We start from the raw sequence: 55,054 nt of genomic DNA, 5'->3' as shown, positions 1-55,054 counted from the left end.
TGGCCGACTAATTGTCGGCGCAGTTTTCGCGCGCCTGCACGACGACAGAAAGCCCGCTGAGACCCAGGTTGCGAAAGAAATTTGGCGATCTTGGGTCGGGGAGGAGGCATTTCGCGATTCCTCTCCGACAAACTGCTAGGGATTTTGGATTTTAGATTGGAAGTTGGAAGTTGGATATTAGACGTTGGATCATGGTGCGTTAATCTCCAACCACCAATTTCCAAGACAATCTGAAATCTCCAGGTGAAGTAGTGAGACTTGCAAATTCAAAATTGATTTTCGTGCTGGGTCTGCTCGGAGTGTGGTTGAGCGCGTGTAGTTCGAATGTGCCGACTGTGACGCCAACCCGCGCCGCAACGCAAACGCCATGGATCATTTATGTGCCGATCACGGTGACGCCCGAACCGATTATCGCGACTCCGTTGCCGACGGTTGCGGCTATTGTAGCGCCAACGGCACGCCCGACCGCGACACGCGCGCCGGTCGTCGCGAAACCTGCCGCGACTAAACCGCCTGCCGCACCGCCGGCGCCGGTTGCGATTGCGCCGACGGCGACGCCCGCGCCGAAATGTTCGTACGGTCCGGTCACGCTGAAGGAACCCGAGGACAATGCGCTGCGCCGTACCAAATCGAGCAGTGTCGGCGGCGACACATTCCGGTTTATCTGGGACCCACCGCCGGAACTTGCCGGCGAAGTGTCCTCCAATGTGGGATACAAACTTGTCGTTAATTCACGACGCGGTGGTTTTACCAACGGCGCGACCTTGTATCTCTCGCACAACAAGTTCGTGCGAGAAGGTAAACTTTATATCATGGACAAGCCCGCGGTATCCGCGCTCGCGAGCGGTGATAGTGTGGAAGTGACCTGGAATGTAACGGTCATTCAGGCGGGCGGCGCAATCAGCGAGGGCGATCCCAACCAAGTTCCGCCTAACGTTGCGCTTTGTGGCGCGCCGAGTCCGACGCGAACCATTCACCTTAATACGTTTGAATAGACTTTATCGGAAACAACTTTTGCCTCTCGCCAAGACGCCAAGCACGCAAAGAATCATCTTGAAATAACTTGGCGTTCTTGGCGGCTTGGCGAGAGATGTCTTATTCCCGACACTGTCTAATGATTTCGATTCGTAGCAAGACCCAAGAAAGGATGGCGATGTTTACACGTTTCGTTTTACTTGGTGTAATTGCACTACTGTTCCTTGGATTGATCGGCTGTGGCACTGCGCCAACGCCGACTCCGGCGCCGACCCAGCCGCCCATTATTCAAACCGTTATCATCACGGCGACGCCTGCCCCGGTGACAGCGACGCCGGTCCCTCCGCCTGCTACGGCAGTCCTTCCTACGGCTGTGGTCACCCCGACGGTCGCGGTGGTGGCTTCGCCGACGCGCGTTGCAGTGGTGAACACACCACGCCCCGCCGCCACGCGCACTCCAACCAAACCCGCTGTCGTCCCAACGGCAACCCCGTTCCCGCTCAAATTCGGCGCGCCCGTTCTCAACGCGCCAATCTGGACGGATAGCCAGAAAGACCAAGTGGTGGCAAGGGGAGGCGCGATGGTCTTGGACTGGAAGTCGCTGGGGGGACTAGGAGGCGACGAGTGTTATCGGATTGACATCCGCACCGAACCGATCAATCCCGGTCCCGGCGTTGTAGCCAAATCCGATTACTGGATTGTCAAGTGTGGAGACCAGACGGCGGTCAACGCATCCGTCAAGTTCACCATCGAGTCACCCCTGCGCGGTGGTTCGGCGCCGAACTATGGATCCATCGAGCCGGAAGGCGAAATGTGGGCGTACTGGACGCTCACGGTCGTCAAGAATCTGGGTTCGTGCGACGCCAACTACCAATTCCATTGCAAGACCGCACCCATCAGCGCGCCGGGTCAAGGGTACTTCAAGTTCGTTCGTGCTTCATAAACGAGGTCAATCTTGCCGACACCACGCGCTATTCAACGGCGCATCAAAAGCGTGCGCAACATCTCGCAGGTCACGCGCGCGATGGAAATGGTCGCCGCGTCGAAAATGCGTCGCGCCCAAAACGCGACGCTGGCGAGCCGCGCCTATGCCGAAAAATCCTGGGAGGTGCTGACGTTTCTCGCGAGCCAACCTGGTCGCAGTAAACTGATGCACCCCCTGCTCGAATCGCGCGAGCAAATCAAAAACATCGCGCTCATTATCATCGCGGGCGATCGCGGCTTGTGCGGAGCGTATAACGTCAACGTTCTGCGCAGCGCGCTCGACTTTACCGTCAAGCAGGACAAGCCAACCAAGTATCTCACGATTGGCAAGCGCGCCACCAGTCTCATCGCGCGGATGCGTAAGGAATTGCTCGCCGAGTTTTCCGGGTTGAGCGAAAAGCCCAAGATTCTGGACATCGGTCCAATCGCCAAGATCGCGATAGCCGAATTTCTCAAAGGCAACGTGGACGAGGTGTACATCACCTACACCGATTTCGTCAACGTACTCGTGCAAAAGCCGACGACGCGCCAGCTCTTGCCGATTCAAACCGCGCCCATCGAACAGCACGATGGCGCGAGCGCGGTCTATCTCTACGAGCCAGACCCGGAATCGGTGCTCGATTCGGTGCTGCCGCGTTTTACGGAACTGCAAATCTATCAAGCATTGCTCGAATCGGTCGCGAGCGAATGGGCGGCGCGCATGGTCGGCATGCGGAACGCGACTGCGAACGCGCGCGACTTGATTGATTCGCTCACGCTCGCGATGAACAAGGCGCGGCAAGCGAACATCACGCGCGAAATGCTCGACATTGTTGGCGGCGCGGAAGCCCTCCGCGCGACACTCAAAGCAAAGGCAAAATAAAATGCCTCGCCCCCATCCCCCGACCCCTTCCCCCTCTCCTGATTCGTAGTTCAGAATCAAGAGAGGGGGAAGGGGTGCCCGAAGGGCGGGGATAGGGGTGAGGATTCGGAGGATCGCATGGCAAAGGGTTCGATCGGTCACATCGTACAAGTTACCGGTCCGGTGGTAGACATTGAATTTCGCGCGGAAGAATTGCCCGAAATTTATCACGCCCTCGAAATTAAAAATAATGATACGCGTCTCGTCCTCGAAGTTCAACAACACCTCGGCGAAAACTGGGTGCGTTCTGTCGCGATGGATACGTCCGACGGTTTGCGCCGCGGGATGCCGGTCATTGACACCGGCGCGCCGATTTCGGTGCCCGTAGGCAAGTCCGCGTTGGGGCGCATCTTTAACGTCACGGGTGACCCGATTGACCAAAAAGGTCCGGTGGTTGCGGAGAAATATTATCCGATTCACCGTTCCGCTCCTCCATTCGAAGAACAAGTGACCGTGCCCCAGTTTTTTGAAACGGGTATGAAGGTCGTTGACCTCGTCGCGCCGTTCACCAAAGGCGGCAAGGTCGGCGTGTTCGGCGGCGCGGGTGTGGGCAAGACGGTGATCATTCAAGAGTTGATCCGCTCGGTCGCGACGGAGCACGGTGGCTATTCCGTTTTCTGCGGCGTCGGCGAACGCTCGCGCGAAGGCAATGACCTCTACCTGGAAATGAACGAGTCGGGCGTCATCGAAAAAACCGTGATGGTGTTCGGTCAGATGAACGAGCCGCCCGGCGTGCGTTTGCGCGTCGCGTTGTCCGGTCTGACGATGGCGGAATATTTCCGCGATGAAGGTCGCGACGTTCTGTTGTTCATTGACAACATTTTCCGGTTTGTCATGAGCGGTTCCGAAGTGTCCGCGTTGCTGGGTCGTATGCCGAGCGCGGTCGGTTATCAGCCGACGCTCGCGCAAGAGATGGGCGAATTGCAAGAGCGCATCACCTCGACCAAGCGCGGTTCCATCACTTCGATGCAAGCGATCTACGTGCCCGCCGACGACTATACCGATCCCGCGCCGGTCGCGACGTTCGCGCACTTGGACGCGACGATCTCGCTCGAACGTTCCATCGCGGAGCAAGGTTTGTTCCCGGCGGTGGATCCGCTCGCGTCCACCTCGCGTATTCTCGACCCGAACATCGTCGGCAAGGAACATTACGACGTCGCGCGCGGCGTGCAACGCGTATTGCAACGCTACAAAGAACTGCAAGACATTATCGCGATCCTGGGTATCGAAGAGTTGAGCGAAGACGACAAGTTGGCAGTCGCGCGCGCGCGCAAGATTCAGCGTTTCCTCTCGCAACCGATGCGCGTCGCCGAAGCGTTCACCGGTCGTCCGGGCAAGTACGTGTCGGTCAAGGAAACGGTGCGCGGTTTCAAGATGATCCTCGACGGCGAACTCGACGACATTCCCGAAGGATACTTTTTCATGCGCGGCACGATTGACGAAGTGCGCGAGGCGTTCCGCGAAGGGAAATTGTAATTCACATGTCAACGATCAGGCTGGACATTGTGACGGTTGAACGGCTGGTCTTTAGTGCCGACGTGGAGTACGTCAGCGCGCCGGGCATTGACGGCGTGCTCGGCATTCTGCCGCACCACGCGCCGCTCATCACGGCGCTGACCGAAGGTGAACTGCGCTACAAAAAAGGCAACGAAGAATTGAGTTTCGCCATCGGCGGCGGCTTTATGGAAGTGCGCCCGGAAAAAGTGACCGTGCTTGCCGACAGCGCAGAACGCGCCGACGAGATTGACGAAATGCGCGCGCAACAAGCGCGCGCGCGCGCCGAGCAGGCGCTCAAAGAAAAACCGGCGAGCGATGTGGATGCGGTGCGCCTCGAACGCGCGGTGCGTCGCGCCGACATTCGCTTGCGCGTGGCGAAACGTCGCCGCAGTGGGCGCGAACCTTCTGCCGGTCCAGAAATCGAGACATAGGCAACTCATGTTTGTCCGTCAAATTGGCATTGACCTGGGAACGGTCAATGTACTAGTGTATGTGAGCAATCGGCGAGGGATCGTGTTACAAGAGCCCTCGCTTGTCGCGTTATCCCTGTCCGATTCGCGTCTCGTCGCGTTGGGCGAAGAAGCAAAAGCCATGCTCGGTCGCACGCCGGAAAACATCGAAGTGATGCGTCCGATGCGCGACGGTGTCATCGCGGACTATATGGTGACCGAGGCGATGCTGCGCTACTTTATTACCAAAGTGTGCGGACGCATCCAATTGATGTTCGGCGTCAAGCCGGACATCGCGGTCAGCGTCCCGGTCGGCGTGACAAGTGTGGAAGAGCGCGCGGTGCACGACGCGGCGATTGCCGCTGGCGGACGCACGGCGCATCTCGTGCCCGAACCGTTCGCCGCCGCTCTGGGCGCGGGCTTGCCGGTCCATACTCCGACCGGGAACATGGTCGTGGACATTGGCGGCGGCGCGAGTGAAGCCGCGGTCGTTTCGATGAATGGCATGGTCGTGTCGAGCGCGGTGCGGATCGCCGGCTTGAAGATGGACGAAGCGATCTCGACGTACATTCGCAAAAAATACAACTTGATGATTGGCGAGCAAACCGCCGAAGACATCAAGATTCAAATCGGCAGCGCGTTGCCGATGGAAGAAGAACTGACGCTCGAAGTGCGCGGGCGCGATCAAGTGGCTGGGTTGCCGCGTACGATTCGCGTCAACTCGGGTGAAATCACCGAAGCGATCACCGAACCATTGCAAGCGATTTCCGGCGTCGTGCGTTCGGTGCTCGAAAAAACGCCGCCCGAACTCGCGTCAGATATTATTGATCGCGGCATGGTGATGGTCGGCGGCGGCGCGTTGCTGCGGAACATTGATCGCTTTCTGACGAAAGAAACCGGCGTGCCGTGTTACGTTGCGGACAATCCTATGGCGTGCGTGGCGATTGGCGCGGGTCGCGCGCTCGAACAATTGGATATGTTGCGTAAGAGTATGCCGCAGTTGTAAATCGAAAGATAAAAGTAAAAAGCCAGTCGGAGATTTTCCGCTGGCTTTTTGTTTTCACTTTTCATTTTTGTTTTTTCTTTTAACTTTACAAATAGTACGCCATACTTTGTAATCCAACGACGGGGTCAATGTTATAGACCTTGATTTGGGAAGGCACGTTCAACGTGATCGGCGCGTAGTTGAGAATCGCCGCGACGCCCAGCTCGACGACCTGAGCGGCGACGCTTTGCGCGACATCGGCGGGCACGGCGAGAATGACGACGCGCACGCGTTGCTCGCGTATGACGCGCGCGAGTTCGGACATATCTTGCACCGTCAAGTTGGCGATGCGCGTGCCAATTTTTTGCGGCGCATTGTCAAAGATCGCGACGAGGCGAAAGCCCTTCGGTTCAAAGCCGCGATAGTGCGCGAGCGCGTGACCCAGGTCGCCCGCGCCGATCAACGCCACATCCCACACGCGATCCACATGCAGAATGTGTTGCAATTGAGTATGGAGATACTCGATGTTGTAGCCGGTGCCTTGCTTGCCAAATTCGCCAAAGTACGACAAGTCTTTGCGAATTTGCGCGGACGAGAAACCGAGTCGTTCGCCCAACTCTTGCGACGAGGTGATTGCTTTACCCTCGCGCGCGAGCAATTCCAACGTGCGTAGATAAATCGGAAGCCGTTCAATTACAATTTCGGGGACCGCATCGGCGGGCATCGTGTTCCTCCTCGGATTGTCATTGGCTCGCTGTCAATACCTATCATAACACGAATTGGCATAACTCGCAAAAGTCAGATGCCGATACCAGGTTTTCCCCAAGCAACCTGGCATCTTGCGCGCCTGTGGTATTCTCACAACCCTACCGAAGGTGGGGATTGCTTCGTCGCAAACGCTTCGCGGCTCTTCGCAATGACGCCTGGTGGCTTGCGTTTTTGGGTGTGCGTCAAAATTTTGGAACACTCAACCTTGCGAAGATTTCGACGACAAACCAAATAGGATTGCCGATCAACCTTCGCAAGGTTTCTTCACCACCCAAAAACTTGACGCCCACCCCACGTTTTTTCGCAAATTGACTATTCTTCTCTTTTCGATTATTCTCCACCCCGATGCAAGACGAATCTCTTTTCTTTGACGAAGCAAAAATTTTTGTCCAAGCCGGTAACGGCGGCAACGGCTGTATGAGTTTCCGCCGCGAAAAGTACGTGCCGATGGGCGGACCCGACGGCGGTCACGGGGGCGATGGCGGCGATGTGATCGTCGCGGTCAACCCGCGTCTCAACACCCTGCTCAGTTTTCGCAAACGCGCGCATTTCAAAGCCGAACACGGCTCGGCGGGACAAGGTAATAATAAACACGGCAAGAGCGCGGACGACTTGGTGGTGATGGTTCCGCGTGGCACGGTTGTGCGCGATGCGGAGACGAATGAAGTGCTCGCCGACCTCGTCGCACCGGACGCGCGCGTGGTCATTGCGCGAGCAGGTCGCGGCGGGCGCGGTAATTCCGCGTTCGCCAGCTCGACGAACCAAGCGCCGCGCTGGTCCGAAAAAGGCGAGCCGGGCGAATCACGCTGGGTGACGCTCGAATTAAAATTGCTCGCGGACGTGGGCATCGTCGGCTTGCCGAATGCCGGCAAATCCACGTTCCTCGCATCGGTCACCGCGGCGCGACCGAAAATCGCGGACTATCCGTTTACGACGCTCGTGCCGAATCTCGGCGTCGTCGTGATTGACGACCGCGATCTTGTGCTCGCCGATATTCCTGGGTTGATCGAAGGCGCGCATGCCGGTGTGGGGCTGGGCGACAAGTTCTTGCGTCACGTCGAGCGGACGCGCGTGCTCATTCATCTGCTCGACGGCGCGACGGAGGACCCGCTGTCCGCGTTCGCAACGATCAATCGCGAACTCGCCGAGTACAGTCCCGCGCTTGCCGCGAAACCGCAAATCGTCGCGCTCAATAAAATGGATTTACCGGACGCGCAGGCGCAGTGGCGCAACGTTCAGCAAACGCTGTCGCGGCGCGGAGTTTCGGCGTTCGCGATTTCGGCGGTGACCGGGCAAGGCGTGCGCGAATTGTTGCGCGCGGTTGCGGATCAAGTCGCCACGTTGCCGCGCGAAATGCCAGCGCCGGTCGCCGAGGAATTACCGGTGATTCGTCCTCCCGCCGACGAGGATGCGTTCGAGGTGTCGCGCGAAGCGCATGCCTTTCGCGTGCGCGGCATCAAGGTCGAGCGCGTCATTGCGATGACGAATTTCGATCAAGCGGAAGCGCTCTTTCGTTTACAGCGTGTCTTCAAAGCGATGGGCGTGACCGACGCGCTTGAACACGCGGGCGTGCGCGAAGGCGATAAAGTTCGGATCGGAGAAGTGGAACTCGAATGGAGAAGCTAGGCGTCCTCGGCGGCACGTTCGATCCGCCGCACAAGGGACATTTGTTGATCGCGCACGAAGCGGTGACACAACTTGGCTTGACCCAGGTTTTGTTTGCGCCGACGCGGCAGCCACCGCACAAACCACAGAATCACGTTACGCCAATCGAACATCGCGTCGAAATGGTGCGGCTGGCGATTGCGCCGTACCCGCGCTTCGTTCTATCGCGTATGGACGTCGAGCGCGATGGTCCCACGTACACTGCCGACACCATGCGCTTGTTGCGCGAACAATCGCACGACGCGGTCGAGTTGTACTTTATCATGGGAATGGACTCGCTCGCGAATTTGTTGTCGTGGCACGCGCCCGCGCAGTTGATCGCGCAGTGCCGGCTCGCGGTGTTCAAGCGACCGGGTTTTCACGCGAACCTTGCCGAGATGGAACGCGCGTTGCCCGGCATCACTGAGCGCGTCGTGATGCTCAACTCGACGATGCTGGATATCGCCGCGAGTGATCTGCAAAAACGTGTCAGCATGGGTGAATCCATCGCGGCGGCCGTGCCCGATGTGGTCGAAGCGTACATCAAAGCGCATGGCTTGTATCGGAATAGTTGACTGGATGTAGCCAGTATTGTCATTGCGAGCCCCGAAGGGGCGAAGCAATCCACAAGTTGCACGGGGATTGCTTCGTCGCGCAAAACTCTCCTTGCGATGACCCCGGTTTAACCAAAGAGCGTAACGATGACTCTGCTGATCGGTTTCGTTCTTTCGATTGTTCTCATTTCTATCCCGTCTGCCATCGCGATGTTTGTTTTGTGGCGATTAGATCGCTATGAAAAAGAACCGCTGTGGCTGGTGGGAATTTTATTTGTTTGGGGCGCGTTGCCCGCGGTGATCTTGTCATTCATCAGTCAAGTGATTCTCGCCGAACCACTAAACATCCTGTTTGGAAAAACGTTGGCTCATTCGTTGACCGGCATTTTCGTCGCGCCCTTGACCGAGGAGACGATCAAGGGCGCGATCATTCTCGTGTTGTTCTTGGTCTATCGCCGCGAATTTGATGGAGTGATGGATGGCATTCTCTACGGCGCGATGGTCGGTTTTGGATTTTCGTTCGTCGAAGACGTGCTCTATCTGCTCGGCGCGCTCGACGAAAAAGGATGGATGGGCTGGGGCACGCTCTACGTTTTGCGCGTTGGATTATTCTTGTTGAACCACTCACTCTTTACCGCATGTATCGGCGCGGGGTTTGGCTTGGCGCGCGTGTCAAAGGAACTGTGGAAGAAATTCGCGTTCCCCATTGCCGGTTGGCTGCTCGCGATGACATTGCACGGGATTCACAATACCGGCGCGGCGTTGGGCGCAGAGACGTACGGCTTGCTCTGCATTGGCGCGACGCTTGTGGATTGGATCGGCATCCTGATGATGTTTGGGCTGATCGTGATTGCACTGCGGGAAGAAAAAAAGTGGTTCAAGTATCTCGAACCAGAACTGCAAGCGGGTGTCATCACGGCGGAAGAATCCGAGTGGGCGCGCAACTTGAACGCGCGGAGCACGCGCGGTTGGCGCTTGTTGTCGCGGCACGGCATCAGCGGATGGTTGCGCTGGTCGCGTTACGTGCAGATGATCGTTGACCTCGCGTACCAAAATCATCTCAAGCAGGTTGATGGGGAGAGTGCGGCAACGGATCGGCACATTGCCGCGTTGCGTCAGCGCATCACGCAGGCGCGCGAGAAATTGCCGGTGGTGTAGAAAAGACCCGAAGGGTTTACGCACAAGCGACCCTTCGGGTCTTTGCCGATGAACGTGGAGCGATTGAGTTTATTGTAGACGTTCGAGCGGTCACGGTCAAAACCACAAGGTGAATCAATCATAAAAAAACAACTCGGCAGACTTTTCGTGTCGCAGAGTTGTTTTTTAGTGCACGCGCGCTTGTTAGAGTTCGCCTTTTTTGGCAGGAGTGGCTAGTCCCAATTTCTGACGGACAAACTCCCGAACTGTACGCATTGCCTTGATTGCCGCGCGGGCTTCCTCTTGGGTCGCGGTTGCGCCTGGATAGCGAAAATCCACCGCATAGTCGTTGAGGAGCAAGAGCAAGTCGCGTGTGAATTCAAAATCGGGATGGGCAGGCGTGATGTGGTCCAGCAAGACTTCAAGATCGTGGATGGGGCGAAAGATAGTACGGTGTTTGGCGAGAAACGCCTTGAGATATTTTTCGGCGCATTGTTGCGCGTGAAAACAGATCGCGTCGTAACTGGGATTTTTCCGCACGCGCAACTCGCGTTCCGCAACATGATAATCGCTCTCGGCTTTTTCGATCCACTCGTTAACGATGTCGTTCATACAGTGGCTTGCCTCGTGTCATAATCTCAGCCAGGAACGCGTCGCCCAGCGCGAGGCGCTCTTGCAGTTGGCGGGGAGTGCGCACGACCACATCAAGTGGAAAGGGACGCGGCGAAAGCGCCCGCGAGATTTCGAGTCGTTGCTGTTTTTCACGCAACGCAGTCTCCATCACGACAAGCAGATCCACATCGCTCGCGGTAGTGGGCTTGCCGTACGCGTACGAGCCAAAGAGAATAATCTGTTCGGGATCAAACTGATGGACGATTCGTTGCGCCACGTTGCGAATCGCGCGCATTGCAACTCGCCGATGCGGTGGACGAACTACTTTCCGGTTGAGTGTTTGCGTCTTTAGCATAATTCGAGTATAGCACATACGAGAAAAAAATGAAAAACAGTAGGCGCGCATCGCGCAAGCGCGCGAGAAATTGCCGATGGTGTGAAAAAGACCCGAAGGGTTTGCGAACTCTTCGGGTCTTCAATTTACACCAGCATCCGAAAGATAAACGGCATCAGCAAAATCACGACGACGATGCGCGCGAGTTGAAACAGACTCACGATGAAACTTTGCGCGCCGACTTCATCGGCGATGACCGGCATCAGCGACAAGCCGCCTGGCGCGCATGCCAGCATCGCCGTCTGGGCGTCCACACAGAGCCAACGCGTCACAAAGTACGCGAGAATCATCGCGCTGAGTACGGTGGCAATCGTCGTCGCGATGACGATGCCCAGGGCTTGTATGAGCGAAGCGACGGTCTCCGGCGTAAACGCGATGCCGACGAGAATCCCGATCCCAAGTTGCGCGACATTCCGCAAAATCAGCGGCGGCGCTTGAAGCTGGACTCGCGCGAGTTGTACACTCGCGACCACGACCATCGCGCCGATGACGCCGCCAGCGGGCACTTGGAGCGCGTCGAAGGCGAATCCACCGACCGCGCTGATCGTGAGGCACACGACCCAGGGCAAGCCGGTCGGCGAACCATTTTCCGCCGCGGGCGTGGTAATCGGCTGGGCGTGACCATTGTTGCGCGCGCGGTATCGCGCGAGGATGGGAATCGAAAGATTGCTCGTCAGCAGACGGACGGTTTGCAGCGTCGCGACGAATGCGACATCGGCTTGCACCGACATCGCCATCGCGGTCATTTCCGCGACGCCGCCCGGCGCGGTGCCGAGAAACGACGTGTAGAGATCAATCGCGGCGAGGCGCGCGAGCAGATAGCCGATCAACAAACTCGATGCGGTAAACCAGATCGTCGCGCCGCCGATGGGCAAGATCATCGCGCGCGTGGACGCGACTGTTTTACGATCAATCTTGAGTCCCAGGGTCCCGCCGATGACGGACTGCACGAGTACGCGAACAAACGATGGAACTTCTGGATGTGGCATGCCCAGCCCGGCGACAATCGCGATGCCGATCATGGGTCCCAGGATCGAGGGGGCTGGGAAGCGCACGCGTTCGGCAAGCCACCAACTCGCGAGCGCGACGAGAAGGATGATGACGACGTTGATGAAATCAGAAATCACCTAGCTCCTCGATGAGTAGTTTTGGATTCAATCCTTCTGCGCCGAGACGCGTACGCGCGAGTTCGTCTATCGAATCGCGCAAGCCGATTGACCACAGCGATTGCAGGAACGAGCCTGCCTCGCGTGTTTCGTACCAACCCTCGCCAAACTTGTCGAGCAAGAAATTCGCTAACTGCCGTTCGCGTATCCAGGCGCGCAAAGAATCCGCGACATGAAACGCGTCGTCAATGTCGTCGAGATAACGTTCAGCGTGAATCTTGATACGCAATGCTTCACTCAGTAGTTGCGTGTACGCGTCGTCCGCGCCGGCGAGTCCGTCGTCGTGCAGAATCAGTTCGTACTGCAACTTGGCAACGTAACGTCGCACCGCCCACAGGTTGTCGAATAGCGCAAGGCGGCGATACTTTTCTGCTTCGCGCGTCGGCACACGCAAAATGTCCACGAGCCAACGCGGGTTTTGCGTGAGGTGCTCGAACAAAAACGCGAATGTCTCGCCGACCGCCTCATCGCCGGCGCGGCGAAATTCGAATGGCAGGTTCGCGTCGAAATGCGTGAAATGCTCGGCGCGTCCGGCGGCGTGAAAGAACGCGCGATAATCGCCGTGTCCGCCGATGGGTTTGACGACGAGATACACTTCATCCGGCACGCGCACCGCCGAACAAAACGCGCGCGGCGATTTGTGCGGACGTGCATCCGCGTCGAGGGTTAACCCAGGTGTGGACGCGAGATCGAGTCCCATGCCGGCGACGGTGCCTTTGAACACGCGGACGAGTTCGCTCGCCGGGAAGAGCTCGTCGAATTGGGGCGCGCGGAGGAAGAACGCGACATCGCTCGTGTCCGCTTCTTTGCGCGGCACGCGCGCGTCGGCGAGACGCGTTTCTAGATCGCGCTCGAACATGTCGGTCGTATTGTCGAGCAGGGGTTTGAGTTGCTTGGCAACCGCGCGCAAATCCCAGCCGCCCACGCGCTCGATCATCGCGCGATAACCGGCAAAACCGAAACGCCGCGCGAGGTCGTGCTGAGTCTGGATGCGTTCGATGCGCTGCGGATTCTGCTGGATCATCACCGCGAGCTGGCGCGCGTGCAAATCGTGGCGTTTCGACCAATCGCTTTCGCGCACGAGCGCGGCGCGAATGTGGCGGTATGGAATCGGCTTTCCTTTCCACTCGATGGTCGCTTGCGATTCCGCGTTCGCAATCGTTTCGTTCAACTCGGTCAACGCGTGGTCAATCAAACCGCGTACCGCAAAATCCGCGAGATGGCGCGTCGCGTTGCTTTCGTCGCGTTGCAGCGCGATGATCTGTTCGTGCACGGTCGCTTCGTCAAACAAGTCCGCGTGGCGTTCGTAAATCGGTGCGAGTTCGCGTTTGTCTTTCAGTCCCGCGCCGACAAGATAATGTTCGCGCGCTACGTCGTGGCAAAAAAGTTCGGCGCGTTCGACAAGGGTCGTTTCGGTCATACCGCCGCGAGGTGATCGAGCAGTTGCTTGATGAGGAGCGTGAGTTGCGGGTGCGATTCTTCCAAGTGCGTGATGGTGGTGTTCATTCGGCTGCCGAGCGACGGATAATGCGACGCGGCGTCCGATGCACTCAAGACGACTTGAATGTCTTGCCTGAGGTGTTCGAGAATCTGGCGCGACTCGGCGTCTACGCCGGTCGTGTGTTCCAACTCGGCGTGCAGTTGCTCGAGCAATTCGCGGAGGCGCGATGATTGCGAATCGGTCATGGTCAACTCCTTTCGGGCGCAATCAAATCACGGTCGTGCCAATCAGCAAGAGCGCGGCGGATAAAATCATCGCCGGTCCACTGTACGGCAGTGGCAGAAAGAACGAGGCAAGCGAATAGACGAACAGCAGGAACGCGATCAGCCAGAGAACCGAATTTGGTTTGTGCGTTTTGACTTTCATAATGTCTCCTCAGCAGTTGTGAGGCAAGTTGGAAACTTGCTCTACAATTTGATTGCTCAGTTTACCGACCGTGACATTGCTTGTATTTCTTGCCGCTTCCGCAAAAGCAAGGATCGTTGCGACCCAGGCGCGGCGAATCGGCGCGCACGGCGGGTTGCTTGGAACTTGGGCGGTTTGGAGCGGGCGAAGGCGTTAGCGGCAACGGGGTCTCGTACATGATAGCCGGAGCGAGTTTTTCTTGGCGCGCGATTTTCTCCAGGTGGTCGGCGATCTCTATCGCGCTTGCTTGTCTCATCATAGGGGCGTACTTGCGCCACGTTGGCAAAAGTTGCATCGCGCGTTGCAATGCGTTCTGCGCGTTCACAAAATCACCGCGAACGCCATGGATGCGTCCCAGGTTCATCTGCGCTTCAAATTGATTTGGATCAAGTTCCAACGCGGCAGTCAGTTCTGCAATCGCTTCGTCGAGATACCCGAGTAAACGCAATACGTTGGCGTATCGCACACGTAGATCGGCGTCCTTGGGATTGCGAGCCACTTGGTCACGAAGCAAGTCCATGGCTTCGCGCGGGTGCATCTCGCGTCCGTCCGTCATCGCGAAACGAACGTATCGAATGTTTCCTTCATTTCGCTGTAGTGTTTTGCCGCACTCTTTGCGCGTGACCAAGTCCAATGTCAAGGACAAGTGCGCCAACGCAGTTAATTCGTATTGATCCACTGCGCCGCACTTGGGACACGTAATGCGTTGCGGAATGACGAACTCGTCGTATTTGGTTTTTTCTTTGCGCTTGTGGCGCTCGACAGTGCCGAAATCAACGAACAACACCGGGATTTGATGGCGACGTTCTCTCCCGCATTGGGTGCACTTGAGCATCAGTGACAGCGGCTCTTTTTCGCGTTTTGCGGTCAACACATCCAAATCTTGCTCAGACGATACGAGTGGTTCTCCGCGCATCTCGCGTTCCACATGATCCAAATCAACTACTTGGGGGTCTACGCGGTCTTCCGCGAACGCGCGTCGAATTGCCGGCAATGCTTCGGTTGCTTGAAGATCGCACAAATCACCGATGATAAACCCGGCGCGCGTCTCGTGATCAGGTGTTTGCGTGTGTTCGGGCTTCAGGTACTGTGTCAAGATGGTGATCACGCGCGCGCGGTGTTCGGAATGTTCTTGCGCGATCTTGACGAGCGATTGCGATGCGCGTGCGTGTGTATGAATCGTCTTGCTATTGTCTGCTAAGATTTGTTCGAGCGGCGCAATCGCTGGTTCGCCAACCTTGGCAAAGAATTCTGGCAAGGTGTGATCCAACCAATCGTCATCGTCCCACGCGACGAGCGGCAAGAGCGGTTCGATGGCTTGCGTCGCGCGCAGGTCGCCCAGGATTTCAATCGCGTGCAAGGGCGCGTACACGCGCGGCTCATCCGACGGCGCGTGGTTCAGTTCGTCGCTCGTCGCCATCTCGATGAGGGGTGGAATTGCGACCGAGCCAAACGTTTTGACGCGGTCGCGCGCGGCGTTGGATAATTCTTCGCCTTCATCTAGCAGAGCTTCCAACGCGCTTTTGAGTGTGTCAGCCACTAGTCCCTTTCGTACGGTGTTCGCGGTACCCGTACCATCCTTTGACTGGATCGAGCGCATTCGCGTCCGGCGTGCGCCGATAAAACGCGAGAATTTTGCGGAGCGATCCTTCGTGCATTCCCAGGTCGCGCGCGAACGTCGCGTTTTGCGCGGGCAGATAAAAACCCGCCGCGCGCAACGTCGCGTCGAATTCGCCAATCGCCTGACCGATGCGCCAGTACGCGCGCGGACGATTTGGCGCGTCGCGTTTTGCATCCGCGTGCGCGTTACGCGCGTTGGCGAGCGCGGAGGTGTACGCTTCCGCAAAATCGCGCAACTGTGCGTTCACGCGATCGGGATCGTCCGCGAGTTTTGCAACCGCGGTCGTCGCAGTGATTTTTCCGTCACGCCAATGGATTTGAATCGGAAAGAGTTGTTTCATCGTCGCGCCCCCCAGCCAAATAGAAATTCGCCGATGAACCGTTGCGCTGAATGTTGATCATTGAGATGTCCCAACAAAACCCACGCGATGGTGAGCACGACGTGGTACTGTTCGTGTCCGCCCGCGACTGCTTTTTGGTACGCGGGATGTCCACGATTCACCCACACCGTATTTTCCAATAGCCAACCTAGCTCCGCGCGTTCGCTCGCGTCTTCAAACCCGATCATCAAGCCCGGTCCCACGCGCTTGCCTTCTTGTGTTCGCGCTGGTTCGCCGTTGCCGCTCTCACTCGGTTCGAGAACGGCTTCGACCTGGGTGCGCGGGGGCGCGGTAGGTGTGGCTTGGTCGCCCGCGTCCGAGTTGACTTGTTGTTGCGCGATTTCGGCGAGTGTTTCGGTGAGCACGCCGAGCGCATCCCCGTCCTTGTCCGGCGCAAGGTTGATCCCCGGTTGCGATGTGCGCCGTCGCCCGACGAGCGGCGCGATTTCCGGATAATCGCCGACAAGATTGCCGAGCACGCGTTCCACCTCGCGTTCGAGCGGGCGCACATCGCGCGCGGAACGTTCGCGCGTGGGCGCGCTCTCACCCATCGCGTGCAAGATCGGCTCGACTGCGTTCTGAATCGCTTTGCGATAGCGATAATATTTTTTCAGACTGTTACTGTCTTTGAGAAAATCGGCTTTGTTCGTCGTGAGGATTTCGACGAGCGCGGGCACTTCGACCAAGCCGCTCAAGCGCGTGGGATGTTTCGGCGTCAGTCCCGTCCAATCCCAGCCCATCTTGATCACTTTGCCGTACGCCGAGATGCCGATGCCGCGTTGCAATTCCGGCAAATCGTCTTCGCTCTGCGCGATAAAACCGACGCCGACCGGTTTGCCTTTCGCGCTCGTGCTTTGTGGCGCACGCACAATGATCGTTTTGCGTTCGCGCAGTTCCGTGTGTTCGAGCGCTTTGATCGCGCGTTTGTTGATAAAGAAATGAATGTCTGCGTGGTACAGTGATTTGAACATCTCGCGGAAGGCGTCGTCGAGGAGCGGTTGAAAGTGCGATTGCAAAATCAGTTCGACATAGTTCGGTTCGAGCAACGTGGACGCGCTGCCGAACACCAAGGTCACGGCGGTGCCGCGTGGCGCGTTTTCCAAAATACCGGCTGGCTCGATCAATTCCCAGGGCGCGCGTTGCGAATTTTCGAGACGCCAGCGCGTCGCGTTGTACGAGCGTCCCGATTTCGTTTCGGTGATGACTTCTTTCGCGATGAGGAGCGCGAGTTTTGCTCCAATGCCGGCAAAGCCGATGCCCTTGCCGCGCGTCTTGGTCGTCGCCGCGATGTCGTGGTACTTTTCCAACTGCGGCGGCGTCATCCCGTGACCGTTGTCAATCGTCGTCATGGATTTCTCGCGCGCGTTTACGACGAAACGAATCTCGGACGCGTTCGAATCGAGCGCGTTCGCGACGAGTTCCGTCACGATCGCTTCTTCGACCGGAAACGGGTACGTATCGCGAATATCTTCGAGGAGGTGTTGTAGGTTGACGCGGGTCTCGCCCATGGTTCCTCTGGAGGTTAGAGATTGGAAATTGGAAGTTAGAAATTGGAAGTTGAAAATTGGAAGTTGAAATAGGAGGTTCAAGTGACGATCAGATCGTTGTGGTAGCAGGTTTTCCAGTGTCCAATGTCCAACCTCCAACTTTTAATTTCCAATCTCAAAATTATTGTCCGCATTCTGCAACAGCGGCAACCCTGCATCGCGCGGCGAGAGAATCGGATTCGTCACGCGCCAATCAATCGCGAGTTGCGGATCGTTCCACGCGATGCCGCGTTCGCACTCGGCGGCGTACTCGTCGGTGATTTGGTACATCACATCGGCATCGTTACTCAACACGGAAAAGCCGTGCGCGAATCCTGGCGGAACGTAGAGCATCCGGCTGTTCGTGTCGCTGAGTACCATCCCGATCCACTTGCCGAACGTCGGCGAACCGCGCCGAATGTCTACCGCTACGTCGAATATTTCGCCGCGCATCGCGAGCACGAGTTTGCCCTGGGCGCGCGGATGTTTTTGATAGTGCAAGCCGCGCACGACGCCGCGTGTCGAACGCGAGTGATTGATCTGCACGAATGGATCGCGGAAACCAAACGCAATGAATTCGGATTGTTTGAACAGTTCGCGGAGAAAACCGCGCTCGTCGCCGCGATGGATTGATTCGACCAGAATTAGTTCGGGGATTTCCAAGCGTTGAAATCGAAATGGCATCTGTGATGTCTCCGTCATTGAATATTTCTTCCCACGAAGGACACCAAGGGCGCGAAGGTCTTTGTTCTTTCTTTGTGTTCTTCGTACTCTTCGTGGGCAAAATTCTCTATTCTTTTTTTTCGCCGCGCCATTTGGCGAGGCGCGCGGCAATGTCTTTCTCGCGTCCTTGGTCGCTCGGCTCGTAAAAGCGTTTGCCGCGCAAACGGTCGGGCAGGTACTGTTGTTCGATGTGATGACCGGGAAATTCGTGCGGGTATTTGTAGTCCTTGCCGTGTCCGAGCGCCTTGCCGTCGCGCGACGAATCCTTAAGATGATTCGGCACCTCGATCTTGCCTTCGGCTTCGACCTCGGCGAGCGCTTTCCAGTACGCCCCGCACGAATTACTTTTCGGCGCGGTCGCCAGGTACAAGGTCGCTTCGGCGAGATGATACTGCGCCTCCGGCAACCCGCACCATTCGAGCGCGCGTGCGCACGCGGACGCGACGATGATGCCAGCCGGATCGGCAAGCCCGATGTCCTCTGCCGCGAGAACTAGCAAGCGGCGCATAATAAATTTCGGATCTTCGCCCGCATAGATCATCCGCGCGAGCCAGTAGAGCGCGGCATCGGGATCCGAACCGCGCACCGATTTGATGAACGCGCTGATCGTGTCGTAGTGCTCGTCGCCCGCGCGATCGTACCGAATCGCGCGGCGCTGAATCGCTTCTTCCGCAACCGTCAGGTCGAGCCGAAGGATATCGTCTTCGCCGGGCGGCGTGGACTCGACCGCGAGTTCGAGCGCGTTGAGCGCGGAACGCGCATCGCCGCCGGAAATATCAACCAAGTGTGCAAGCGCGTCGTCGGCGATTTCGATTTGCTGGTTGCCGTACCCGCGTTCCTTGTCCGCGAGCGCGCGATGCAAAAGCGCGGTGACTTGTACGTCGTCGAGGGGGCGCAGTTGAAACACGCGCGAACGCGAAACGAGCGCAGAGATCACTTCAAAGTACGGATTCTCGGTCGTCGCGCCGATCAAAATGATCGTGCCATCTTCGACGTGGGGCAGGAGCGCGTCTTGTTGCGCTTTGTTGAAGCGATGAATTTCGTCCACGAGCACGATCGTGCGCATGCCGTGCATTCCGCGCCGTTCTTTTGCCTCTGCGATCAGGCGGCGAATATCGGCGACGCCGGCGGTGACCGCGCTGATCGTCTCGAAATGCGATTTGGTCGTGTTCGCAATGATCATCGCGAGCGTTGTCTTGCCGGTGCCGGGCGGACCCCAGAGGATGATCGAGGAAAAGAGTTTGTCCGATTCAATCGCGCGGCGCATGAGCTTGCCCGGTCCGACAATGTGCTCTTGTCCGACGTACTCGTCGAGCGTGCGCGGACGCATGCGCGCGGCGAGCGGCGCGCCGGTCTTGTTCAATTCGCGGCGGTGGTGTTCGAATAGATCCATCGCGCGCAATTGTATGCTTTTTCATGCGCTTTGGCAAACGCCGATGGAAAAACCTTGCGAAGGTTCTGAACCTTCGCAAGGTCAAAAGTGAATTTGTGTTATGCGCTCGGCTCGTAGTATAATCGTGCGCGGACGAGCACGCTCGAACCATGCAACGATCAGACCATACTGAGGTTTATAATGATTCACAACATCGAACTAATGCAGTCTCCCGATTACAAAACAAAATTGGCGCAGTGCATTCACTGCGGCTTGTGTTTGCAGTCATGCCCGACGTACGCCGTGTTCGGCACCGAGATGGACGCGCCGCGCGGTCGCATCGCGTTGATGCGCGCGGTCTCCGAAGGTCGCATCGAGTTGGACGAGTTCAACGATGCGTTTGCGAAACACATCAACCTGTGTCTCGCGTGTCGCTCGTGCGAAACCGCGTGTCCGTCGGGCGTCAAGTACGGCGCGCTCGTGGACGGCGCGCATCAAGTCATCATGGCGAACCACCAACCAGGGACGCTCGAACGATTTGTCCGTTGGCTGGGTTTGCGCGAGATGATGCCGCACCTGGATCGGCTCAAAGCGATGGCGCGTTTGATGTGGCTGTATCAAATCATCGGTTTGCAGAAACTCGTGCGCGCGCTCAATATCTTGCCGCGCCCGCTCAAAACGATGGAGGCGATTCTGCCGCCCATCGTGCCCGAATATCGCGATTATCGCGAACCCGCGCCAGCCATCGGCGAAAAACGCGGCGAGGTCGCATTCTTTATCGGTTGCATCCAGGAAGCGTTTCTCGCGCCGGTCAATGCGGCGACGATTCGCGTTCTGCAACGCAACGGCTACACGGTGCACTTTCCCGCCGGGCAAACGTGTTGCGGCGCGGCGCAGTTGCACGTCGGCGAGCACGCGTTGGTCGAGCAACTCGCGCGGAAAAACATTGATGCGTTTCTCGCGCGCGAGTACGACGCGGTGATTTCGAACGCGGGCGGGTGCGGCGCAACGCTCAAAGAAGAATACTTGCATCTATTCCGCAACGATCCGGTGTACGCGGATAAGGCGAAAAAATTTGCGGCGAAGGTCAAGGACGTTTCTGAATTTCTGTCCGCGCATTTCAACGTGCCGCCCAAAGGCGAAGTGAAAATTCGCGCGACGTACTCGGACTCGTGCCATTTGCGCCACGTGCAAAAAGTCGCCAAGCAACCGCGCGATTTGATCAAGAGCATTCCCGGCGTCGAACTCGTCGAACTCAAGTTGCCGGATCGGTGTTGCGGGAGCGCGGGTGTGTACAACATCGCGCAATCTGAAACGGCAGACCAGGTGCTCGACGCGAAAATGGCGGACATTGCTTCGACGGGCGCGGAAATGATCATCACGACGAATGTCGGCTGCCACATGCAATTGATCGCGGGCACGCGCAAAGCTGGGTTGAAATCCCAGGTCAAGCACGTCGTCGAATTGCTCGATATGTCGTACCAAGCGATGGACCAGTAGCGCAAGTTTCCAACTTGCGTTACTTGGCAAGTTGGTAACTTGCCCTACATCAAGGAGTCTGATGCAAACTCCAACTGCCGAAATAACAAAATCGCTTCACGCTATCTTGCCGCGCGAGAGCGTGGTGACGAATCCGGTCGAGTTGCTCACGTACGAAATTGACGGCTCACTCGGCATCGGTCATCCGTCCGCGCTCGTCTTGCCGCGCGATACGAACGATGTGGTCGCGATGGTGCACTGGGCAATCGAGCACGGCGTGCCGCTCGTGCCGCGCGGCGCGGGCACGGGGTTGAGCGGCGGCGCGCTCGCGGGCGATGGCGGTATCGTAATGTCGTTCGCGCGAATGAAAAAAGTCGTTGAGTTGGATGAAGTTGGACGAACCGCAATCGCGCAACCTGGGATCGTACATCAAACGTTCGACGAGTTTGTAAAAACAAAAGGGTTATACTATCCACCCGATCCAGCGAGCGGTCGTTCGTGTACGCTGGGCGGCAACTGGGCGGAGAACGCCGGCGGTCCGCACTGTTTCAAGTACGGTGTGACGACAAATTACGTCACTGGCGCGAAGGTGGTGCTTGCCGATGGACGCGTCGTCATCACCGGCGGACGCGCGCTCGATTATCCCGAGTACGATCTCACCGGAATTTTTGTCGGCTCGGAAGGAACGCTCGGCGTGATGACCGAAATGTACGTGCGATTGATTCGCAACATTCCCGGCGTCAAGACGATGATGGCGACGTTCGATTCCGTCGAGGAAGCCGGCGACGCGGTCTCGGCGGTGATCGCGCGCGGTTTGGTGCCGGCGACTTTGGAAATGATGGACAAGAATATGATCGGCATCGTCGAGAATTTTGTCCATGCCGGTTTACCGACCGAGGCGAACGCGTTGCTCATCATCGAAGCCGATGGGTTTCCCGCGAGTCTGGATTCGCAGATGAACGAGTTCAGCCAGGTCTTGCGCGCAAATCGCGCGCGCGAATTGCGGCTCGCGAAAACGGCGGCGGAACGCGATCAAATTTGGTACGCGCGGAAGAGCGCGTTCGGCGCGATCGCGCAAATCAGTCCGGCGTTTTTGATGGTGGACGGCACGGTGCCGCGTTCCAAACTCGGCAAGACGCTCGGCGCGATCAATGACATTTGCGCGGAGCAAGAGTTGCGCGTCGGTTACGTGTTCCACGCGGGCGATGGCAATTTGCATCCGCTCATCATGTTCGATCCGCGCAATCCAGAGATGGTGCAACGTATGCACATCGCCGGACAACAAGTGATGGAGTTGTGCGTGCGCCAGGGCGGCACGATCACCGGCGAACATGGCGTCGGCAGTGAGAAGATAAAGTATATGCCGCTGATGTTCAGCCCGGAAGAATTGCAGGCGCAACAAGAGATTAAGGATATTTTCGATCCGCGGCACTTGCTCAATCCAAACAAAATCATTCCGGGAATTAAAGACCTGTCAGGTCTCAGAGACCTGACAGGTCTGAGCGCGCCGATCACCGGCGAGTTCGCGCCATCGTCTATCGAAGAAATTTCGGATGCGTTCCGCGCGTGGAACGCGATGAATACCGCGCCGAGTGTGACGATTCGTGCAAGCACCAACCCCCTCCCCATCCCTCCCCCGCCAAAGACAGGGGAGGGGGCAATCGTGCTCGACACGCGTGGGCTGCGCGGCGTCAAGGCATACGCGCGGGATGATTTGTACGTGACGGTTGGCGCGGGCACAACGCTCGCGGAATTGCAAACCGAACTTGCGCGCGATCAAGTCTGGGCGCCAATTGCCTCACCGTGGAACGAAGCGACCATCGGCGGCATCGTCGCGACGAATTACAACGCGCCATTGCGAATGCGGTACGGCGCGCTCCGCGATTTGATCTTGACGGTCACGAATGTGTTGCCCGATGGGCGCATCATTCACGCGGGCAAGCCGGTCGTCAAGAATGTCGCGGGGTACGATCTGGTGAAATTGTTCATCGGCGCGCACGGCACGCTCGGTGTGATGACCGAGGTGACATTCAAGTTGATGCCGTTCCCCCGCGCGCGGAAAACGCTTGTTGTGCCGGTAGACGATTTGAATCGTGGGACGAAACTGGGAATGCGTTTACTGCGCGTGTGTCTGGTCGCGTCGTCGCTGTTGCTGTGCAAAGGATGTGATGTGCCTGGGACATCTTCGCCGTACGCGATGGTCTATACTGCCGAAGGTTTGCCGGAAGATGTGGACGCGGAACTTGATGAAGCGCGTCAAGTGATCGCGGCGGAGGGATTCACCGCGACCCAGGACGAGTCGTTGTCGGGTACGGATTTGTGGGGCAACTGGATCAACGCGTCGTCGCGCGAAGGTACGCTCGTGCGCGCGGGTGTGCCGGCGAAAGACCTCGCGAGCGTCGTCGCGAAACTTGATGCCACGCGCGCGATGGTGGATTTTGGCAACGGTTTGATCTACGCGCACAACGCGTCGCTCGCAGGATTGCGCCAAGCCGCTCGCGCGGTTGGTGGATACGCGGTTGTGTTGAGCGGCGCATCGAACGATGTGTGGGGACATCAACCAGATTTGCTTGATGTGATGCGCGCGCTCAAAAACAAATGGGACCCGCGTGGATTGTGCAATCCCGGTGCGTTCATTGTGTAAAAATTTCATCCGCAAACTACGCGAAAAAATAATTAGCGAACATTCGCGTGATTCGCGGATAAAAAGAACATACAAACACCCGCGTTTCCAATTTGGAAACACGGGTGTTTTTTTACGGCGGTCTGCGGTCATCGTCCGGCGGTCGGCTACGCCGGCAGCGGAATCCGAATGTTAAACGGCAATTCAATCGCGTAACTGGGCGCGGTCTGCATCGCGGTTTGTTCCTTCGCGATCCCGCGAAACTTGAACGTCGGGTAATTTGGAAACACGCCGGCAAGATTCGAGTTTGCCAAACGTTTCTGGACGATTTCACCGAGCACGTCGCGAAAATCCGTCGTCACCGCGAGGTCGCCGGGACCGTACAGTTTGTCTTTGCCCAAGCCGAGCCACTCGCCGTACACCTTGCCGCCGTTGATGTTGCCGCCCAGCACGAACATCGCGCTGCCATGTCCGTGATCGGTGCCGCGATTCGAATTCTCCTGCACGCGGCGACCGAACTCGGTCATCGTGACGAGCGTGATCTGTTTCATCTGATCGCGCATGTCGGTGTAGAACGCCGCGATGCTTTGCGATAATTCTTCCGCGAGTTGCGCCTGTTGCCCGGTCGCGTTGCCTTGTTGCACGTGCGTGTCCCAGCCACCCAAGTCGGCGCACGCCACTTCGACGCCGATGCCGGCTTTGATCAACTGCGCGATTGCCATCAACGATTTACCGAACGCAGTGTCCGGGTATTTCGCGCCACCGGCGGGCGTGTACTTGGACGATGTGATCTTGGCAAGGTCGCGCATCGCCTGCAACGTTTGTTGTCCGTTCGTTTCGATGAATCCATCGCCTTCGTACAACGACGCGAGCGCGGTTTGCATTTGTTGCACGCGGCGTTGATCGCCTTGCAGATGAAAGTCCGCGATGCTTTGCAGCGCGGTCGCCGGCACGGTGCCGCGCAGCGATTGTTGCAACAGCGCTCCCATGCCAATCGCGCGGAACGGCGATTGATTCGAGGTCGCCATCATTTGCAGATGCCGCCCGATCCAGCCGGTCGTCATTTGTTTTTCGCCGGGCGTGCCGCGTTCCATGTAGTCCATCGCGTCGAAATGCGAGTGCGTTGGATCGGGCGAGCCGACCGCGTGAATGATCGCAAGATCGCGCGCATCGTAAATCGCTTTGAACGGACGCAGCGCCGGATGCAAACCGAAAAATCCGTCCAGGTCTATCGCGGTTTGATTTTGTGATGCTTTCGGTTGCGCGATAGCGAGTGTCGCGCGCGCGGCGTAGTAATCCTTGTCGCCGTGCGGCGCGACGAGGTTGAGGCAATCCGCCGCGCCGCGCATGAACACGCAGACGAGCACATCGCCGCGCGTCGGCGCGCCCTGCGGCGCGAGCGCGAGCCGTGGCATCCACGCGGGAAATGCGGCGACACCTAGCGCGATCATCCCTGTACGTTGCAACCATTCGCGGCGAGAAGTTATATCGTTCATTTGAGAATCCTCCAGATTGGCAGATGGCGGATGGCGGATAGCCGATGGCAGATGATTGTTATCATTCGCCATTCGCTATTCGCTATTTGCTATCAGCGGTATTGAAAATGCGGCGAGGCGAGAATCAGCGCGACGAGATCAGGTAGACGCGATACGTCGAAATTCGCGTTCGCGTTCGCGGCGAGGATGTTGATGATTTTGGCGCGATCCTTGTCCGGAATCGTGCGATGCAAGATCGCATTGATCCAAAAATCCACCGCTTCGCCGGCAGTGCGAACGTTTGCGCTCTTCATCATGCCGGGCAAATCCACCTTGCCTTGCGGCACGCGATTGTACGCGACGGTCAATGCCAGGTTCCATCGCGCGAGCAGTGCGCTCGTGTTGATCCACGCGGTCCCGGTATCGGGATAGCCGTCGGGTGTGACGAGCATGAATAATCCTTGCCCCATCGCGCGCAGACCCAGGTTGACCGCGCGCGCGTCATCCAATTTCAAATCTACTGCGCGCGCCATCGAAGCGACAACTTCAAACGGTCGCTTGATTTTTTGCGCGAAGGAATTCTTGAACTCGTCCGAATGCAGAATCACACTCAACACCGCGCGTAGATCGCCTTTTGTTTGCGTGAACGTACTCGCCGCGCGGTTCCACAACTCGGGCGGCGGCGTGTCGGCGACGTAGCGCGTGATTAGACGACGCGTCACAAAGCGCGCGGTCGAGGGATGATTGGCGAGCGCGTCAATCATCCTGAGTCCATCGTTGATGCCGCCGTTCGCCGGGAGTGTGACGCCGAGAATCGTCTTTGCGCCTTGGTCGTGTTGGTTCGCGTTGAATTCGAATTTGCCGACCTCGTTTTGCATCATCATTCCGACGGCGACGCGGCGCGGATCACGCGTTGTCCATCCGGTCAAGGCGCGCGCCAACTCTTGCACATCTTTTTGCGTATAGCCGCCGTCTACACCGAGCGAGTGCAATTCCATGATTTCGCGCGCATAGTTTTCGTTCGGCACACCCTTGACGTTGAGATTGTTGTCGAGATATTCGAGCATCGCCGGACTCTGCGCGCTCGCAAGCAACAGATCCCGAAAATTACCGAGCGCGTATTTCCGAATCACGTCGCGGTCGTCTGCGGTTTTCGTCCAGCGAACGCCATTTTTGCCGATGAACATCGAAAAGTGATTCGACCAATGATCCACGAGCGTTTCGAATAATTGCCGGCGACTAGAGATCGCGCGCATGATCGTCGCCTCTTGCAATTCTTGCGCGATGTCGTTGGGTCCGGGCAGTGGGGGAAACTTGATGCCGAGTTCGCCCGCGCGTTGTGCGCGCTGTGCGCGTTCGCTCGGTGTGATTGGCTGGGGCTGCTGATATTTTTCCGCTAGCTCGGCGGTACTCATCTTGAGCGTGGGGTATGCTTGATCGAGCCATTGCTGCAGCGGCGAATCGTCGAGCGTATCGGGGCTGAGTTGTTCTTCGATGTACGCGTCTATGCCGATGCTTTGCACGCGTTCGAAATCGCCGGGGCGCGGACCAAACGCGATGCGATTGAGCGGGGTGATGATCGGGTTGCCAGTTCCAAGTTCGTGCGCGGGGATGAATGTCCAGGGATAATCGGCGGGTGCGCGTGTGAGCATCGCGTCGAGAGGGTTCTCGTCCATCTGGGTTGCCCACGCTGGCAATCCGACGAGCGCGGCGGCAAAGGACATATCTTTGATAAACTCGCGGCGAGTCATTTCCATAAGCATCTCCTTCATCAGAGTTGCTTGCATTATAATCGCAGATGGGTAAGGGTGGAGTTAGGGGGGTGTAAAATTGTTGTAAATTATTTTGGATAAATTATCGTGGGTGTAGAGGCGCCCCGCCGGGGCGCCTCTACGTTTCGGTTTGGCTTGAGAATATCGCGGTCATCATCCTTTACTGCACGCGTCCGTACCTCTGCGCGACGATCTTTTGACCCTCCGCGCTCAAGGCGAACGCGATGAAATCTTGCACTTCGGGGTCGGGAGTTTGCGGTGCGATGAAGGAGAGGACGCGGACGAGCGGATACTTTTTCGCCTCGACAGTTTGCGATGTGAGCGGCACGTCGTCAATGATGAGTGCGTTCACGTCCGGCGTCAGCGCGCCCAGGGAGCCGTAGCCAATCGCTTCGACGTGTTTGGCGATATAGTCCACCATCGCGGTTTCGTTCGGCATGACGAGCGCGGCGCGCGTCACGCGTTGTGTGCCCATCACCATCGCGTCGAACGCGTCGCGCGTACCCGCGCCATCTTCGCGGCTGACGACAACAATTGGTTTGCCGATGCTCGGTCCGAGGGGCCAGGTCGCGATTTGTCCGCTAAAGATTTCGGCGATCTGACTGCGTTGGATCGCGTTGATCGGATTCGCGCGATTCACGATGACCGCGATGCCGTCGAGTGCAATCGGCGTCGCACGCGTGCGCGGTAGTTCGGTGGGCTTGATCGCACGCGCGACGAGACCGATTGTAAACGAGTACTCGTTCGCCGCGCTCAATGCGGTCGTCGGGTTTGCGGATTGAATCGAGAAGGTGACGGCGGGGTGGCGTTGCGTGTACGCCTTGCCGAGTTCTTGCGCGAGCCACGCCATCGTGTCGTCGCCGATGAGCGTGAGGCGCGTGGGCGGACGCGGGGTCGCGGTCGCGTCGCACGCGGTCAGCGCGAGAATACAAGCCAGGATGAAAATCGCGCGACGCAAATTCATCCTCGGATCAGCGCGACGATGATGATAACGACGGCGAGCGCCCAACGATAGTAGACGAACAGGTTGGTGGTGTTGCGTTGCAAAAATTGCAACAGGAACTTGATGCACAAGTAGCCGCTAATCGCCGCCGCGAGAAAACCGATCGGAAAGAGCACGAATTCGGACGCAGTGATCGCGCCGCTCGTCAATGCTTTGAAAATATCCCACAGACTTTTTGCGCCAGCACCGGCGATGATTGGCGCGGAGAGCAGGAACGAAAAACGCGCGGCGGTTTCGCGTTGCAACCCGAGCGCGAGACCGGTGGTGATCGTCGCGCCCGAGCGCGAGACGCCCGGAAAAATCGCGAACGATTGCGCGATGCCGATCAAGATCGCGTCGCGCCAAGTGACTTGCGGCAATGTTCGCAGATGTCGCGCCAAGCGTTCCGCCGCGAACAGCGCCGCGCCGAGCAACGCGATAATCACGCCCATCGCGATCATCGCCGTCGCCTGAATCGGTGCGTTCTTTGGGTGAAATAGCTCTTCGATTTTGCTTTCGGCGAGCACACCGACGACTCCGCCGGGAATCGAACCGACGACGAGAAACCACGCGAGCCGCCGATCCACGTCATCGCCAATTTTGCGTTCGAGGATGCTCGCGATGCCGGCGCGAATCAAGCGTACCCAGTCGCTCGCGAAAAACGCGAGGAGCGCGAGGAGCGTGCCGAGATGCAGCGCGACGTCGAATGTCAAACTTTCGAGCGCGGGGTCGTTCCACTCGAACAACCATGGCACGATGACGAGATGTGCGGAGCTGGAGATTGGGATGAATTCGGTGAGACCTTGGATGATACCGAGCAGAATGGCTTGGAGGATTTGCATGATGCGCCTTTGGAAATTCAAAATTCGTAATTCGAAATTCAACTGCCAGGTTTGCCGTAATTCCGAATTTCGAATTTTGAATTACGATTTTGGATTTGACAAATAGCGTAGCAACAAATGCAGGACTGCATCCGCACTTTGCGTTTTGTTCGCGACGCGGTCGCCGTTCCAAATGTGCTTTTCGACGATCACGCCGTCCGCGCTCGCGAGCGCGAGGTAAGTAAGTCCGACCGGTTTGTCCGGTGTACTGCCGCCTGGTCCCGCGATGCCGGTGACCGCGACGCCGATCGTCGCGGAAAATTTCTCGCGCGCGCCGCGCGCCATTTCGGTCGCCGTTTCCGGGCTGACCGCGCCGTGATGATTGAGCGTATCCCAGGTCACGCCGAGTGCGGCGACCTTGGCTTGGTACGCGTACGCGATCACGGCGGCAATCAAATAGTTGGAACTGCCCGCAAGATTGGTGAGACGATGCGTGACGAGTCCGCCAGTGCACGATTCCGCAATTGCCAGTGTTTGTTTGCGCGCGAGGAGCAATTCGTGAACCGCGCGCGCGAGCGAATCTTGATCTGGAATAGACATGCGCGGCATTATATCAGAGATGACACGAGAGTCAAACACAACGCGCCATTCGTGGGGGCGAGGCATTCGCAAAAATACGAGACGGTCAGAATGTTCGTCGAGTTCGATTCGCCCTGTCGCACGATGTTGATGTGGCGAATGCCTCGCCCCCGCGGTACGCGCGATTTTTCCTTGACACATTCGCGCCTCTGGTATAAAATCCCTGCATTCTGTTGCGAGGTGAACCGTTGAAAAATAAACCCATCTACGGCGGTCAAGCGGTCATTGAAGGCGTGATGATGCGCGGTCGTCGTTTTGTTGCATGCGCCGTGCGCGATCCCCAGGGCACGATTGTCACAGTGAGCGAACCAATTGCGCCGGCGATTTACGCGAGCCGTTGGTCGAAACTGCCGTTCTTGCGCGCGATGACGATTCTGTGGGACACGTTGGTGTTGGGCACCAAGATGTTGCTGTTTTCGGCGAACATCGCGGTGCAAGAAGACAAGCCCCACGATCACGTCGAAAGTAAACCTGGGTCGCCGACCGCGACACCCGCGCCGAGCCAGGGATTGCCGGCGGGCGTCGCCTTTGGTACGCTCGCGGTGTCGCTCACGTTCGGCATCGGTCTGTTCTTCGTGTTGCCGCTCGTGCTTGTGAATTTCGCCGATCCGTATTTGGCGACCTGGCTCGTCCATCGCGATGCCACATCGCTCGCGAGCAATTTGCTCGAAGGCGCGATCCGCCTGTCGCTGTTTCTGGCGTACTTGTGGGCGATCAGTTTGATGCCGGATGTGCGCCGCGTGTTTCAATATCACGGCGCGGAACACAAGACAATTGCCGCCGAAGAAGCCGGCGCAGCGCTCACGCCGGAGACGATTCAGAAATTTAGCAAAGCGCATCCGCGTTGCGGCACGGGCTTTTTACTGACCGTCGTCGTTGTTTCGATTCTTGTGTTCGTGTTGTTGGGTCAACCGCCGCTGGTTTTGCGAATCGTGTCGCGCATCGTGTTGATCCCGGTCGTCGCCGCGCTGAGTTATGAACTCATCAAGTTCAGTTCGGCGCACCAAAATAATCCGGTGCTCGAGTGGCTCGTCGTCAAACCCAGCTTGGCGCTCCAAGGTTTCACGACGCGCGAGCCGGATGATCAGATGATTCAAGTCGCCGTCGCGGCGCTCCACAAGGTTCAAGCGGAAGAGAACGCAAGTCAGCGAAATTGAAACGGACGAATGAATAAACGGACGAATGAATAAACGAATGTTCTGCGACCGGGCACCTGTGCTTCGATTATAAGTTTGCTGTACGTCTATGCGGAATTCCTAAAACCAGACCTAAACCTCTATACAATACCTTCGCCAAAACCACGAGGTGATCCGCGAATAACGCGAATAAAAAAGAAAATTCGCGAAGATTCGCGAGATTCGCGGATAAATCGATGGGCGAAAACGAAATGGCGAAGGTGTTGCTCTATAGCGAGAGTATTGGTATCGGGAAGGTTGGTATGAATCGAAAACTGATCATACTCGCGAGCGCGTTCGGTGCGCTCGTTCTATCGGCGTGCGGCTCGCAAGCGGCGACGCCGGTGGGTCCGGTGCCTAGTCCGACGCTTGCCGTGGTTAGCACGCAAATCGTCGTGCAACCCAATCCAACGCCGTATGTGGTGATCCTCCCGCCGGCAACGCCGGCATCAACCGGCATCGCCGATCCATTCGCGTACTGCACGACAATCGGTACCGTGGACGAACCGGATGCGCGCTACAGCGGACCGAAAACACCGGACACGGTCGTCAAGGGTTTGATGCGCGCGATGAAACTTGCGCCGGATGCATCGGTGGAGCAAAACGCACGATTGACGACGTGGCGCTGTATGAACAATCAGGTGTGGGCGTGCAGTTTCGGCGCGAATATCCCATGCCAGGAAAAAGCGAACACGAGTCGCACCCCTTCAACCGCGATCACGGATTTTTGCAAGACGAATCGCAACGCCAGCGTGATCCCCGCGGTCGTCACCGGGCGCGCGACGGTGTACGAATGGCGTTGTTCGAACGGCGCACCGCAAATCGTCAAAGAGTTGACCAAGCCGGACGCGCGTGGTTTTCTCTCCATGTTTTGGTACCAAATTGTACCGTGATCGTGACTCAGTTTTTCGTCATTGGCGCACACAGACGCACGGAATTATCCGCGAATGACGCGAATGTGAATGAAAAATTAGCGGAGATTCGCAGAATTCGCGGAATAAAGAATGGTGGCTGAGAAACGAAAGAGGTGTGTCTAGCAGACTTGTGGTATAATTAAATCACGCGAGAGACTTGCCGTGTGGCTTGTGAATAGGAACCAATGGCTCTAAACTCAACGGCATCCTTGGTGGTTGCCAAGACTCACCGTCCGCCTCGTCGCGCAGACTTGTTACGCCGTCCGCGGTTGATTGACTTTCTCTACGCTCACATCGAAAAACAACTTTGTTTGATCACCGCGCCGGCTGGTTACGGCAAGACGAGTCTGCTGATTGATTTTGCCCACGATGCAGACTTTCCCGTCGCGTGGTACGCGCTGGATGAATTCGATAACACTCCGCATACTTTTTTGCAGTACCTCCTCGCCTCGATCCGCGTCCACTTTCCGACTTTTGGCTCGCAAGCCCTGATGGCGCTCGACCGCGCCGCGGATTCGCTCGAATCACTGCAGAGTGTCGTCGCGCTCATCGCGAACGATCTATTCCGGTTGCCCGATCATCTGGTCATCATCTTCGACGACTATCACGCCATTCACAACCCGACGATTCACGATCTTGTCGCGCTGTTGATTCGGTACGGCGCAGAGAGTTGTCATCTCATCCTTGATTCGCGCACGCTGCCGAAAATTCCGGATCAAATCCTACTCCTCGCGCGCGGGCAAATGGACGGTCTCAGCATCAACGAACTCAAGTTCACCGCGCCAGAAATTCAAGCGCTGGTTCAACAGAATTTCAAGTTGGCTGTTCCCGAAGAGCGCGCCCAAGAATTGGCTCAGGTGACGGATGGATGGATCACCGCCCTACTTTTGATGGCGCACCAAATGGGTTGGCGTGAATTGGTGGAAGGCGCGGCGCTCGCGCCCGACGCGGCGGGGCGTGTGTATGAATATCTTGCCGAGCAGGTCTTTGCGAAACAGCCGCCCGAAATTCAGCGATTCATGATCGGCTCTTCGATTCTCGACCCACTCGACCCGGACCTGCTGAATCGTTTGCCCGGCGTGGAACACGCGCGTCAGCATTTGGATATTCTGCAGAGCCAACAACTTTTCGTGACGCGGTTGGGTGGCACGACGGAAGCGTACACGTATCATCCCTTGTTTCGCGAGTTTCTCAAAACGCGATTGCGGTACGAGGATCCAGCGTGGTTTGAAACGCTGGCGTTGACGTGCGCCAAGTTGTTTGAAGAGCAGGGGCAATGGGAGCGCGTGGTCGAGATTCATCTCTCGTTGGGACGCACCGAAGATGCCGTGCGCGCGTTGGAATCGGCGGAAGATTCATTGCGGACGCCTTCGCACATCGCCGTCATGTCGCCGTGGCTTGAGGCATTGCCCGCGCAGACCAGCGACCTGCGTCCGCACCTCCAAAGTCTGAAAGGTAAAATCCACCGCTCACGCGGCGAGTTGGAGCAAGCGTTGTTCTTTTTCGATAGCGCCGCGCGTCTCTTCGAGCAAATGGGCGATCCGATTTCTGCCGCCGACAAGATCGAATTGAAGGGTGCCGTTCTAGCTTTATTGGGTCGCTACCGTGAGTGTATCGAACACGCTGACAAGATAGACGCGCTGGTTGGTTCGCTATCTCATTCCCAAGCCATGCGTTTGAAAGCGGCAAGTTTGCATTTGCGTGGGACATCGGAATACTCACTAGGTGATCTGGCGAATGCTTTTGCCCATTTGAAAAACGCGTCTGAGATGTTCGGCGCTACCGAGGATCTAATCGGTCAAGCAAACGTATACCACGATCTCGGCATTACTACGCGCGCACAAGGTTTGCTTTCCGAAGCATTGTCCTATTATAGCGCAGCCCTGCGCTTGTGGGAACAATTACAGAATCCAGGTAGTGCAGCGAGCACGTTGAATAGTCTTGGGAATGTCTATTACTTGCAAGGGGAGACTCGCGAAGCAGATAAAATCTTACGCGATGCGCTTGTTCGCGCGCGTGAAGAGGGCACGCGTCGGATTGAAGCGCTTGTACTCGCCACACTAGGAGACTTGTATCGTGACCTTGGGGATTATCCTCAAGCCCTTGAATTTTATGCTGACAGTTTACGCGCCGCGCAAGAGGCGCATCGTGCGTATATCGTTTTTTACAGCAAATTGGGTACGAGTGACTGTTATCGCTTGATGGGTGATTTGCGGCGCGCGCGCGAATGGCTTGATTCGGCGGCGCAACATGTTCAAACGAACGAGTCCGCGCTCGAAGTGGGGCAGTTCAAATTATGCCGTGGCTTGTTAGCCCAAGAACAGGCGCAACTGGATGAGGCGATTGTACTATTCGGCGAAGCGTCCGCGTTGTTCCATGCAAGCGGCAACAAGCATTTAGAGGCGCAAACCGAATTCAATTTGGCGCACGCGCTCAACATTCAAGGAAAAGTGGAACTGGCTCAAAAGCATCTTATGCCTGTGGCAAGGTTGGTGGATGAGTTGGGCTACGATAATTTCCTGGTGGTGGATGGGCGTAGAACTGAGTTGACGCTGCGAATGGCGAGCACCATGCGCCAGGTGGGTGCGCGGTTCAAACAAATTCTCGAACGCATTCGCCCAGTTCCTTCTCAGACGTTTGTGTATGTCACTGCGACGCAGGCAACGCCGGCGTTGTCGGTCTATACGCTGGGACAGGAACGCTTTACGTTCAACGGCGTCGAGGTATCTCAATTGCGTCCGCAGGCGCGCGAGTTGTTTTTGTTTTTGCTGACGCGTTATCCGCAAGGCGCGCGGCGCGATGAATTGTGGGAACTGTTTTGGCCCGATTCTTCCGCTGAACGCGCGGACGGCGCGCTGCGTATCACCGCCACCCGTATTCGCAAGGCATTGTGCCCCGTCGTTTTGGCGAATGGATGGTACGCGCTCGCGCCAGAACAGTTATGGTACGATACGTACGAGTTTGAAAAAGGTTTAACGGACGCCAATCGCGCTCAGGGCGAGCGCGCCAAAATCGCGCGTTTGGAACAGGCGCTCGAGTTGTATCGCGGCGATTACCTGGAACGTGTGGAGGGTGATTGGGTCATAGTCGAGCGCGAGCGATTGAAGAAAATTTATCTCGCCGCGCTCATCTCGCTTGGCGAAACGTACAATCAAGTGGGCGATCTAGACGCTGCGTTGCAAACATACAACCGAGCGTCGCGCAGCGAACCCTTCTTCGAAGCGGCGTGGCGAGGTGGAATGCAAACCCATGTTCGAATGGGTAATCGCGCTGCCGCATTAGCGCACTATGAAAAACTAAAGACGATGCTTCAGGAAGAAATGGGGGTCGAACCATCGCCCGAGGTCCAGCGCTTTTACCGGCGAATCGTTCAAATGACGGTGTAGTCGAGATTGATCCGTTGACCTTCCAGGCGTTTGCGCGAAACCTGAAGGTCTGATCTCCACGAGACGGAAGTTTGTACTTGTTTGTAAACCTGCCAATTCCTAAACACTTGGCAGGTTTTTTCTTTTTGCGCGGTAACAACCTGGTAACAGGCGGTCGTTATACTGGGGGCAAATCAAACCTGAAACGAATCTTGGAGGAGGTTCCCGTGGAAAAATTGAATCTGTTGGTCGTCAAATTGCTTGGTTCGCCGCGACTCATTTGGGTCATCTTGCTCTTGACGCTGATCGCACTTGCGCTTGCCGCTGGTGCGCCGGATGACATTTCCTGCGGCTCATCTGTGTGCTAATCCGTTATGACGCTCTTTGCAATCGTCCTGTTCGCGCTAGGTGCTGGAATCCTGCTTTGGCAAGCGCGTGCTCATCCAACTCATCAATCGTCCACTCTGCCGCCGTTTAGGTTTCTGTTGCTGCCAGTCGTTGGATTGGTTCTTCAGGCAATTGCATTGCGGTGGGCTGGCGGGATAGAACGAACAATCTTGTTCGTTCTATCCCAATGTTTATTGGTCGTTTTCTTTGTTGCGAACCGATCCACGCCGGCTCTTTGGCTCTTGGCGGTCGGTTTCCTGTTGAACCTGTTGCCGATGATATTCAACGGTGGATACATGCCCATCACGCCGGAGGCGATGTCCAAGTTGAATCCGGCGGTCGCGGTTGAGCATTGGCAAAGTGGATTGGTGCGACCTGGCTCAAAAGACATCGTGTTGCCGGCATCCGACGCGCCGTTTTGGTTTCTCGGTGATGTGTTCGTGCTGAGTCGTCCGTTTCCGTTGCCGACGGCTTTTAGTATTGGCGATCTAGTTCTATTGGTGGGCTTTGGCGTTGCCCTCTATCAATTTTCCAAGCCCAAAGGAGTGGTCCATGGTGAATCATCTCGATCTGGAGCGACTGGTTAGCGCCGGCGCGCTGGATCGCAAGTACAGGGAATTGTTGATGCGCGATCCGTTGCGCGCCGCAGAAGGGTACAACTCGGAACGGTTTCATCTGACGCCGGAGGAAAAAGCCGTCCTCTGTCGGATTCATACCGATGACTATCGCGCGTTCGTCAATACGGTTGCGAATTGGATCTTTGAAGAGCGGATGGGATATGGTGCGAGTGAGCGCGACCGTGTGCAGTGTGCACAACGTGGTGTGTAATGTTCGATCCCAAGTTCTACACCGTTACGTCAATTTCACACCTCGTTGAGTCACGTAATGGTGATTCTATGGGGGCTCAAGCAAATCTAGCATACCAAGTCGAGCGCCTGAACGCGTTGCACAACATTGACTTGGCGATCATCTCCAATTCTGATCCATACGTTGTGCTCGGAACGGTGCTGGACCAGATCATTCCGCATCTCAAAGTGGATGCGGCAACAATCCTGCTCCTAAATCCCCAGAGTATGCTCCTTGAGTATGCGGCTGGTCGTGGTTTCCATACCGCCGCGCTTCAGCACACCCATTTACGCGTGGGCGAGGGACATGCTGGACACGCGGTTGCCAAACGACGCATCGTCGCCATTCCCGATCTGGGCGCAGAGGCGGGCGATTTTACGCGTTCTCTGCTGCTGGCGAACGAACGGTTCATCGCGTATCATGCGGTTCCGCTGATTGCCAAAGGCGAAGTGAAAGGCGTGTTAGAACTTTTCCGGCGCGCTTCGTTCACACCGCCGATGGAGTGGTTGGATTCGCTCTACGCGATCGCGACGCAAGCCGCGATCGCGATTGACAATGTGGCGCTGCACAGCGATTTGCAGCGTTCCAATCTCGAACTCGCGCGCGCGTACGATACGACGATTGAAGGTTGGTCGCGCGCGCTCGATTTGCGCGATCGCGAGACAGAGGGACACACCCAGCGCGTGACCGAGATGACGATTCGTTTGGCGCATACCATCGGGATGACCCAGGATCAGCTCAAGTATGTGCGGTGGGGCGCGCTGTTGCACGATATCGGCAAACTGGGAATCTCCGATTGGATTTTGTTCAAGCAAGGACCGCTTACCGAAGAGGAATGGTTGGTCATGCGACAGCATCCGGTCTATGCCAATGACATTCTCTCTCCCATTCCCTTCCTACGCCTTGCTTTGGACATTCCTTATTGTCATCACGAACGATGGGACGGCACAGGATATCCGCGTGGAATGCGCGAAACCCAAATTCCATTGGCGGCACGCGTATTTGCGGTCGTCGATGTGTGGGATGCCTTACGCTCTGACCGACCTTACCGGTCTGCCTGGTCTGAGGCGCAAGTTCAAGATTATTTGCTTGCACAACGCGGCAAGCAGTTCGATCCCAAGATCATTGATACGTTCTTTGCTTTATTGAGTGGAATCGGTTTATTGAGTTGAGCCACACCGATATTTTTGGGGATGGAAACGCGAGGCACCTTCAATCACAAACCTCGCCAGACCGCAATCTGGCGAGGATTGTGATTGAAGGTGCGATGTGCGCGCCCGGAGGGATTCGAACCCCCAACCCTCAGTTCCGAAGGTTCAACGTTCCCAATCCCAGACGCGCCACAGGGCTATGTTTCTGGTGCTTTCGTTGCAGTTCAGCCCGAGAGAACACAGCATAGATGCGTGTCGTTGAGATGTCACGATGTCTCAGCAGATCGGCGAGAGTACTCAAATCGCCGCCGTCAAGAACATATTCTCTCGCAAATCCATGACGAAATGAATGTGCGTTGCATGGTCCTGTAACTCCTGAACGATGTTTCAATCGTCGCAACATTTCTTTTAGTGTGATGTAAGTAAATTCCCCTCCAGTGTTAGATGTAAAAAGATAATCACTCTTCGATTGTCGTACGTCTAACCATGTCTGTATCACTTCCTGAGTTGGTGGCGAGAGGGAGACAAATCCCTCTTGGTTGCCTTTTCCACAAACCAAAACAATCCCATCTTTCAGATTCAAGTTAGACAATCGCATCCCGCACAGTTCGGATGCGCGACATCCCGTGTCCAGCAAGGTAATTAGAATTGCTCGGTCACGGGGTGATAGCGCCGCCGCAAAAAGTTTCCGAAAATCTGGGATGCTAATTCCGCGCGGGATCCGATCCGGCACGCGTGGAATGGTTAGATTCTTTCCCAGGTCAGTCACGAAACGTTCATCACTGACGCACCAGCGAAAGAATTTTTTCAACGTGCGAATGCGTCCACGGATGGTGTACATGGACAATTCGCGTTCGTACATATCCGCGATGAACTCGTGGACCAGTGTTGAATTGATCGGCTGTGTGTCCAAGTGACGATTGAGAAGCGAAAGAACGTAGGCGTAAAAATCAATCGTGCGTGGACTCAGACCAGCCCGTTTACACTCACCCAGGAATGCGGCGATGTGATCAGTAAGCATGATGTGATTTTCTCCTCTACCAAATTTGAGGGGACAAACATTCGTTAGCCGGATTATACCACCTTCACCATAAGGGGTGCACATGAGACAGAATCAGGAAATCATTGACCCGACCGATCTTAAGAAGTACCGGACGGAATTCCCCAACCTCTACGACGACGCCGATTTAACTGTCTACGAATTCCGGTTGCTCATTCACTACAAACGCGTCGGCACATGCTGGGAAGGCATTCGCAAGACCGCGCAGAAATGCCACATGAGCCAAGATAGCGTCATCAAAGCGCGTCGCCAATTGAAAAAAAAGAAGTGGATCTCCGTCGCTTGGAATCAACCTACCGACACCTATCGCATCACGCTGCGCGATGTGTGGATGAAAAATTTCACCACGTATAACGGCGGGGGTGCTCGTGTGGCGAGCAGGGGTGCTCGTGTGGCGAGCAGGGGTGCTCGTGTGACGAGCAGGGGTGCTCGAAATATCGAGCATAAGAAACAACACATTAAGAAAGAACCATTGAAGAAAGAACCATTGAAGAAACAACAACAACAACCCCGCGACGGCAATGCACGCAAAAGCAAACCTGTTGCTGTTGCTGTTTCAAAATCTAAATCACGCAACCCTGGGTTGATTCAGCATTATGCCGAGCGCATGAATGCACACCTGGGAATTGACCTTAGCGTCGCGTGCCAATTGGCGACGCTATCCCACATCACCGACGCGTACTTACGTACCTGGGAGAATTTCGCCGAGTACAACGCCGGTGAAGCGTACCGCACAAACCACGACGAAACTGCCGCGCCCAAAATTCAATTCCTTGGACCAGGCTTCTACGTCAAACACATTCGCGCCGGCGAAAATGCGCCGTGGTCACCACCAACGAAAGGAGATACGACCCAATGACCCAATTCAAGATTTGGACCGATGGCGCGTGCTCAGGCAACCCAGGAGTAGGAGCTTGGGCGGCGATCATCTGCGACGAGAACGACCAGATCATCACCGAGCTGGGGCAAACCGAGGACCGCACGACGAACAACTTGATGGAGTTACGCGCGGCACTCATGGCGCTCAAATTCGTGGACGACGTTGCCGATGTGGTTATCCGCACCGACTCCAACCTCGTAGTCGGTTGGATGCTGGGAACCTACGACCGCAAGAATCACGGATGCCGAGCCATCGCCGACGAGATCGACCGACTCATTCAGCACAAGAATTTATCTGTGGAATGGGTGCACGTGGGCGGACACAGTGGCGACGCGATGAACGAACGCGCCGACAAGAACGCCAAGCGACTCATTCAAGCCAGGAAACGCGAACTGCAATTCCCAGGAACACCACGATGAAACCGGTTACGCTAACTCAATCCTCGTTCGCAAACCTGGGTCAACCGCCCGACGACGCCGGCGAATCGCCGACACCGCCGCCGCTGCGTTCGCCCTACCCCGACGCGGTCCAAATGACCGTCATTCTCAAAAGCCGAAAAAGGGTCAAAAAAGGGGGTTCGCGGAATGCCAAAAAAGCCAAAATACCCTAGTTGCAAAGATAGTTGTGGGGGTTTGAGAGGCACGAAAAAGAGCCGCGAGGCATCCCAGTCCAAAAGAGGGCAAATCGTCGCTCTCACGCGTTTGCCCTCGCCGAAGGAAATTAAGGAGTTGCGGGGAAACTTGGGACTATCTGCGACACAGTTCGGAAAAAAGTTTGGACTCTCACGCTCGACGATTAAAACGTTTGAGGGCGGGAGCAGAAAACCCAATCAGCGATTCACCGAGCAGTTTTGGAAGTTCCGCGATATGACACCCAGGACGAGTGTTCGCTTGATTGCCGATTTTGACCTACCGCCGCTCGTCTACGTCGAGGCGATACCGCACCCCTGTCGCGGACACGGAAACTTTTACCTTTGGGAAAACAAGCGACGCGTTTATTGCAAACAGAATAAGGGCGAATGCCGCAAATTGTGGTTGCGTCAGTTGCGCGCCGATCAAGGGCAACCGCAACCCAGGAAGTCAGGAAAGAGAAATGTCAAAAGTAAGCACGCTCTATCACGTCACGCCAAACACGCTTGACGCGCCGTGCGCCATCTGCGACCGCATACCCAGGTTTTTGTACACCTTGCGCGATGCACTCACCATACCGCCGATCCCGCGATGCTACAGTTGCGCCAACAAGTTTACCCGGCGCATGACGTATCGCAAGACCTTGAAACCCCTTGCCGAGGTCCTTCAGCACATGCTGATTCCGACCAGGCGAGTACATTCATTTCATCGAAAGGAGTTGCATGCTTGACCTACTTATCACGCTTGCCGCCGGATGCGTCGTCATCCTGGGATTCGGCATTCACCATTTTCTTACCCACGCCGGCGAAGACCGGCGATGGACGAAAGGGGAGTAACGATGGAACCGGATTACGAACGAGATCGAGGGCGCGCCGTCGAGTGGGCGCGGAATTTATTAGCCGCGACCGACTGGGTTGTGCTCGATCTTGAAACGACTGGGTTAGCCGACGACGCCCAGCCGGTTGAAATCGCGGTACTCAATCATCGCGGCGAAACCTTGCTGGATACGCGCGTGTGTCCGAGCGTTCCCATCGAGAAAGACGCCACGCGTGTACATGGTATCACGAATGTGAGTCTCAACGATGCGCCGATGCTCCATGATGTGTGGGAACAACTTGCCAACGTGATGCAGGGCAAACGCGTGATTATCTACAATGCCGCCTATGACAAGAGTGTGCTCGAGCAGGCGCGGCAGATTTTCAATTTGCCCGAATTGCCGGCAAGCGGATACGATTGCGCGATGGTCTGGTATGCCCAGTACTATGGACAATGGAACGACTTTTTTCAGTCCTACACGTGGCAACATTTGTCCGGGGGAAAGCACACCGCATTGAGCGATTGCCTGGCAACCTACACCCTAATTCAAGAGATGGCGCAGTACAACAACGGCGAGCGATGGCTTGCCGAGATCGAGCAGGCAACATGACCATACCCTCGCTCAGCCCGAATCGTTTGACGATCATCCCAGGACGCGCCCAGAATGAGGAAAAATGCGGGGGATGCCAACGGACTATCGAAGTCAACCAACCGATGTTTGAAATTTGGAAAGGCAAGGTATTTGAACGACGCCTATGCCAGAACTGCAATGCACGCCGAAAAAAAGGAGAATTGAAATGACCACCAACTTACTCGACGTACGCAAATTCGCTTTTCTGTTCTTGCTCGTTGTGGGAGTGCTACTAACGACTCAATGGGTGCACGGATGGACGACCAATGGAAAGTTCGGGGCAGATGGGCAACCAATCGGAGATTTTGACCATCCCGCGAATGATTGCGGGAACAACTGGTATGCTAAGTTATTCCCGCATCCACTTACAGAGCAAGGTCAATGCCTCGGACAGGTTCGCAAACAAGATATGGACGAGGCACTCCAACGCCGGCTAGAGCAGACCAAGACCGACCCCGGCGACGAGGAAGGACTAATCCAAGCGATGAGCGATACGCTTGACAATATGTGGACGGTGATTCGAGAAATCTTGAGCAAGCCGCACTAACGCACGCCCAGGAAACGACGCGCTTGCCGGAGCAATCCGGCGAGCGCGTTCCCTCTGCCATCTGTCAGACCCAACCCCATACTGATACGAATTGGGATAGACGGACGTTCACCCCGCGCCACCGCCCCCGGTTCATCACGCAAGCCACGCGGCGCAGTATTCGCCGGCGGTTTGACAATCACCATAACAGATAGCACCCCGTACATACTTGGAATGGGGTGAAACTCGACGACACAGCCGCCCCGAATCAAAGCCGCTAGTTCGTCAACCGCATCGAGTATCAAGACTTTCTTCGATTCGTCCCCACTTGCCGAAGGTACCACTGTTTCCATTTCAAACACTCCCCTTGAATGTGTGTGTTAGTGCGATTATAGCACAAGTATTCTACTCCCAGCAAGCCCCCAATTTCTCGCCCCCGCGCCCCTCGCCGGTTTTTTGATTTTCACCTTTTGCGCTGGCGATACTTGCAAGAGGAAAGTATTTACACACCCAGGTTTTTGTTGTGTTTGTTCGGGGGGAAGTCTCCCCCCGGCGGGAACGAGCGAAAAAACAGCAAGGACGCGCTCCGCGCGATTTTCTCATTCTGTTTTTTCTGCGTGTTCCCGCACCCCTCTCTGGCTTGTCCACGTCGCTTTTTCGCCCAGGTTTGACGACTGGGTTTTGCGCTTCTCTCTTTCTAAGGACGTTCTCGCTTGCACTCGAACAATTCATTTTGTTGTGCTTGTTGTTGTGCTTGTTGTTGCTTTTACCAGAAGGGGAAGGTTGGCGGTCGTGGTCAGTGATCGGTTGCCCGCGTGCGGTTGTCTTTCTGGAACGCGCCGGCGTTGCGCCGGACCCCTCGCGTGCGCGTGCCGGGATGCCCCTGGGCTTGGTTCATATCCCGTAGCGTCCCGTGCCATCGCGCATTGCGTTTGTTAAAGTGAACGCAATTATCGCACGGGGCGTCAAGGGTGAAATGAACAAAAAATTTTTAACTTCTAAAATTTTTTGCCCTTGACGCCCCGTGCGAAAACCGAATTGCACTTTAACAAATACGCTTTGCGCGAATAGGCACTCTGGACGAGTCGGGAATTTGAACAGCGGCCCTACGGGGCGTCCGGCTTGCGTGCCGCGAGGTCAGAGGCGCACTAAACCGCCGCGCGTCAGATCGAACAAACCGCACATAGGGCGACCTTTCTGTGCGGGCATCTTGCTTGTGATTGCAAACGCTTACCAGTTAGGCAAGGGGAACGACAGTGTTGACTTGTCCACTGAATCGCGGCAGACCTGGGAAAGCAACAAGCCGAATAAAAAACACGCCCGCGAGTGTTCAAAGCACTCGCAGGCGAAATCACACACACAAGGAGACACCCCGTGTGCAACTCGACTTTACCACAAACCGCAAACGCCGTCAACCTCTGGGATTTGATCGTCTCGATCTATCCCGCGTTGCAGAAACTTACCCGCCGCATCACCTACTATTACGGTTGGGACGACGATCCCGACGATCTCTTGCACGAGCAAATTCTAGTCGCCTACAAACACTTTGTCGGCGATAATCCCCGGTCCCTTGCCGGGTTCATCACCAAGGGCTTGCGTTTCCGGCACTTCGCCAGTTGGCGACACCACAAACGACAGGTCCCGTTTTGCCATTTCACCGACGACCAAGTTGACAGTCTCGCATCCTACACGATTGACGACGATGAGCAAATCAAATGGATGGACGAGCAGTTAGATCAACTCTGCGAAGACATTTTAACCAAGACGAAACTGATCGTCAAGCCAAATTCGGCGACAGCCCAGGGCACGGCGCAACTCCTGGGAATATTTGCCAAGAGCGTGAGACAATCCCAGGGCATCGGCGTCACGGAATACGACGACGCCCCGAATCTCTACCGCGCCAAAGAGACTCACCGCGCCGAGAAAGCCGTCAGGGTCCCACGCCGACAAATCCTTGACCACGCGGCGGCAGAAATGGGGATAAACGCCTACAGCGTCAGTGACCGCTTAGAACATCTCCGCAAAGCCACCCAGCACGTTCTAGCCGAACGATAACAAACAAATCGCCCGGATGCTCGCAAGAGCATCCGGGCATCACAAGGAGATAAAACCATGACCACCGAAGAAACCCGCGCCATCGTCGCCGTCCTGCAAACACTCAACGAAACACCGCAGGGAGGTCCCGAAAGCGCGATCTATCTCGCTCTGGGCGCAGACTTGGATTTGTGGCACACGATCAAAGCCGCCTTGATCGAAACGAACCTAATTGACGAAAATCACAACTGGGTTACAATCACGCCCAATGGCAAGGAAGCGATTGCCCGCATCAATGCCGTGATTGCAAAACACGCAACCGTCACCGTTAAGGAGAGCCAACCATGAACAAGCAAGACGCAATTCAAGATTTGCAAAATCAGGTTTTCCGAATGCGCGACCAGTTTGACAGCAGTTCGGGCGCATTCCTGGGATTTACGCTTGCTTGGGAATCGTTACGTCTCGTGTGGTATGCCGCGCGTGGCGAAAACGACGATGCACGAGGAAAATTCGAGCTGGTGAAACTCGCATTTGAGGACCTGGAAAGGTGGATGATAAACTATTCCCGCGTTCCGCGACCTAGGGACTAGGGGAACGCTCGCCCGGATGCTCTTGCGAGCATCCGGGTTTTTTTTAGTACCGTGTGCCTTCCCTCCCCGACCATCCCCAATTTGTGCCAAAAAAATTTCTGCCACTTAAACTGTAAGTGGCAGATAATTTTTTTCAAAACAAGGTGCGGCACAATCCCCCAAAGATTTGTTAGCATCGTCTAATTTTTTTCTTCGCCGCGGCGAGCTAGGCGCAAATTAGTATCGCCTTACAGCAAGGACAGTTGGACAGAATCCGCAACCTGGGGAGCGCCGCGCGGGTCCGGGATCGTGGGACGTGCAAATATCAGATGGACCGGGCAACCGCATTGCACGCACGTCGCGTGCGCGATCAATTCACCGACGACGCTTGCCGCATCGCCGAGGGGAATCGGCAGATGACAGACACCGCATACTGGGTCTGTGCCAATCCAAATGTGACACGCCAGGTTGGGGTGGTCTTCAATGACGCCGGCATAATGCAAGACCAATTTGCCGGTAATGTCGTTCAGATCGGGACGCTTACAGTTTAACCACATCCCGACGCTCCAACCACGACCGCGCGCAATCGTGACACGCAACCATGCTTTGTTGAGTTTCCACGCGCGACACATCCCAGCCCCACATAAGAATAGAGTACTGATATTGTCCGCACAGACAACAGTATATTTTGACCACACCGCACGGCGGACGACTCAGATCGTCAGCCGTGAGCACCCCCGTTCGATTATTGCACACCTAAAGACCCCCACTTGGCTTTGTGCTCCGCCCACTTTGCCCGAAAGGTAAAGACGTGCTTGCCTTCCCGAGCCATCGCCAGGTTCACATCGAACACACCTCGCACGATCTCGTCTTCGCACAACCGCTGTAGCCGCTCGCGCTCGCGTGTTTCTTCATTCATGAGTGCTTGCCGTTCGACCCAGCATCCACTATCCTTGGTGTGCGAATCCTTGTGCGCCTTCATACCGCGCAGATCAGACAGATCGAAAACAGTCTCGCAGACAAGACACTCCCATTTCCCAGATTCCTCGCGCGTTGCCACGAAACCCAGATCCAACGCGACATGCCCGACGAATCGCACCGGGTCTTCCCAATACGCCCGTGATCTACGCCCACGTCGAGCGTGCAAGTTCGTACTGCTTTCCACGACCGTCGCTAATTGTTCCAACCCGACAGCCTTGTAATCCATCACACACCCCTACCGCTTGGATTCTTCATAGTCCAGGATGAACGCATCGAGCGTCACCCGCGTAATGTTGTACACATTCCAGTCATGCGGAAATTCCCGCCAGAGTGAATACGCCCACACGACCGCTTGCGCTTTACGGTTCCGATATTCCACACCCAAGGCGATCAATTTCGCAAACCGGCGCAATTGCTCAATAACCTGGGTGTGCTCCGGCGGCATGGGCTTGACCGCCAGTGTGCTACGCGGTGACATTGACAAAACGATGGTCCGCCGGTTGCTTGGTCAGATACTTGGACACGTACACGCGCACCGCGTTCGAATCTTTGACCAAGGCGAACGAATTGCGCCCGTAGAGATCGAGCGCGGTTTTCCAAAAGACCGTCAAAATGGCCCGTTCAAATTCGGTGTTCATTGCGCCCAGGCGCATCAAACCATGACAATGATACGAGCCGTTGCGATGTTGCTCCGCGACGATGAACGTCGCGACTTGAATTTTCAACGCCTTGCCGACCTTCTGGACCAACTTCACCGCGCGATCAATCGCCAAGATCGCCGATTGCGCCGGCGAGCGATACGTCAACGTGAACCAACAATCGAACTGGAATTTTTCGAGAAAGCCAGCCCACGCGCCTTGTAACTCGGCCTTTTTGCGCCACGCGTGACCCTCGTCTGTGTTCCACCAATCCGCCGGCACATCGCCGATGTTTACTCTCACTGATTGCCCTCTCTTTCTAGGCGCACCTAGCCGGACAAGGATGTGGCTAGGTGCGCCATCCCCGAAGTTTCCCGACCTGTTTCCCGCATCGCGCGACCGCCAGCGTGATTCTGCCGATCGTCGCGCCGTGGGATTGTACGCGTTTAACCTGTGCATTCCGCACCTACTCCCAGGGCAACCTAGTGCCGCTTGCGTCCTACACGACGACTTGAATTAGTTGACTTGCTTTGGCTTCGCTTCGCTCAGCCCTTTTCTTTACCCAACGGCACAATCGCGCGTGTACGAAATTCGCCGAGTGCCATAGAACGAAAACAACGGCGACCGAAACCGCCATTTGTTGACCTTGCATTTTCGTTTTTCCTGTGCGCGGTGCCTGCGGCGGTTCCCCCGGAGGGAACCCACCGCCGCAGGCACGCGCGCGATTCAGTTGTTTACTATCTCCTTCCCAACAGCCAGAGCACCATTCCCCCGATGGATGCAAACAAGGCCGTGCCCAGAATGATGCTCAAGTACTGTTGAAACACTGACCAGCTCAGCATCGTGTTCATTTGACTGATGACCGAGCTAGAAACGTCGGGAAGTGTCATGACCACCTCGCAAACAGATCAAGAATCGCTCCGACCAGGGTACGCCCCACCGTGACAGATAGCATCAAACCGAGCAGGAGTGCTATACCGCCGACCGTCAGCAACGACTCAAGACTACCTAGTGCGTCAGCACCGGAAAAGTTGATGCCGTAATTCATACGGACCTCTTTCGTTCACGTTACGCGCCGTGTCCGAGTACCGCATTTAGCGGCGACCCAGCACGCGCCCGATCGTAGCAAGCAACTGCGGACCGAGACGGATGCCGATTTTCCAAACGAGAATACCGCCCACGATGGACAAACCCATGAAACCGGCGACGGCGGATTGCAAATCAGCCGCCGAGATCGGCACAGCCGCATCGAAATCGAATGGAACCGGAGTAGGCATCGTTTTCACCTCCTTTCTTTCTGTGGAATGACGAACTGAAAGTACACTATCACGCACGCCGGAGCACGGCGCGTAACGCCGAGAACACGAACGTCCCGCCAATGACCGCCCCAACCAGACCCAGGAGCGTCCCAGGCGCACCGATGGAAAAGAACGCGACCAGCGCCGCTTGAATTTGCGCCTGGGTCAAAGGAATGTTGAACACCATCATTCTCCCACTTGCAAAATACCGCCGAGCAGGACGAACGCCGTCACAAACAGGTACACCGTCAAAGCCCACCACCCCGCATTGATGATAGACAAAGGCATCGAAACTATCACAATGCCCAGTGTGCCAAGCAAGATGCGTTGCTTGCGTTGAAACACGCAGACGAACAACAAGAGAATCAGCACAGCCCACACCGCGCCGGCGGTTAGCGGCGCAGCAGTTTGCAAATCCCAGTAGAAATTGACCCCAGGGATCGGGGTTGGGGTTGGAGTCATTAAGCCATCGCCTTACGCACGTACATCCCAAGCAACATTGCATTGCGCTTGTTAGACGCCAAAAATAACTTTTGCCATTCGTCCGCCGCAAGTTCGTATCCCAGAACGATACCCACGACGAGAGTAAGACCCAGGAAGAATACCAGTTTCATTTTGCCACGATGCGAATATCGTTGACGGCGCAGTACGTTCCGTTCGACACACCTTTGCCGTTGACCCAGATTTCCCGGACGTAATCCACGTTGACCCGCCAGCAACCCGCACCGTCAAACCACATGCCATTGGAAGGGGTTGGCGTTGCCGCCGGCGTCACCACCCCCGGCGTCGCCGTGATCGGCACGTAGACAATCCGCGTCGTCTCATTCGACGTTGCCCCCGACGCGCTCGATCGTGCTTTTGTCGGGACCATCACGAACGGACGCTCGTATACGCGCACATCGCCGGTACAACGGACAGCCGACTCATTGACCCATTGCCCTTGGACCTCGACCATACCGCCCCGTGCCGCCGTCCAGCCGCCGACGCGCAACATGGCGTCGCGCGGAATAATCAACTTGTCGTCGAGCGCAACATCTTGATTCGCCCAGCAGGTCAAATTACCCGTACTCGGATTGACACCGGTGCCGATTGTCTGCACCGCCGACCCAGGGCGCACCGTGCTCGTGGGCGTTACCACCGGCGTTGCCGGAGCCGCAATCGAGCGCACCGTGATCGTCGCGCGAATCGGCGAGGGAATCGGGGTGGCCGGCTTGCCGATCTCCGAGATGCCGCCCATCGGATTGGAAAAGGCTTTCAAAATAAACCACAAGCCGACGAGCACAATCCCAATGACGAACAGCCCAATGAACTTACGCCGCCCTTCAAAACGTTTTTCCGGACGCGTTTGCAATTTTTCCGGCGCGGCCGGAGAATCAGTTTGAGTATTCATGTCATTTCATCATGGGGTCTGCATAGGGCAATTGAGTTGATTCCGCACGTGCCCGCAAGGTAAAGATGCGTCGGGATCCCGAAATTGCCTTGACTTCTTCGGTCAGCACTTCGAGAATACCGCCATCGTCCGCCGGGATAAAGCGGTGATCGTACTTGTTGAAAAGCGTCTCATAGCCCCGAAACAGAAACCACCCTTTCATATTGGAGACGTCGAGCCAATCGTACAGCCACAGCTTGAACAACCAGAGATCGAGCCGCCGCGCGCACGACACTGGGCGCATGCGCCGATCGACCTTGTAAACACTGGGACTGATGAAATAGCTACCCAGTTTGCGAAAGAATGCGCCGTAGCCCCGATACCCTTTGGCGCTTGCCCGCGCATCGGCGAAACTCCAACCCTCGTCCAGGATAACCACCGTGTTGACGCAGGACGGCACATACGGGATAAAATCCTCGTCAATCGGAAAGTTGGCGAACACGCCGCGCACGAGTCCTTGCTCATAGAGCCACCGCGCGAGCGCGACACTCAGCAGGGTCTTGCCGCCGCCCAGGCGACCTTCGAGAGCGAGCAAACGCCAAATGATAAAGTTCTCGATAAAGTCACCGCCGCTGATGAAATCAAACCCCGCTTTAACCACCGGTGAAAATACTCGTGATGAATTTGATCACCCAGTAGAGGCACAGCAGAATGAGGATGCCGAGCATCAACACCCAGGTATCCACGTCGCCGAAAATGAGCATTCTATTTCTCCCCAATGAAACCGTAGTACTTGTGCAAGTACCAACCCAGACACACCGACAACAAGACAATCCCCAATGCCGAGAGATACGTCATCGTAAACATGATGCAAACTCCTACCGACTCCGCAAACGCGTAACCAGAAACACGAACAAGAGCACGCTCGAGGCAATCGAAAGCGACGGAATGAGATCAAACCCGGCAAACGAGAGTTCATCTACCGATACGAGCGGAATGCTCAAACACAGTTCCACATCCGAGAAGACCTGGGTCACTTGAGACGGCAGACACGCCGACATCGAACGGTTGGACATGCCCACGACCGCCACCTGTGGGTTGGTGTTCCCGTTCAGGTTGACCGGAATCATTGGATTTTCAAACGTACTCGGATTGAAATACGGTACCGGCGTTCCCAGGGACACCGCCGAGCGTGCGGCGTTCCCCGAAATCACCGTAGCCCCAGGTAGAGGCGTCGGACCAGGGGTTGACGTTGGTCCAGGAGTTGCCGTTGCCCCCGGTGTTGGCGTGCCCGACGGCGTTGACCCGGTTGTGCCGATCGCCTGCACGTCATCAATGTAAACCGTGCACACATCTACGATACTGGGATGCAACCGGATATAGTGATCGCCAGCCGGCAAGTTCGAGAAATCGGTCTGAAACCAGAGATTCGCTTGAGTGTAGCCGCCCGTCCACATCGTGGTAACCGTGTTCGGATTCGAGACCAAAATCAACTCGATCAGCAAGCCGCAAACTTCGGTCGCTGTGCTCCGACTCATTACCCGCAAAGACCAGGTTTGCGTCGCGTGAACGGCCAGACTATCATAGACGCACGCGTTGCCCGTTGTGTAATCGAACCGCATCGAGCCAGCCGCGCCGTATCCTACCGAACTATCGTACCCGCAATCCGGATCCCCCGGCGTCCAGGGCGCAGTCCAGCCGGTTGCGCTACCGTCAAAGCCGCCGTTGTACGGCGCATCAATCCACGCGCTCGCCTTATGTGTCCCACCGAGAACGATTAGACTTGTCAGCGCCACCAACACCAGGGCTATCTTCACCATGTTGACCAGAACCCCCCTTACGCATCCAAGGCGGCGGTTCATAACCCTTGTCGCCCTTCTCATCGTCGTCGTCGTTGTCATCGTCGCCGTCATCCTCTCCCGCGTGATCTTTGGCATACTTTTCGCCGTCCTTGCCCTTGATTGTCCGCGTCACCATCAAGATACCGCCATCCTTTGCGGTGATCTTCTGGGTGTGCCGCACGACCGTATCCCCGACCGTTTTAGCGGACGCATCCAAAACTCCCTCCAACAACGACAGCCCAATCATGATGACACCCAGGAGTAAAATCCAATTTTGCCCGACCCACCGCGCAACCTGTTTGTCAATCGTGCCGGCATTGATGCCGACGAGTTGACTATCATCAATCATACTGGGTATGCCGGCATGAGGCGTCCGCGTAAGAGTGGGCGTGTTCGTCGCCGCCGGCACATTTGTCGCACTCGGTACAGAGGTCGGGGTATACGTTGGCGTGTTCGTGGGAATCGCCGTAGGCACTCCCGTTGACGTGTTCGTAGGAATCGGGGTGTTTGTTGCCGTAGGAGTCGGCGAACTGGTTGCCGTTGGCGTGTTCGTCGGGGTTGCCGTTGCGGTTGGCGTGTTCGTCAGGGTTGCCGTGTTCGTGGGCGTCGCCGTTGCAACTGCGCCTTGCAAATCCGCATCGTCCGCCGAAATTGTCTGCGAGCCGCACGATTTGAAATAGAACAAAATCGTACCGGCGGCGGCAGTAAAATCATACGTCGCCCACATCGGCGATGAGCTGATCGTTAATTGTTGACCCAGCCCCCCTGCCTGGTCAGAGATGCCAAGCCACATACAGGACGACGCGCCCAAACCTTGGGCGAGCAATCTAAGTTGACCTGTGCCGCCATTCCAAGAAATGGACTGTTGGAGGTATTGCCCGTTGTTCAAGTGGGCGCAGTTCTCATTACCGAGACCCTTGGGGCATTGTGACGCACCAGAGTAAAAACTAATTGTGCCGGTCCCTGTCCAACCAGTCGCGCCGTCAAACGTGCCATTGACCACCACGTTTGCCGCGCTCACCATCGTGACTGATAACCACACAACCACGACCGCGCAGACCAAAGCACGTCGCCATTTCATCGCGGCAACCATCCCAGACCTTGACCGATCAATGCCAGCCCGATCAGCCAAGCCATGATTTTAACCGGCGTCCAGAGTCCCATCGAGATAGTTACTCCCAGGATACGAAAGGAAATGCGGACCGAGGCTTTCATGTGTGCGACGTGGCTTTCGTGAGAATGTGAACCAAATACGCGACGACGAAGACCGCAATCGGCACGCCGATTGTAATTCCAATCGTCAATTGTACTGGTCCCCACGTAACCAGGTCAGCGAACATATTCGTTGGCAGACCGTAATTCGTGCACGTCTCGTTTGAGCCAACCAGACCCGACGACGACGCCATGCACAACAATTGTTGTGCGATCTCACCCGTCCACAAATCACCCATTACCCTACTCCTAAACTTTGCGCGGGGGCGCGCAGTCCTATTTCTTTTTATCGGCCGTCGTGGTTGTCACTTCAGGCGGTCGAGTCGTTGGCGCATTCGAAGCCGGAGGAGTCCAGCGCGCCCCATCACCGGACGCCCCGGCGAAACTACCCGCCAGAGGTTGCACGTCCTTGAGCGTCATCACAACGCCGTCGCCGAATTTCGCTTTTTTGATGCTCGTCACCGTAGCGACGACATCGCTTTTCTTTTCCGGTTGATAACCACCATCGCGCATTTCACCGCGTACCAAGCCCGCTGTTTCGTCATACAGTTCGAGCGAGATCATGTTAATGCGCTCGCCGTTCTGTTGTCCCTTGAAATCCCAGGGCCGTACGTTCATCACCATTCCGCGAATTTGCATTTGTCTGTCTGTTCCTTTCTTTTGTTCACGCGCCCCCGCGCAAAATAAAAAACGCGACAATCTCTTACGAGATCGCCGCGCATTCCTGCTCTAGGCGAAAAAAAATTACTTGTTAGATTCTAAACCAGAGCCGAGCACCTTATGTACTACGCGCACGTCGTTGCGGTCCGCGTTAATATGAACTTCGACAATCAAGGTTCCCACAAAGCCGGGAATCTTCATAAGGCTTTCGATCACTGTCCGGATAAAGGTTAGTGCATTCGCCAAACCCCCTCCCGCTTTCTGCCCCTCTGCAAAAAGCAAACCGCCGCACAAACGTTCGTGCAATGTTAAAATACTATAAGAATGTGATTTTTGTCAAGTACCAATTTGGTCATAGGGCAAAAGTCAAGATTTCCTTACTTTTATCCTATTCTTCCACACACGCCAAACACAGCACCCAATCCGTCTCAAAATTTCCTGTTCCCAGGTTCGCGGTTGAGGAACGGCATATAGTTTGATGTAGGCACATCCTCCATTGGGCAGCGTATTCAAATATTTTTTTGATGGTGCGCAGCATTTCCGGCGTGGGCATGATCACACGCCAGCGATCTTTCTTCTCGTCCCAGGTTTTGATCGCGCCGCGCTCAAAATCGGTCTCAAGGGCTTGTTTTTTCATGTCTTATCTTGTTCGATAATAAGACAATGGAGCGCAAAAGTCAATGATTTCGGGGTAAAAGCGCCCCAGGATGACCCAGTTTTGTCCTATTTGGTGTGTTACATTAAGTAGTGGCAGGGATCATTCTAGCTGATGGTAACCTAGGATTAGTGAACAGTAGAGTATTAGCAAATTAGTCAGTTTAACGGGGCGGCGGATCAGCCGCGAGGTCGAGCCGCGAAGCGAGCGAGACCGAGTCGGCTGCATCCGCGTGTTCGATGGCGCGCAGCGCCGAGAACAGCGGATGGTAATCCGCCGCCCCGTTCGAGCGGCGCGAAGCGTCCGCCCGAACTATGTCTTATGCGGAAGAATTTCCGCATAAGATGCCAAACGGGGGTTTATACAGACGAGTTCGCCACCACCACCACCGACGATTGCTCAAGCTCGATGCTTCGTGAGACGCAGGTAGTTTGCATCCAATGCCAATTAGGACAGAGATTCTTGACCGGGAATCAATTGTCTGTTTCTAACAACTGTCCAAGACGTTGGGCTAGTGGAGGTACATGTGTTTGAATCGTTTGCCAAAGCAATTCGTCATCCACAGCATCATAGCCGTGAATGATCCGATTTCGCATCCCCACGATTCGGCGCAATTCAGGAATCAACGTGGACAACTCGGAGTCTTCGATTTCAGCTTGATTCAGCGCTTCGCCAATGATTTCAAACTGTCGCTCGACCGCCGAACGGACCATGAGGTTTTGTTCGTACTCGGCGAACGTGCGGTTTACCACAAATGACTGAATGGCGCGACAGGCGTTCAGCGCATCAAGCAAGCGTTTTTTTACTGTCGTCTTCATAAATCACCTGGGCAGTCCGTTCAACTTCAGCGCGGAAGTAGGGATTGCGTATCGCGCGCTTGGTCAGAACATCCACTGGACGCTTGAAGAGATTTTCGAGCGCTTCCGCAAAATCGAAATAACGGTCGGGGTAATCCACGGCTCGAGTATCAGCGAACTCAGCGATAAAATCCAGGTCGCTCGTTGCGGGCACGAACGCACCGGTCGCCGCCGAACCAAACAGTTGTAATTGACGGACGCGGTATCGGCGGCACAACTCGGCCAATGCCGAATGCTGTTGCTCAATTTCACGGATCATTCCAACGCTCCTTATCTGTTCCACTGATTGTATTCTACCCCAGGAAATTCATAATGACAAGAGCCGATAAAAACAAAAAGCGATTCTGAAAAATCAGGAATCGCTTGCGAGAGTCATCGACCGTCTCGGAAAAGTGATTTTTCGCATGTCTTAACCCCGACGACTACCTTTCAATCCACGCTCCCAGTGAAGGGAGCGACGCGACGCCCTTTTGCGTTTGCGGTCGCGTGACGTTTCAATCCACGCTCCCCATGTGAGGAGCGACTCTCGTTCCAGTTCAAGTGCTCCATCGCGTACGCGTTTCAATCCACGCTCCCCATGTGAGGAGCGACATCGGGATTGCCTTAGCCGAGATGATGGGAAAATGTTTCAATCCACGCTCCCCATGTGAGGAGCGACAGTTCCTTGCTCGGTGGCTTCACCTTGTCCGGCTGTTTCAATCCACGCTCCCCATGTGAGGAGCGACCATTCTGGAGCGCCGTTCCTCCAGACGTGACCTTGTTTCAATCCACGCTCCCCATGTGAGGAGCGACGAGCCGACCACCTTGACCCCGCGCTCGGTCAGCGGTTTCAATCCACGCTCCCCATGTGAGGAGCGACCGACGAGCAGCTTGCCGCAATCGAACGATTCGTTGTTTCAATCCACGCTCCCCATGTGAGGAGCGACCCTCGCCAGCGATGGGACAAACCGTTTTTAATCAGTTTCAATCCACGCTCCCCATGTGAGGAGCGACTCGAGAAACGAGAACTCACGAAACACAAGCGTCGTTTCAATCCACGCTCCCCATGTGAGGAGCGACGCACGCGCGTGGGTGCGCTGGCGCCCAGCGCAGATGTTTCAATCCACGCTCCCCATGTGAGGAGCGACGTGGGGCTAATATCACTGACGTGAGGTCACAATGTTTCAATCCACGCTC

63 protein-coding genes, 1 pseudogene and 1 CRISPR repeat array are annotated in these 55,054 nt (G+C 56.2%); of the genes and pseudogenes, 26 read left to right on the top strand and 38 right to left on the bottom strand.

Features of this window, described 5'->3' with window-relative positions; translation table 11 throughout:
• The first annotated feature begins 251 nt into the window (after positions 1 to 251).
• The 6 genes from HY868_16930 to HY868_16905 all read left to right on the top strand — a co-directional run bounded on the left by HY868_16930 (position 252) and on the right by HY868_16905 (position 5,812).
• A complete protein-coding gene (locus tag HY868_16930) occupies positions 252 to 995 on the top strand; it encodes a hypothetical protein (GenBank protein ID MBI5303823.1) in 744 nt (247 codons plus the stop codon).
• Positions 996 to 1,153: 158 nt separating this feature from the next.
• On the top strand, positions 1,154 to 1,918 hold the full coding sequence (locus HY868_16925) for a hypothetical protein (GenBank protein ID MBI5303822.1): 765 nt from the start codon (positions 1,154 to 1,156) through the stop codon (positions 1,916 to 1,918).
• Between the two features lie 12 nt (positions 1,919 to 1,930).
• Positions 1,931 to 2,821 carry an ATP synthase F1 subunit gamma gene (gene atpG / locus HY868_16920; protein MBI5303821.1) on the top strand — a complete coding sequence of 297 codons (891 nt, stop codon included), beginning with the start codon at positions 1,931 to 1,933 and terminating at the stop codon, positions 2,819 to 2,821.
• A 117-nt stretch (positions 2,822 to 2,938) separates the two neighbouring features.
• Positions 2,939 to 4,336 carry a F0F1 ATP synthase subunit beta gene (atpD, locus tag HY868_16915; GenBank protein ID MBI5303820.1) on the top strand — a complete coding sequence of 466 codons (1,398 nt, stop codon included), beginning with the start codon at positions 2,939 to 2,941 and terminating at the stop codon, positions 4,334 to 4,336.
• 5 nt (positions 4,337 to 4,341) lie between these two features.
• Positions 4,342 to 4,788: a F0F1 ATP synthase subunit epsilon gene (locus HY868_16910; protein MBI5303819.1), complete on the top strand. Its 447-nt coding sequence runs from the start codon at positions 4,342 to 4,344 to the stop codon at positions 4,786 to 4,788.
• 7 nt (positions 4,789 to 4,795) lie between these two features.
• The gene (locus tag HY868_16905) at positions 4,796 to 5,812 is read left to right on the top strand and encodes a rod shape-determining protein (GenBank protein ID MBI5303818.1); all 1,017 of its coding nucleotides are present in this window, start codon (positions 4,796 to 4,798) and stop codon (positions 5,810 to 5,812) included.
• An 85-nt stretch (positions 5,813 to 5,897) separates the two neighbouring features.
• Here the strand turns inward: HY868_16905 and HY868_16900 are convergent, their stop codons facing one another.
• Complete coding sequence (locus HY868_16900) at positions 5,898 to 6,515, bottom strand: redox-sensing transcriptional repressor Rex (GenBank protein MBI5303817.1); 618 nt, start codon at positions 6,513 to 6,515, stop codon at positions 5,898 to 5,900.
• A 389-nt stretch (positions 6,516 to 6,904) separates the two neighbouring features.
• On the opposite strand from HY868_16900, the gene obgE reads away from it, so the two are divergent.
• From obgE to HY868_16885, 3 genes are all read left to right on the top strand, one after another.
• A complete protein-coding gene (gene obgE, locus HY868_16895) occupies positions 6,905 to 8,185 on the top strand; it encodes a GTPase ObgE (GenBank protein MBI5303816.1) in 1,281 nt (426 codons plus the stop codon).
• On the top strand, positions 8,173 to 8,778 hold the full coding sequence (locus HY868_16890) for a nicotinate-nucleotide adenylyltransferase (GenBank protein MBI5303815.1): 606 nt from the start codon (positions 8,173 to 8,175) through the stop codon (positions 8,776 to 8,778). The genes obgE and HY868_16890 overlap by 13 nt, the downstream gene beginning before the upstream one ends.
• A 126-nt stretch (positions 8,779 to 8,904) precedes the next feature.
• A complete protein-coding gene (locus HY868_16885; protein MBI5303814.1) occupies positions 8,905 to 9,915 on the top strand; it encodes a PrsW family intramembrane metalloprotease in 1,011 nt (336 codons plus the stop codon).
• A 183-nt stretch (positions 9,916 to 10,098) separates the two neighbouring features.
• On the opposite strand, the gene HY868_16880 is transcribed toward HY868_16885, so the two are convergent.
• The 11 genes from HY868_16880 to HY868_16830 all read right to left on the bottom strand — a co-directional run bounded on the left by HY868_16880 (position 10,099) and on the right by HY868_16830 (position 19,614).
• Positions 10,099 to 10,506: a HEPN domain-containing protein gene (locus tag HY868_16880; GenBank protein ID MBI5303813.1), complete on the bottom strand. Its 408-nt coding sequence runs from the start codon at positions 10,504 to 10,506 to the stop codon at positions 10,099 to 10,101.
• Positions 10,490 to 10,801 carry a nucleotidyltransferase domain-containing protein gene (locus HY868_16875; protein MBI5303812.1) on the bottom strand — a complete coding sequence of 104 codons (312 nt, stop codon included), beginning with the start codon at positions 10,799 to 10,801 and terminating at the stop codon, positions 10,490 to 10,492. The genes HY868_16880 and HY868_16875 overlap by 17 nt, the downstream gene beginning before the upstream one ends.
• Positions 10,802 to 10,986: 185 nt before the next feature.
• Complete coding sequence (locus HY868_16870) at positions 10,987 to 12,027, bottom strand: AbrB family transcriptional regulator (GenBank protein MBI5303811.1); 1,041 nt, start codon at positions 12,025 to 12,027, stop codon at positions 10,987 to 10,989.
• Positions 12,017 to 13,486 carry a hypothetical protein gene (locus tag HY868_16865; GenBank protein MBI5303810.1) on the bottom strand — a complete coding sequence of 490 codons (1,470 nt, stop codon included), beginning with the start codon at positions 13,484 to 13,486 and terminating at the stop codon, positions 12,017 to 12,019. Before HY868_16865 ends, HY868_16870 begins: the two co-directional genes overlap by 11 nt.
• Entirely contained in the window at positions 13,483 to 13,752 is a 270-nt protein-coding gene (locus tag HY868_16860; GenBank protein MBI5303809.1) for a DUF4404 family protein, read from the bottom strand. Before HY868_16860 ends, HY868_16865 begins: the two co-directional genes overlap by 4 nt.
• A gap of 22 nt (positions 13,753 to 13,774) precedes the next feature.
• Positions 13,775 to 13,933, bottom strand: coding sequence for a hypothetical protein (locus tag HY868_16855; protein ID MBI5303808.1), 159 nt, complete (start codon positions 13,931 to 13,933; stop codon positions 13,775 to 13,777).
• Between the two features lie 61 nt (positions 13,934 to 13,994).
• The gene (locus HY868_16850; protein ID MBI5303807.1) at positions 13,995 to 15,512 is read right to left on the bottom strand and encodes a DUF1186 domain-containing protein; all 1,518 of its coding nucleotides are present in this window, start codon (positions 15,510 to 15,512) and stop codon (positions 13,995 to 13,997) included.
• Entirely contained in the window at positions 15,505 to 15,933 is a 429-nt protein-coding gene (locus HY868_16845; GenBank protein ID MBI5303806.1) for a hypothetical protein, read from the bottom strand. Before HY868_16845 ends, HY868_16850 begins: the two co-directional genes overlap by 8 nt.
• The gene (locus HY868_16840) at positions 15,930 to 17,480 is read right to left on the bottom strand and encodes an ATP-binding protein (protein MBI5303805.1); all 1,551 of its coding nucleotides are present in this window, start codon (positions 17,478 to 17,480) and stop codon (positions 15,930 to 15,932) included. The genes HY868_16845 and HY868_16840 overlap by 4 nt, the downstream gene beginning before the upstream one ends.
• 141 nt (positions 17,481 to 17,621) lie before the next feature.
• A complete protein-coding gene (gene rfbC / locus HY868_16835; GenBank protein MBI5303804.1) occupies positions 17,622 to 18,182 on the bottom strand; it encodes a dTDP-4-dehydrorhamnose 3,5-epimerase in 561 nt (186 codons plus the stop codon).
• A 106-nt stretch (positions 18,183 to 18,288) separates the two neighbouring features.
• Positions 18,289 to 19,614, bottom strand: a complete 1,326-nt coding sequence (locus HY868_16830) for an AAA family ATPase (GenBank protein MBI5303803.1) — start codon at positions 19,612 to 19,614, stop codon at positions 18,289 to 18,291.
• Positions 19,615 to 19,794: 180 nt separating this feature from the next.
• On the opposite strand from HY868_16830, the gene HY868_16825 reads away from it, so the two are divergent.
• A complete protein-coding gene (locus HY868_16825; protein MBI5303802.1) occupies positions 19,795 to 21,093 on the top strand; it encodes a (Fe-S)-binding protein in 1,299 nt (432 codons plus the stop codon).
• A 61-nt stretch (positions 21,094 to 21,154) separates the two neighbouring features.
• Positions 21,155 to 23,716, top strand: coding sequence for an FAD-binding protein (locus HY868_16820; protein ID MBI5303801.1), 2,562 nt, complete (start codon positions 21,155 to 21,157; stop codon positions 23,714 to 23,716).
• A gap of 146 nt (positions 23,717 to 23,862) precedes the next feature.
• Here the strand turns inward: HY868_16820 and HY868_16815 are convergent, their stop codons facing one another.
• From HY868_16815 to HY868_16795, 5 genes are all read right to left on the bottom strand, one after another.
• Complete coding sequence (locus HY868_16815; GenBank protein MBI5303800.1) at positions 23,863 to 25,182, bottom strand: DUF1501 domain-containing protein; 1,320 nt, start codon at positions 25,180 to 25,182, stop codon at positions 23,863 to 23,865.
• Positions 25,183 to 25,283: 101 nt separating this feature from the next.
• Positions 25,284 to 26,927: a DUF1800 domain-containing protein gene (locus HY868_16810; GenBank protein MBI5303799.1), complete on the bottom strand. Its 1,644-nt coding sequence runs from the start codon at positions 26,925 to 26,927 to the stop codon at positions 25,284 to 25,286.
• A gap of 175 nt (positions 26,928 to 27,102) precedes the next feature.
• Positions 27,103 to 27,906, bottom strand: a complete 804-nt coding sequence (locus tag HY868_16805; protein MBI5303798.1) for a phosphate ABC transporter substrate-binding protein — start codon at positions 27,904 to 27,906, stop codon at positions 27,103 to 27,105.
• Positions 27,903 to 28,766: an undecaprenyl-diphosphatase UppP gene (gene uppP, locus HY868_16800; protein MBI5303797.1), complete on the bottom strand. Its 864-nt coding sequence runs from the start codon at positions 28,764 to 28,766 to the stop codon at positions 27,903 to 27,905. Before uppP ends, HY868_16805 begins: the two co-directional genes overlap by 4 nt.
• An 81-nt stretch (positions 28,767 to 28,847) precedes the next feature.
• Complete coding sequence (locus HY868_16795) at positions 28,848 to 29,339, bottom strand: CinA family protein (protein MBI5303796.1); 492 nt, start codon at positions 29,337 to 29,339, stop codon at positions 28,848 to 28,850.
• Positions 29,340 to 29,620: 281 nt separating this feature from the next.
• Between HY868_16795 and HY868_16790 the strand changes: the two genes are divergently transcribed.
• The 7 genes from HY868_16790 (at position 29,621) to HY868_16760 (ending at position 37,243) form a co-directional block, all read left to right on the top strand.
• Positions 29,621 to 30,541, top strand: coding sequence for a DUF1385 domain-containing protein (locus tag HY868_16790; protein MBI5303795.1), 921 nt, complete (start codon positions 29,621 to 29,623; stop codon positions 30,539 to 30,541).
• Between the two features lie 281 nt (positions 30,542 to 30,822).
• Positions 30,823 to 31,452, top strand: a complete 630-nt coding sequence (locus HY868_16785) for a hypothetical protein (GenBank protein MBI5303794.1) — start codon at positions 30,823 to 30,825, stop codon at positions 31,450 to 31,452.
• Between the two features lie 206 nt (positions 31,453 to 31,658).
• Positions 31,659 to 34,859 carry a tetratricopeptide repeat protein gene (locus tag HY868_16780; protein MBI5303793.1) on the top strand — a complete coding sequence of 1,067 codons (3,201 nt, stop codon included), beginning with the start codon at positions 31,659 to 31,661 and terminating at the stop codon, positions 34,857 to 34,859.
• 206 nt (positions 34,860 to 35,065) lie between these two features.
• On the top strand, positions 35,066 to 35,206 hold the full coding sequence (locus HY868_16775; GenBank protein MBI5303792.1) for a hypothetical protein: 141 nt from the start codon (positions 35,066 to 35,068) through the stop codon (positions 35,204 to 35,206).
• A gap of 6 nt (positions 35,207 to 35,212) precedes the next feature.
• Positions 35,213 to 35,812: a DUF5317 domain-containing protein gene (locus tag HY868_16770; protein ID MBI5303791.1), complete on the top strand. Its 600-nt coding sequence runs from the start codon at positions 35,213 to 35,215 to the stop codon at positions 35,810 to 35,812.
• Positions 35,778 to 36,053, top strand: a complete 276-nt coding sequence (locus HY868_16765) for a hypothetical protein (GenBank protein MBI5303790.1) — start codon at positions 35,778 to 35,780, stop codon at positions 36,051 to 36,053. Before HY868_16770 ends, HY868_16765 begins: the two co-directional genes overlap by 35 nt.
• A gap of 68 nt (positions 36,054 to 36,121) precedes the next feature.
• Positions 36,122 to 37,243: an HD domain-containing protein gene (locus HY868_16760; protein ID MBI5303789.1), complete on the top strand. Its 1,122-nt coding sequence runs from the start codon at positions 36,122 to 36,124 to the stop codon at positions 37,241 to 37,243.
• 130 nt (positions 37,244 to 37,373) lie between these two features.
• Here HY868_16760 and HY868_16755 read toward each other — a convergent pair whose 3' ends face one another.
• The gene (locus tag HY868_16755) at positions 37,374 to 38,243 is read right to left on the bottom strand and encodes a tyrosine-type recombinase/integrase (protein MBI5303788.1); all 870 of its coding nucleotides are present in this window, start codon (positions 38,241 to 38,243) and stop codon (positions 37,374 to 37,376) included.
• Positions 38,244 to 38,325: 82 nt separating this feature from the next.
• Here HY868_16755 and HY868_16750 point away from each other — a divergent pair, with 82 nt between their 5' ends.
• From HY868_16750 to HY868_16725, 6 genes are all read left to right on the top strand, one after another.
• Positions 38,326 to 39,141 (top strand): hypothetical protein, encoded by an 816-nt coding sequence (locus HY868_16750; protein MBI5303787.1) that lies wholly within the window; start codon positions 38,326 to 38,328, stop codon positions 39,139 to 39,141.
• Positions 39,138 to 39,581 carry a ribonuclease HI gene (locus tag HY868_16745; protein ID MBI5303786.1) on the top strand — a complete coding sequence of 148 codons (444 nt, stop codon included), beginning with the start codon at positions 39,138 to 39,140 and terminating at the stop codon, positions 39,579 to 39,581. The genes HY868_16750 and HY868_16745 overlap by 4 nt, the downstream gene beginning before the upstream one ends.
• Entirely contained in the window at positions 39,578 to 39,772 is a 195-nt protein-coding gene (locus HY868_16740; protein MBI5303785.1) for a hypothetical protein, read from the top strand. Before HY868_16745 ends, HY868_16740 begins: the two co-directional genes overlap by 4 nt.
• Positions 39,773 to 40,254: 482 nt before the next feature.
• The gene (locus HY868_16735) at positions 40,255 to 40,521 is read left to right on the top strand and encodes a hypothetical protein (GenBank protein ID MBI5303784.1); all 267 of its coding nucleotides are present in this window, start codon (positions 40,255 to 40,257) and stop codon (positions 40,519 to 40,521) included.
• A 108-nt stretch (positions 40,522 to 40,629) separates the two neighbouring features.
• Positions 40,630 to 41,217, top strand: a complete 588-nt coding sequence (locus HY868_16730; protein ID MBI5303783.1) for a 3'-5' exonuclease — start codon at positions 40,630 to 40,632, stop codon at positions 41,215 to 41,217.
• Between the two features lie 187 nt (positions 41,218 to 41,404).
• Positions 41,405 to 41,785 carry a hypothetical protein gene (locus HY868_16725; protein ID MBI5303782.1) on the top strand — a complete coding sequence of 127 codons (381 nt, stop codon included), beginning with the start codon at positions 41,405 to 41,407 and terminating at the stop codon, positions 41,783 to 41,785.
• Here HY868_16725 and HY868_16720 read toward each other — a convergent pair.
• Positions 41,782 to 42,117, bottom strand: coding sequence for a hypothetical protein (locus tag HY868_16720; protein ID MBI5303781.1), 336 nt, complete (start codon positions 42,115 to 42,117; stop codon positions 41,782 to 41,784). The genes HY868_16725 and HY868_16720 overlap by 4 nt on opposite strands.
• A 1,021-nt stretch (positions 42,118 to 43,138) precedes the next feature.
• Here HY868_16720 and HY868_16715 point away from each other — a divergent pair.
• Positions 43,139 to 43,819: a hypothetical protein gene (locus tag HY868_16715; protein MBI5303780.1), complete on the top strand. Its 681-nt coding sequence runs from the start codon at positions 43,139 to 43,141 to the stop codon at positions 43,817 to 43,819.
• A 57-nt stretch (positions 43,820 to 43,876) separates the two neighbouring features.
• On the top strand, positions 43,877 to 44,146 hold the full coding sequence (locus HY868_16710) for a hypothetical protein (GenBank protein ID MBI5303779.1): 270 nt from the start codon (positions 43,877 to 43,879) through the stop codon (positions 44,144 to 44,146).
• A gap of 469 nt (positions 44,147 to 44,615) precedes the next feature.
• On the opposite strand, the gene HY868_16705 is transcribed toward HY868_16710, so the two are convergent.
• From HY868_16705 to HY868_16615, 19 genes and pseudogenes are all read right to left on the bottom strand, one after another.
• Positions 44,616 to 44,924, bottom strand: a complete 309-nt coding sequence (locus HY868_16705) for a hypothetical protein (GenBank protein MBI5303778.1) — start codon at positions 44,922 to 44,924, stop codon at positions 44,616 to 44,618.
• A gap of 188 nt (positions 44,925 to 45,112) precedes the next feature.
• The gene (locus HY868_16700) at positions 45,113 to 45,574 is read right to left on the bottom strand and encodes a hypothetical protein (protein ID MBI5303777.1); all 462 of its coding nucleotides are present in this window, start codon (positions 45,572 to 45,574) and stop codon (positions 45,113 to 45,115) included.
• Positions 45,575 to 45,583: 9 nt separating this feature from the next.
• Positions 45,584 to 45,826, bottom strand: a complete 243-nt coding sequence (locus HY868_16695; GenBank protein ID MBI5303776.1) for a hypothetical protein — start codon at positions 45,824 to 45,826, stop codon at positions 45,584 to 45,586.
• Positions 45,813 to 46,289 (bottom strand): hypothetical protein, encoded by a 477-nt coding sequence (locus HY868_16690; protein ID MBI5303775.1) that lies wholly within the window; start codon positions 46,287 to 46,289, stop codon positions 45,813 to 45,815. The genes HY868_16695 and HY868_16690 overlap by 14 nt, the downstream gene beginning before the upstream one ends.
• 583 nt (positions 46,290 to 46,872) lie before the next feature.
• Positions 46,873 to 47,034 carry a hypothetical protein gene (locus tag HY868_16685; protein ID MBI5303774.1) on the bottom strand — a complete coding sequence of 54 codons (162 nt, stop codon included), beginning with the start codon at positions 47,032 to 47,034 and terminating at the stop codon, positions 46,873 to 46,875.
• A gap of 46 nt (positions 47,035 to 47,080) precedes the next feature.
• The gene (locus HY868_16680) at positions 47,081 to 47,263 is read right to left on the bottom strand and encodes a hypothetical protein (protein MBI5303773.1); all 183 of its coding nucleotides are present in this window, start codon (positions 47,261 to 47,263) and stop codon (positions 47,081 to 47,083) included.
• Between the two features lie 49 nt (positions 47,264 to 47,312).
• On the bottom strand, positions 47,313 to 47,468 hold the full coding sequence (locus HY868_16675) for a hypothetical protein (GenBank protein ID MBI5303772.1): 156 nt from the start codon (positions 47,466 to 47,468) through the stop codon (positions 47,313 to 47,315).
• 2 nt (positions 47,469 to 47,470) lie between these two features.
• Positions 47,471 to 47,746, bottom strand: coding sequence for a hypothetical protein (locus HY868_16670; GenBank protein MBI5303771.1), 276 nt, complete (start codon positions 47,744 to 47,746; stop codon positions 47,471 to 47,473).
• The gene (locus HY868_16665) at positions 47,746 to 47,898 is read right to left on the bottom strand and encodes a hypothetical protein (GenBank protein MBI5303770.1); all 153 of its coding nucleotides are present in this window, start codon (positions 47,896 to 47,898) and stop codon (positions 47,746 to 47,748) included. Before HY868_16665 ends, HY868_16670 begins: the two co-directional genes overlap by 1 nt.
• On the bottom strand, positions 47,895 to 48,674 hold the full coding sequence (locus HY868_16660) for a hypothetical protein (protein MBI5303769.1): 780 nt from the start codon (positions 48,672 to 48,674) through the stop codon (positions 47,895 to 47,897). The genes HY868_16665 and HY868_16660 overlap by 4 nt, the downstream gene beginning before the upstream one ends.
• Before the next feature lies 1 nt (position 48,675).
• The gene (locus tag HY868_16655) at positions 48,676 to 49,314 is read right to left on the bottom strand and encodes a hypothetical protein (protein MBI5303768.1); all 639 of its coding nucleotides are present in this window, start codon (positions 49,312 to 49,314) and stop codon (positions 48,676 to 48,678) included.
• 217 nt (positions 49,315 to 49,531) lie between these two features.
• Complete coding sequence (locus tag HY868_16650) at positions 49,532 to 50,473, bottom strand: hypothetical protein (protein MBI5303767.1); 942 nt, start codon at positions 50,471 to 50,473, stop codon at positions 49,532 to 49,534.
• Between the two features lie 388 nt (positions 50,474 to 50,861).
• Positions 50,862 to 51,110 (bottom strand): annotated as a pseudogene (locus HY868_16645) (pilus assembly protein TadE).
• A gap of 461 nt (positions 51,111 to 51,571) precedes the next feature.
• Complete coding sequence (locus HY868_16640; protein MBI5303766.1) at positions 51,572 to 51,709, bottom strand: hypothetical protein; 138 nt, start codon at positions 51,707 to 51,709, stop codon at positions 51,572 to 51,574.
• A complete protein-coding gene (locus HY868_16635) occupies positions 51,706 to 51,945 on the bottom strand; it encodes a hypothetical protein (protein ID MBI5303765.1) in 240 nt (79 codons plus the stop codon). Before HY868_16635 ends, HY868_16640 begins: the two co-directional genes overlap by 4 nt.
• Before the next feature lie 37 nt (positions 51,946 to 51,982).
• Positions 51,983 to 52,324: a hypothetical protein gene (locus tag HY868_16630; GenBank protein MBI5303764.1), complete on the bottom strand. Its 342-nt coding sequence runs from the start codon at positions 52,322 to 52,324 to the stop codon at positions 51,983 to 51,985.
• Between the two features lie 430 nt (positions 52,325 to 52,754).
• A complete protein-coding gene (locus tag HY868_16625) occupies positions 52,755 to 53,003 on the bottom strand; it encodes a hypothetical protein (GenBank protein ID MBI5303763.1) in 249 nt (82 codons plus the stop codon).
• Positions 53,004 to 53,494: 491 nt separating this feature from the next.
• Positions 53,495 to 53,839, bottom strand: a complete 345-nt coding sequence (locus HY868_16620; protein ID MBI5303762.1) for a DUF86 domain-containing protein — start codon at positions 53,837 to 53,839, stop codon at positions 53,495 to 53,497.
• Positions 53,808 to 54,137 (bottom strand): nucleotidyltransferase domain-containing protein, encoded by a 330-nt coding sequence (locus tag HY868_16615; protein MBI5303761.1) that lies wholly within the window; start codon positions 54,135 to 54,137, stop codon positions 53,808 to 53,810. The genes HY868_16620 and HY868_16615 overlap by 32 nt, the downstream gene beginning before the upstream one ends.
• 167 nt (positions 54,138 to 54,304) lie before the next feature.
• A CRISPR array of direct repeats spans positions 54,305 to 55,005; the repeat unit is 33 nt; unit sequence GTTTCAATCCACGCTCCCCATGTGAGGAGCGAC.
• Positions 55,006 to 55,054 lie beyond the last annotated feature (49 nt).

The sequence above is a fragment of the Chloroflexota bacterium genome, assembly GCA_016219275.1.
Lineage (GTDB): Bacteria > Chloroflexota > Anaerolineae > UBA4142 > UBA4142 > JACRBM01.
The sequence above is the reverse complement of the archived record's forward strand: the minus strand, read 5'-3'. Positions and strand labels throughout refer to the sequence as shown.

Bases quoted from the DNA above. Each gene is read 5' to 3' on its own strand.
- HY868_16925 (MBI5303822.1), top strand. From the start codon at position 1,154: ATGTTTACACGTTTCGTTTTACTTGGTGTAATTGCACTACTGTTCCTT.
- atpD (MBI5303820.1), top strand. From the start codon at position 2,939: ATGGCAAAGGGTTCGATCGGTCACATCGTACAAGTTACCGGTCCGGTG.
- HY868_16910 (MBI5303819.1), top strand. From the start codon at position 4,342: ATGTCAACGATCAGGCTGGACATTGTGACGGTTGAACGGCTGGTCTTT.
- HY868_16905 (MBI5303818.1), top strand. From the start codon at position 4,796: ATGTTTGTCCGTCAAATTGGCATTGACCTGGGAACGGTCAATGTACTA.
- HY868_16900 (MBI5303817.1), bottom strand. From the start codon at position 6,515: ATGCCCGCCGATGCGGTCCCCGAAATTGTAATTGAACGGCTTCCGATT.
- obgE (MBI5303816.1), top strand. From the start codon at position 6,905: ATGCAAGACGAATCTCTTTTCTTTGACGAAGCAAAAATTTTTGTCCAA.
- HY868_16890 (MBI5303815.1), top strand. From the start codon at position 8,173: ATGGAGAAGCTAGGCGTCCTCGGCGGCACGTTCGATCCGCCGCACAAG.
- HY868_16885 (MBI5303814.1), top strand. From the start codon at position 8,905: ATGACTCTGCTGATCGGTTTCGTTCTTTCGATTGTTCTCATTTCTATC.
- HY868_16880 (MBI5303813.1), bottom strand. From the start codon at position 10,506: ATGAACGACATCGTTAACGAGTGGATCGAAAAAGCCGAGAGCGATTAT.
- HY868_16875 (MBI5303812.1), bottom strand. From the start codon at position 10,801: ATGCGCGCGATTCGCAACGTGGCGCAACGAATCGTCCATCAGTTTGAT.
- HY868_16865 (MBI5303810.1), bottom strand. From the start codon at position 13,486: ATGACCGAAACGACCCTTGTCGAACGCGCCGAACTTTTTTGCCACGAC.
- HY868_16860 (MBI5303809.1), bottom strand. From the start codon at position 13,752: ATGACCGATTCGCAATCATCGCGCCTCCGCGAATTGCTCGAGCAACTG.
- HY868_16855 (MBI5303808.1), bottom strand. From the start codon at position 13,933: ATGAAAGTCAAAACGCACAAACCAAATTCGGTTCTCTGGCTGATCGCG.
- HY868_16845 (MBI5303806.1), bottom strand. From the start codon at position 15,933: ATGAAACAACTCTTTCCGATTCAAATCCATTGGCGTGACGGAAAAATC.
- HY868_16840 (MBI5303805.1), bottom strand. From the start codon at position 17,480: ATGGGCGAGACCCGCGTCAACCTACAACACCTCCTCGAAGATATTCGC.
- rfbC (MBI5303804.1), bottom strand. From the start codon at position 18,182: ATGCCATTTCGATTTCAACGCTTGGAAATCCCCGAACTAATTCTGGTC.
- HY868_16830 (MBI5303803.1), bottom strand. From the start codon at position 19,614: ATGGATCTATTCGAACACCACCGCCGCGAATTGAACAAGACCGGCGCG.
- HY868_16825 (MBI5303802.1), top strand. From the start codon at position 19,795: ATGATTCACAACATCGAACTAATGCAGTCTCCCGATTACAAAACAAAA.
- HY868_16820 (MBI5303801.1), top strand. From the start codon at position 21,155: ATGCAAACTCCAACTGCCGAAATAACAAAATCGCTTCACGCTATCTTG.
- HY868_16810 (MBI5303799.1), bottom strand. From the start codon at position 26,927: ATGGAAATGACTCGCCGCGAGTTTATCAAAGATATGTCCTTTGCCGCC.
- HY868_16805 (MBI5303798.1), bottom strand. From the start codon at position 27,906: ATGAATTTGCGTCGCGCGATTTTCATCCTGGCTTGTATTCTCGCGCTG.
- uppP (MBI5303797.1), bottom strand. From the start codon at position 28,766: ATGCAAATCCTCCAAGCCATTCTGCTCGGTATCATCCAAGGTCTCACC.
- HY868_16790 (MBI5303795.1), top strand. From the start codon at position 29,621: ATGATGCGCGGTCGTCGTTTTGTTGCATGCGCCGTGCGCGATCCCCAG.
- HY868_16785 (MBI5303794.1), top strand. From the start codon at position 30,823: ATGAATCGAAAACTGATCATACTCGCGAGCGCGTTCGGTGCGCTCGTT.
- HY868_16780 (MBI5303793.1), top strand. From the start codon at position 31,659: ATGGCTCTAAACTCAACGGCATCCTTGGTGGTTGCCAAGACTCACCGT.
- HY868_16770 (MBI5303791.1), top strand. From the start codon at position 35,213: ATGACGCTCTTTGCAATCGTCCTGTTCGCGCTAGGTGCTGGAATCCTG.
- HY868_16765 (MBI5303790.1), top strand. From the start codon at position 35,778: ATGGTGAATCATCTCGATCTGGAGCGACTGGTTAGCGCCGGCGCGCTG.
- HY868_16760 (MBI5303789.1), top strand. From the start codon at position 36,122: ATGGGGGCTCAAGCAAATCTAGCATACCAAGTCGAGCGCCTGAACGCG.
- HY868_16755 (MBI5303788.1), bottom strand. From the start codon at position 38,243: ATGCTTACTGATCACATCGCCGCATTCCTGGGTGAGTGTAAACGGGCT.
- HY868_16750 (MBI5303787.1), top strand. From the start codon at position 38,326: ATGAGACAGAATCAGGAAATCATTGACCCGACCGATCTTAAGAAGTAC.
- HY868_16745 (MBI5303786.1), top strand. From the start codon at position 39,138: ATGACCCAATTCAAGATTTGGACCGATGGCGCGTGCTCAGGCAACCCA.
- HY868_16740 (MBI5303785.1), top strand. From the start codon at position 39,578: ATGAAACCGGTTACGCTAACTCAATCCTCGTTCGCAAACCTGGGTCAA.
- HY868_16735 (MBI5303784.1), top strand. From the start codon at position 40,255: ATGTCAAAAGTAAGCACGCTCTATCACGTCACGCCAAACACGCTTGAC.
- HY868_16730 (MBI5303783.1), top strand. From the start codon at position 40,630: ATGGAACCGGATTACGAACGAGATCGAGGGCGCGCCGTCGAGTGGGCG.
- HY868_16725 (MBI5303782.1), top strand. From the start codon at position 41,405: ATGACCACCAACTTACTCGACGTACGCAAATTCGCTTTTCTGTTCTTG.
- HY868_16720 (MBI5303781.1), bottom strand. From the start codon at position 42,117: ATGGAAACAGTGGTACCTTCGGCAAGTGGGGACGAATCGAAGAAAGTC.
- HY868_16710 (MBI5303779.1), top strand. From the start codon at position 43,877: ATGACCACCGAAGAAACCCGCGCCATCGTCGCCGTCCTGCAAACACTC.
- HY868_16705 (MBI5303778.1), bottom strand. From the start codon at position 44,924: ATGTGGTTAAACTGTAAGCGTCCCGATCTGAACGACATTACCGGCAAA.
- HY868_16700 (MBI5303777.1), bottom strand. From the start codon at position 45,574: ATGGATTACAAGGCTGTCGGGTTGGAACAATTAGCGACGGTCGTGGAA.
- HY868_16695 (MBI5303776.1), bottom strand. From the start codon at position 45,826: ATGTCACCGCGTAGCACACTGGCGGTCAAGCCCATGCCGCCGGAGCAC.
- HY868_16685 (MBI5303774.1), bottom strand. From the start codon at position 47,034: ATGAATTACGGCATCAACTTTTCCGGTGCTGACGCACTAGGTAGTCTT.
- HY868_16680 (MBI5303773.1), bottom strand. From the start codon at position 47,263: ATGCCTACTCCGGTTCCATTCGATTTCGATGCGGCTGTGCCGATCTCG.
- HY868_16670 (MBI5303771.1), bottom strand. From the start codon at position 47,746: ATGACTCCAACCCCAACCCCGATCCCTGGGGTCAATTTCTACTGGGAT.
- HY868_16665 (MBI5303770.1), bottom strand. From the start codon at position 47,898: ATGAAACTGGTATTCTTCCTGGGTCTTACTCTCGTCGTGGGTATCGTT.
- HY868_16660 (MBI5303769.1), bottom strand. From the start codon at position 48,674: ATGAATACTCAAACTGATTCTCCGGCCGCGCCGGAAAAATTGCAAACG.
- HY868_16650 (MBI5303767.1), bottom strand. From the start codon at position 50,473: ATGGTGAAGATAGCCCTGGTGTTGGTGGCGCTGACAAGTCTAATCGTT.
- HY868_16640 (MBI5303766.1), bottom strand. From the start codon at position 51,709: ATGAAAGCCTCGGTCCGCATTTCCTTTCGTATCCTGGGAGTAACTATC.
- HY868_16635 (MBI5303765.1), bottom strand. From the start codon at position 51,945: ATGGGTGATTTGTGGACGGGTGAGATCGCACAACAATTGTTGTGCATG.
- HY868_16630 (MBI5303764.1), bottom strand. From the start codon at position 52,324: ATGAACGTACGGCCCTGGGATTTCAAGGGACAACAGAACGGCGAGCGC.
- HY868_16625 (MBI5303763.1), bottom strand. From the start codon at position 53,003: ATGAAAAAACAAGCCCTTGAGACCGATTTTGAGCGCGGCGCGATCAAA.
- HY868_16620 (MBI5303762.1), bottom strand. From the start codon at position 53,839: ATGAAGACGACAGTAAAAAAACGCTTGCTTGATGCGCTGAACGCCTGT.
- HY868_16615 (MBI5303761.1), bottom strand. From the start codon at position 54,137: ATGATCCGTGAAATTGAGCAACAGCATTCGGCATTGGCCGAGTTGTGC.